General features: G+C 63.4%; 57 protein-coding genes and 4 pseudogenes (1 of these 61 cut by a window edge). 31 read left to right on the forward strand and 30 right to left on the reverse strand.

Annotation, left to right across the window (positions count from 1 at the left end; genetic code table 11):
* Positions 1-1375 precede the first annotated feature (1375 nt).
* Positions 1376-3967: a bifunctional diguanylate cyclase/phosphodiesterase gene (locus KQ303_RS04470; protein WP_259729313.1), complete on the forward strand. Its 2592-nt coding sequence runs from the start codon at positions 1376-1378 to the stop codon at positions 3965-3967.
* Here the strand turns inward: KQ303_RS04470 and KQ303_RS04475 are convergent.
* The gene (locus KQ303_RS04475; RefSeq protein WP_259729314.1) at positions 3904-4089 is read right to left on the reverse strand and encodes a hypothetical protein; all 186 of its coding nucleotides are present in this window, start codon (positions 4087-4089) and stop codon (positions 3904-3906) included. The genes KQ303_RS04470 and KQ303_RS04475 overlap by 64 nt on opposite strands.
* A gap of 258 nt (positions 4090-4347) precedes the next feature.
* Here KQ303_RS04475 and KQ303_RS04480 point away from each other — a divergent pair, with 258 nt between their 5' ends.
* Entirely contained in the window at positions 4348-4593 is a 246-nt protein-coding gene (locus tag KQ303_RS04480) for a hypothetical protein (protein ID WP_259729315.1), read from the forward strand.
* A 166-nt stretch (positions 4594-4759) separates the two neighbouring features.
* Positions 4760-4948, forward strand: coding sequence for a hypothetical protein (locus KQ303_RS04485; protein ID WP_259729316.1), 189 nt, complete (start codon positions 4760-4762; stop codon positions 4946-4948).
* Between the two features lie 113 nt (positions 4949-5061).
* On the opposite strand, the pseudogene KQ303_RS14725 reads toward KQ303_RS04485, so the two are convergent.
* The 3 genes and pseudogenes from KQ303_RS14725 to KQ303_RS04490 form a co-directional block, all read right to left on the reverse strand.
* Positions 5062-5229 (reverse strand): annotated as a pseudogene (locus KQ303_RS14725) (hypothetical protein); the annotation flags it as partial.
* The gene (locus KQ303_RS14730; RefSeq protein WP_399232885.1) at positions 5175-5387 is read right to left on the reverse strand and encodes a hypothetical protein; all 213 of its coding nucleotides are present in this window, start codon (positions 5385-5387) and stop codon (positions 5175-5177) included. The pseudogene KQ303_RS14725 and the gene KQ303_RS14730, both read right to left, overlap by 55 nt.
* 14 nt (positions 5388-5401) lie before the next feature.
* The gene (locus KQ303_RS04490; protein WP_259729317.1) at positions 5402-5890 is read right to left on the reverse strand and encodes an ABC transporter substrate-binding protein; all 489 of its coding nucleotides are present in this window, start codon (positions 5888-5890) and stop codon (positions 5402-5404) included.
* A gap of 315 nt (positions 5891-6205) precedes the next feature.
* On the opposite strand from KQ303_RS04490, the gene KQ303_RS04495 reads away from it, so the two are divergent.
* Positions 6206-6727, forward strand: coding sequence for a cupin domain-containing protein (locus KQ303_RS04495; RefSeq protein ID WP_259729318.1), 522 nt, complete (start codon positions 6206-6208; stop codon positions 6725-6727).
* Between the two features lie 405 nt (positions 6728-7132).
* On the opposite strand, the gene KQ303_RS04500 is transcribed toward KQ303_RS04495, so the two are convergent.
* The 6 genes and pseudogenes from KQ303_RS04500 to KQ303_RS14650 form a co-directional block, all read right to left on the reverse strand.
* On the reverse strand, positions 7133-8521 hold the full coding sequence (locus tag KQ303_RS04500; RefSeq protein ID WP_259729319.1) for a hypothetical protein: 1389 nt from the start codon (positions 8519-8521) through the stop codon (positions 7133-7135).
* Entirely contained in the window at positions 8496-8849 is a 354-nt protein-coding gene (locus tag KQ303_RS04505) for a hypothetical protein (protein WP_259729320.1), read from the reverse strand. The genes KQ303_RS04500 and KQ303_RS04505 overlap by 26 nt, the downstream gene beginning before the upstream one ends.
* 39 nt (positions 8850-8888) lie before the next feature.
* On the reverse strand, positions 8889-15284 hold the full coding sequence (locus KQ303_RS04510) for a CHAT domain-containing protein (protein ID WP_259729321.1): 6396 nt from the start codon (positions 15282-15284) through the stop codon (positions 8889-8891).
* A gap of 164 nt (positions 15285-15448) precedes the next feature.
* Positions 15449-15712: a hypothetical protein gene (locus KQ303_RS04515; RefSeq protein WP_259729322.1), complete on the reverse strand. Its 264-nt coding sequence runs from the start codon at positions 15710-15712 to the stop codon at positions 15449-15451.
* A 211-nt stretch (positions 15713-15923) separates the two neighbouring features.
* Positions 15924-16280, reverse strand: a complete 357-nt coding sequence (locus KQ303_RS14645) for an alpha/beta family hydrolase (protein ID WP_311134118.1) — start codon at positions 16278-16280, stop codon at positions 15924-15926.
* Positions 16281-16390: 110 nt separating this feature from the next.
* A pseudogene (locus KQ303_RS14650) lies at positions 16391-16639 on the reverse strand (alpha/beta family hydrolase); the annotation flags it as partial.
* A gap of 27 nt (positions 16640-16666) precedes the next feature.
* Between KQ303_RS14650 and KQ303_RS04525 the strand changes: the two are divergent.
* Positions 16667-17890: a glycosyltransferase family 2 protein gene (locus KQ303_RS04525; RefSeq protein ID WP_259729673.1), complete on the forward strand. Its 1224-nt coding sequence runs from the start codon at positions 16667-16669 to the stop codon at positions 17888-17890.
* Between the two features lie 454 nt (positions 17891-18344).
* Positions 18345-18671: a YnfA family protein gene (locus tag KQ303_RS04530; RefSeq protein WP_259729323.1), complete on the forward strand. Its 327-nt coding sequence runs from the start codon at positions 18345-18347 to the stop codon at positions 18669-18671.
* A 108-nt stretch (positions 18672-18779) separates the two neighbouring features.
* Here the strand turns inward: KQ303_RS04530 and KQ303_RS04535 are convergent.
* Positions 18780-18983: pseudogene (locus KQ303_RS04535) on the reverse strand (hypothetical protein); the annotation flags it as partial.
* Positions 18984-19582: 599 nt separating this feature from the next.
* Here KQ303_RS04535 and KQ303_RS04540 point away from each other — a divergent pair.
* Together KQ303_RS04540 and KQ303_RS04545 are read left to right on the forward strand one after the other, a co-directional pair.
* Positions 19583-21727: an adenylate/guanylate cyclase domain-containing protein gene (locus KQ303_RS04540; protein WP_259729324.1), complete on the forward strand. Its 2145-nt coding sequence runs from the start codon at positions 19583-19585 to the stop codon at positions 21725-21727.
* Positions 21727-23274 carry a mechanosensitive ion channel family protein gene (locus KQ303_RS04545; RefSeq protein WP_259729325.1) on the forward strand — a complete coding sequence of 516 codons (1548 nt, stop codon included), beginning with the start codon at positions 21727-21729 and terminating at the stop codon, positions 23272-23274. The genes KQ303_RS04540 and KQ303_RS04545 overlap by 1 nt, the downstream gene beginning before the upstream one ends.
* A 120-nt stretch (positions 23275-23394) precedes the next feature.
* On the opposite strand, the gene KQ303_RS04550 is transcribed toward KQ303_RS04545, so the two are convergent.
* Positions 23395-23748: a helix-turn-helix domain-containing protein gene (locus tag KQ303_RS04550; protein WP_259729326.1), complete on the reverse strand. Its 354-nt coding sequence runs from the start codon at positions 23746-23748 to the stop codon at positions 23395-23397.
* Between the two features lie 113 nt (positions 23749-23861).
* Between KQ303_RS04550 and KQ303_RS04555 the strand changes: the two genes are divergently transcribed.
* The 6 genes from KQ303_RS04555 to KQ303_RS04580 all read left to right on the forward strand — a co-directional run bounded on the left by KQ303_RS04555 (position 23862) and on the right by KQ303_RS04580 (position 32151).
* Positions 23862-24596, forward strand: coding sequence for a glucose 1-dehydrogenase (locus KQ303_RS04555; RefSeq protein ID WP_259729327.1), 735 nt, complete (start codon positions 23862-23864; stop codon positions 24594-24596).
* A gap of 22 nt (positions 24597-24618) precedes the next feature.
* Positions 24619-25059: an antibiotic biosynthesis monooxygenase gene (locus KQ303_RS04560; protein ID WP_259729328.1), complete on the forward strand. Its 441-nt coding sequence runs from the start codon at positions 24619-24621 to the stop codon at positions 25057-25059.
* A 971-nt stretch (positions 25060-26030) separates the two neighbouring features.
* On the forward strand, positions 26031-26246 hold the full coding sequence (locus KQ303_RS04565; RefSeq protein WP_259729329.1) for a hypothetical protein: 216 nt from the start codon (positions 26031-26033) through the stop codon (positions 26244-26246).
* Between the two features lie 404 nt (positions 26247-26650).
* The gene (gene glgX / locus KQ303_RS04570; RefSeq protein ID WP_259729330.1) at positions 26651-28732 is read left to right on the forward strand and encodes a glycogen debranching protein GlgX; all 2082 of its coding nucleotides are present in this window, start codon (positions 26651-26653) and stop codon (positions 28730-28732) included.
* An 85-nt stretch (positions 28733-28817) separates the two neighbouring features.
* Entirely contained in the window at positions 28818-30770 is a 1953-nt protein-coding gene (locus tag KQ303_RS04575; protein ID WP_259729331.1) for a pyruvate kinase, read from the forward strand.
* Between the two features lie 319 nt (positions 30771-31089).
* Positions 31090-32151, forward strand: coding sequence for an endonuclease/exonuclease/phosphatase family protein (locus KQ303_RS04580; RefSeq protein WP_259729332.1), 1062 nt, complete (start codon positions 31090-31092; stop codon positions 32149-32151).
* Positions 32152-32602: 451 nt separating this feature from the next.
* Here the strand turns inward: KQ303_RS04580 and KQ303_RS04585 are convergent, their stop codons facing one another.
* Positions 32603-32866 (reverse strand): hypothetical protein, encoded by a 264-nt coding sequence (locus KQ303_RS04585; protein ID WP_259729333.1) that lies wholly within the window; start codon positions 32864-32866, stop codon positions 32603-32605.
* A gap of 192 nt (positions 32867-33058) precedes the next feature.
* Here KQ303_RS04585 and KQ303_RS04590 point away from each other — a divergent pair, with 192 nt between their 5' ends.
* The gene (locus KQ303_RS04590) at positions 33059-33334 is read left to right on the forward strand and encodes a hypothetical protein (protein ID WP_259729334.1); all 276 of its coding nucleotides are present in this window, start codon (positions 33059-33061) and stop codon (positions 33332-33334) included.
* Between the two features lie 83 nt (positions 33335-33417).
* Here KQ303_RS04590 and dcd read toward each other — a convergent pair whose 3' ends face one another.
* The 10 genes from dcd to KQ303_RS04640 form a co-directional block, all read right to left on the reverse strand.
* On the reverse strand, positions 33418-33942 hold the full coding sequence (dcd, locus tag KQ303_RS04595; RefSeq protein WP_259729335.1) for a dCTP deaminase: 525 nt from the start codon (positions 33940-33942) through the stop codon (positions 33418-33420).
* Positions 33943-33976: 34 nt separating this feature from the next.
* The gene (locus KQ303_RS04600; RefSeq protein ID WP_259729336.1) at positions 33977-35284 is read right to left on the reverse strand and encodes a hypothetical protein; all 1308 of its coding nucleotides are present in this window, start codon (positions 35282-35284) and stop codon (positions 33977-33979) included.
* On the reverse strand, positions 35274-36926 hold the full coding sequence (locus tag KQ303_RS04605) for a class I adenylate-forming enzyme family protein (RefSeq protein ID WP_259729337.1): 1653 nt from the start codon (positions 36924-36926) through the stop codon (positions 35274-35276). The genes KQ303_RS04600 and KQ303_RS04605 overlap by 11 nt, the downstream gene beginning before the upstream one ends.
* A 59-nt stretch (positions 36927-36985) precedes the next feature.
* Positions 36986-37225 carry a type II toxin-antitoxin system HicB family antitoxin gene (locus tag KQ303_RS04610; RefSeq protein WP_259729338.1) on the reverse strand — a complete coding sequence of 80 codons (240 nt, stop codon included), beginning with the start codon at positions 37223-37225 and terminating at the stop codon, positions 36986-36988.
* A 290-nt stretch (positions 37226-37515) separates the two neighbouring features.
* Positions 37516-37725, reverse strand: a complete 210-nt coding sequence (locus tag KQ303_RS04615; protein WP_259729339.1) for an addiction module protein — start codon at positions 37723-37725, stop codon at positions 37516-37518.
* Between the two features lie 131 nt (positions 37726-37856).
* A complete protein-coding gene (locus KQ303_RS04620; protein ID WP_259729340.1) occupies positions 37857-38060 on the reverse strand; it encodes a hypothetical protein in 204 nt (67 codons plus the stop codon).
* A 12-nt stretch (positions 38061-38072) separates the two neighbouring features.
* Positions 38073-38306: a DUF433 domain-containing protein gene (locus tag KQ303_RS04625; RefSeq protein WP_216916331.1), complete on the reverse strand. Its 234-nt coding sequence runs from the start codon at positions 38304-38306 to the stop codon at positions 38073-38075.
* A gap of 530 nt (positions 38307-38836) precedes the next feature.
* The gene (locus tag KQ303_RS04630) at positions 38837-39178 is read right to left on the reverse strand and encodes a DUF86 domain-containing protein (protein ID WP_259729341.1); all 342 of its coding nucleotides are present in this window, start codon (positions 39176-39178) and stop codon (positions 38837-38839) included.
* Positions 39175-39489 carry a nucleotidyltransferase family protein gene (locus KQ303_RS04635; protein WP_259729342.1) on the reverse strand — a complete coding sequence of 105 codons (315 nt, stop codon included), beginning with the start codon at positions 39487-39489 and terminating at the stop codon, positions 39175-39177. Before KQ303_RS04635 ends, KQ303_RS04630 begins: the two co-directional genes overlap by 4 nt.
* A gap of 283 nt (positions 39490-39772) precedes the next feature.
* Entirely contained in the window at positions 39773-40042 is a 270-nt protein-coding gene (locus KQ303_RS04640) for a hypothetical protein (protein ID WP_259729343.1), read from the reverse strand.
* Positions 40043-40250: 208 nt separating this feature from the next.
* Between KQ303_RS04640 and KQ303_RS04645 the strand changes: the two genes are divergently transcribed.
* The 11 genes and pseudogenes from KQ303_RS04645 (at position 40251) to KQ303_RS04695 (ending at position 44691) form a co-directional block, all read left to right on the forward strand.
* Positions 40251-40670: a helicase-related protein gene (locus tag KQ303_RS04645; RefSeq protein WP_399233092.1), complete on the forward strand. Its 420-nt coding sequence runs from the start codon at positions 40251-40253 to the stop codon at positions 40668-40670.
* A gap of 45 nt (positions 40671-40715) precedes the next feature.
* Positions 40716-41744 carry a DUF3427 domain-containing protein gene (locus KQ303_RS04650; RefSeq protein WP_259729345.1) on the forward strand — a complete coding sequence of 343 codons (1029 nt, stop codon included), beginning with the start codon at positions 40716-40718 and terminating at the stop codon, positions 41742-41744.
* A 68-nt stretch (positions 41745-41812) separates the two neighbouring features.
* Positions 41813-42010, forward strand: coding sequence for a type II toxin-antitoxin system HicB family antitoxin (locus tag KQ303_RS04655; protein ID WP_015109365.1), 198 nt, complete (start codon positions 41813-41815; stop codon positions 42008-42010).
* 35 nt (positions 42011-42045) lie between these two features.
* On the forward strand, positions 42046-42222 hold the full coding sequence (locus tag KQ303_RS04660) for a type II toxin-antitoxin system HicA family toxin (RefSeq protein ID WP_259729346.1): 177 nt from the start codon (positions 42046-42048) through the stop codon (positions 42220-42222).
* A gap of 79 nt (positions 42223-42301) precedes the next feature.
* Positions 42302-42436, forward strand: coding sequence for a hypothetical protein (locus tag KQ303_RS04665; RefSeq protein WP_259729347.1), 135 nt, complete (start codon positions 42302-42304; stop codon positions 42434-42436).
* 30 nt (positions 42437-42466) lie between these two features.
* On the forward strand, positions 42467-42793 hold the full coding sequence (locus KQ303_RS04670) for a nucleotidyltransferase family protein (RefSeq protein WP_259729348.1): 327 nt from the start codon (positions 42467-42469) through the stop codon (positions 42791-42793).
* 1 nt (position 42794) lies between these two features.
* Complete coding sequence (locus tag KQ303_RS04675; RefSeq protein WP_259729349.1) at positions 42795-43148, forward strand: DUF86 domain-containing protein; 354 nt, start codon at positions 42795-42797, stop codon at positions 43146-43148.
* 341 nt (positions 43149-43489) lie between these two features.
* On the forward strand, positions 43490-43723 hold the full coding sequence (locus KQ303_RS04680; protein WP_259729350.1) for a DUF433 domain-containing protein: 234 nt from the start codon (positions 43490-43492) through the stop codon (positions 43721-43723).
* Complete coding sequence (locus KQ303_RS04685; protein WP_259729351.1) at positions 43720-44076, forward strand: DUF5615 family PIN-like protein; 357 nt, start codon at positions 43720-43722, stop codon at positions 44074-44076. Before KQ303_RS04680 ends, KQ303_RS04685 begins: the two co-directional genes overlap by 4 nt.
* Before the next feature lie 136 nt (positions 44077-44212).
* Positions 44213-44455, forward strand: a pseudogene (locus KQ303_RS04690) (DUF86 domain-containing protein); the annotation flags it as partial.
* Positions 44456-44508: 53 nt separating this feature from the next.
* Entirely contained in the window at positions 44509-44691 is a 183-nt protein-coding gene (locus KQ303_RS04695) for a hypothetical protein (RefSeq protein ID WP_259729352.1), read from the forward strand.
* A 3-nt stretch (positions 44692-44694) separates the two neighbouring features.
* Here KQ303_RS04695 and KQ303_RS04700 read toward each other — a convergent pair whose 3' ends face one another.
* Positions 44695-45252: a hypothetical protein gene (locus KQ303_RS04700; protein ID WP_259729353.1), complete on the reverse strand. Its 558-nt coding sequence runs from the start codon at positions 45250-45252 to the stop codon at positions 44695-44697.
* Between the two features lie 187 nt (positions 45253-45439).
* Here KQ303_RS04700 and KQ303_RS04705 point away from each other — a divergent pair, with 187 nt between their 5' ends.
* Entirely contained in the window at positions 45440-46720 is a 1281-nt protein-coding gene (locus KQ303_RS04705; RefSeq protein ID WP_259729354.1) for a hypothetical protein, read from the forward strand.
* 50 nt (positions 46721-46770) lie between these two features.
* Here KQ303_RS04705 and KQ303_RS04710 read toward each other — a convergent pair whose 3' ends face one another.
* Together KQ303_RS04710 and KQ303_RS04715 are read right to left on the reverse strand one after the other, a co-directional pair.
* On the reverse strand, positions 46771-48504 hold the full coding sequence (locus tag KQ303_RS04710) for a YdiU family protein (protein WP_259729674.1): 1734 nt from the start codon (positions 48502-48504) through the stop codon (positions 46771-46773).
* Between the two features lie 90 nt (positions 48505-48594).
* Positions 48595-50175: an FAD-dependent monooxygenase gene (locus KQ303_RS04715; protein WP_259729355.1), complete on the reverse strand. Its 1581-nt coding sequence runs from the start codon at positions 50173-50175 to the stop codon at positions 48595-48597.
* Positions 50176-50383: 208 nt separating this feature from the next.
* Between KQ303_RS04715 and KQ303_RS04720 the strand changes: the two genes are divergently transcribed.
* Positions 50384-51043, forward strand: a complete 660-nt coding sequence (locus KQ303_RS04720) for a glutathione S-transferase family protein (RefSeq protein ID WP_259729356.1) — start codon at positions 50384-50386, stop codon at positions 51041-51043.
* 39 nt (positions 51044-51082) lie between these two features.
* Here the strand turns inward: KQ303_RS04720 and thiD are convergent, their stop codons facing one another.
* Both thiD and KQ303_RS04730 read right to left on the reverse strand, forming a co-directional pair.
* Positions 51083-51877, reverse strand: coding sequence for a bifunctional hydroxymethylpyrimidine kinase/phosphomethylpyrimidine kinase (gene thiD / locus KQ303_RS04725; protein ID WP_259729357.1), 795 nt, complete (start codon positions 51875-51877; stop codon positions 51083-51085).
* A 24-nt stretch (positions 51878-51901) separates the two neighbouring features.
* Positions 51902-52039: a hypothetical protein gene (locus KQ303_RS04730; protein WP_259729358.1), complete on the reverse strand. Its 138-nt coding sequence runs from the start codon at positions 52037-52039 to the stop codon at positions 51902-51904.
* A gap of 86 nt (positions 52040-52125) precedes the next feature.
* On the opposite strand from KQ303_RS04730, the gene KQ303_RS04735 reads away from it, so the two are divergent.
* Positions 52126-52305 (forward strand): hypothetical protein, encoded by a 180-nt coding sequence (locus KQ303_RS04735; protein ID WP_259729359.1) that lies wholly within the window; start codon positions 52126-52128, stop codon positions 52303-52305.
* Positions 52302-53126: an HlyD family efflux transporter periplasmic adaptor subunit gene (locus KQ303_RS04740; protein ID WP_259729360.1), complete on the forward strand. Its 825-nt coding sequence runs from the start codon at positions 52302-52304 to the stop codon at positions 53124-53126. Before KQ303_RS04735 ends, KQ303_RS04740 begins: the two co-directional genes overlap by 4 nt.
* A 34-nt stretch (positions 53127-53160) precedes the next feature.
* Here the strand turns inward: KQ303_RS04740 and KQ303_RS04745 are convergent, their stop codons facing one another.
* Positions 53161-54333 (reverse strand): class I SAM-dependent methyltransferase, encoded by a 1173-nt coding sequence (locus KQ303_RS04745; protein WP_259729361.1) that lies wholly within the window; start codon positions 54331-54333, stop codon positions 53161-53163.
* 47 nt (positions 54334-54380) lie between these two features.
* On the opposite strand from KQ303_RS04745, the gene KQ303_RS04750 reads away from it, so the two are divergent.
* Positions 54381-55229 carry a TPM domain-containing protein gene (locus KQ303_RS04750; protein WP_259729362.1) on the forward strand — a complete coding sequence of 283 codons (849 nt, stop codon included), beginning with the start codon at positions 54381-54383 and terminating at the stop codon, positions 55227-55229.
* A gap of 17 nt (positions 55230-55246) precedes the next feature.
* Here the strand turns inward: KQ303_RS04750 and KQ303_RS04755 are convergent, their stop codons facing one another.
* Positions 55247-55486, reverse strand: partial view of a glycoside hydrolase family 104 protein gene (locus tag KQ303_RS04755; RefSeq protein ID WP_259729363.1) — the 3' end only. 531 nt of this gene lie beyond the right edge of the window; only the last 240 of its 771 coding nucleotides appear in the window; its start codon lies off the right edge, out of view — the gene reads right to left on this strand; it ends in the stop codon at positions 55247-55249.

Genomic DNA, 55486 nt, shown 5'->3' on the forward strand with positions numbered 1-55486 from the left:
GGTATGGTCATGTAAGACCACACAGCGCATTGGGAAGCAAAACTCCCCATGAGGTCTACACTGAGACCAAACCCTGTTCTTCCCGCCCGGGGTTAACGATGTCAGGGGCCGAATCTGTCCAGTAAAAGCCATCCACATCACCCGGCAGGCACTGAAGGGAGACCCGGCATGGGTGAGACGCCACCCCCTCGAACCTCGACAACCTGAAGGATGAATCGATCCGGCGATCATCCCCGCCGCTGGCCTGGAAGCGATGGCCCGGCGGGGGCAATCCTCGCCCCGGAACGATGACGACATAATCAACACCCGCCCACCCGGTTGAGCTCGGCTTGCTCGCCGTGACGGTGGTGGCTGAAGCCCTCCTGACCCTGATGCTGGTGGCCTTGCTATTCAGCCTCACCAGCTGGCAGCCACAACAGCATGCACCCGAGCCAGCGCCGCAATCTGCCGCCAGTGAGCTCCAGCAGCCCCACCAGCAGGCCACATCCGAGCCACTGCCGCATCCATGCCCATGGCTGCCGCCTTGCTGGCCCGAGCTGGAGGCCCTGACGGTGGCCCAGTTGCGCACCGCTGCCCGTGCTGCTGGCCTGCCCCGATCACCCACACGCACCGGCCACAGGGCTGAGCTGTTGCCTGCCCTTGCCGGCCTGGCAATGGCGTGGTGACCACCCTCCAGTTCGGATCTTCTTTTGTTGCTTAAAGGCAACACCACTAAGTGATTTGCTTATACGCAAGACTGCACCGGAGTTGCTTTTGCGCAACGCTCCTACCTCTCAGCATTAGGTGTTGTGAATAGTAGGTCTGACTTTTCACCCCATGGCAACCCTCAACCACGCCGCACAGGTGCTCGCCACTGCCGCCCGAGAAGAGATCGTCGCTGGGATGGAAACCATCCACTATTCCGTGAGTAGGCGGAAACCTGAGGGAGCCATTACCTCCTGGCGCGATGTCCGTTTAGATCCCGAGCGAAGAAACACTCGCCGCCATGGTGCAGCGTGCTGCTGCTGGCGAGTGGCAAGCCGCCGCGTGTGGATCGCCACCACTGCGAAGGACGAGGGGAACGGGAGCAAGGCTCTGGAGGTACTGGCTCTTAAACACTGGCCGGCCAGCCGAGTGCTCCGGGTGAACATCGAGACGATTGACGACCCGAACCACGACGCCTCCCGCCTGGCCGCTGATCCCAACGGCATACCGGCCGCCTATGACGTGGTGATATGCACGTCAGCCGTTGCCGCTGGCCTGTCGGTGGACAAGCTGCCAGGTCACTTCGCCGCTGTGCTGGTGATCGCTGGCGGCACGACCGACCCTGAGGGCGAAAAGCGGCCGGGCCCGAACCGCCCGGCCTCCTTAGCCTTGGCTCAGGGGCAAGGCATGGATGCATCCTCTGCTCGGGGCACTTCTCAAGCCACGGCGACTTCCCTCTCGGTGGCAGTGGCGGCGCCCGTGGTCGCTGCTGCACTCCTGGTGGAAAGACGAGCGGCACTCGCTCACCCGGGCCAAAGCCCGCCTGCCCGGCCTGGCCGCCCTGCTGCTGCTCACCCCGCTGCTCGGCCTCGAGATCGCCCGTCGCAGTGACAACATCAGGATTGAAAAGGACACCCAGCGCCGCGAACAGCTGGAGGTGGTGATGGCGGCGCTGCTGAGCGTCAAGCGCACCGTCTTCGACTGGGGCCACTGGGACGACGCCTACGAGTTCGCCGCCGGCCGCAATCCCGGCTTCGTCAGCCTCGATGTGGCCAACACCTCCCTGTTCGATGGCGAGGCCCGCATGGTGATCTTCGGCCCCGGCGGCGAGACCCTGCTCGCCTACAGCCGCGGCAACCGCCGCCGCCATGCGGCCTCCACCAACAGCCATGGAGTCGGTGGCGGTGTGCCGCAGGAGCTGATCCGCTGCGCCCGCGATCAGCTTCCCGCCCTGGTCACGCTGAACAGCTTCCGCCGCCTCGCTTGCCCCAGCGACGACGGCCAGCTCTACATGGGTGTGATCACGCCTCTCACCGATAACGCCAGCCTGCGGCCAGCCCGCGGCGCCCTGGTGTTGTTCGAACCGCTGCTCAAATCCGACTACGGCCCCAGCCTCAGCGGCAGCCTCAGCCAGCTCGGTGAGGCCGTGCAGTTCATGGCTCCGGACGACACCGCCCCGGCCGCCCGCGCCGGTGTCGAACTGGTGGAACCGCCAATCCACTCCAATGATCGCCAGCGGCTCGGCCTGCGCCGCCAACCGGTGCTGCCCATTGTGGCCCGCTCCCTGGCCGACGATCTTCTGCTGATCCTTGCCATTGTCGCCGGCCTGCTCGTCTTCCGCATCCTCCTGGTGCTGGAGCGGCGGCGGCAGAAGGTGCAGCAGTGCAAGGTGGAGCGCCGCGCCGCCCAGCGCATCCGCCGAGCCTGCCGCGACCTCGACGCCCTGCTGGAGGGGGTGGGGAAGGGGCCCGAGGGCCTCCCCGATGGGCCCTCCGAAACGCACGTGCTGGCCCGGCTGATCCACAGCGGAATAGAAACCGCCCCAGACAGCGACTCGCTCCTGTTACCCGAGCACGATGCGGCGACCATGGAGTTGAGGCTCGCCGAGGTGGCGGACCGCTTTCAGCATTTTCTGCGGTCGGCCCGCTCGCTCGCTCTGTTCGATTCGCTCACCCAGCTGCCCAATCGTCGCTACTTCATCGAGCAACTTCAGATCGAAGTGCAGCGGGCCCACCGCAGCCGCCAGGCCTCCGCGATCCTGTTCGTGGATGTCGACAAGTTCAAGAACATCAACGACACCTACGGCCACGATGCCGGCGATGCCGCCCTGGTGATCACCGCCCAGCGGCTCCAGGATCAGATCCGCGGCGGTGATTTCCTCGCCCGCTACGGCGGTGACGAGTTCGCCATCCTCATGGCCCCGTACGCCGGTCCCGACCGCTCCGGCGGCGACCTGCGCAGCCAGGCCCGCCAGTTGGCCCAGCGGGTGGCCAAGGCCTTCGAAGACACCTTTCAGGTGGCAGGGGTCTCGATCGAGATCAGCCTCAGTATCGGCATCGCCACGGTGGAGCCCGACGAAACCGAAATCGAGGCGTGCATCAAGCGCTCCGACATCGCCATGTACCAGGCGAAGCAGCACAAGCACAGCCGCATCTCCATCTTCGAAGCCAACGCCGCCACCACCGAGCTCGACGACTACAGCCTCTATTCCGACCTGATGCGGGCCCTGCGCCAGGGTGAGCTGCGCATGCTGTTCCAGCCGATCGTCGATGGCTCCGACACCATCCACGGCGTGGAAGCCTTGGCCCGCTGGCACCACCCCCAGCAGGGCGATGTTTCACCGGAGGTGTTCATCGCCCTGGCGGAGCGCTACCGCCAAATGGACATCCTCGGCGAGGAACTGGTGCGCCTTGCGATCGAGGGCTTCGTGCGCCTGCGCCAGCAGCTCGGCCCGGAGCTCCAGCTCGCCGTCAACGTCACCCCGTCGCAACTCTCGCACCCCAACATTGTGGATCGGCTGCTGGGCCTGCTCGCCTGGGAGGGGATCCCCTTCCACCTCCTCACTTTGGAGATCACCGAACGCTCGGTGCTGGAGTACACCGACACCGTGGCTGGCAACATCCGCCTGCTCCAGGACCAGGGAGTGCGCCTGGCCCTCGACGACTTCGGCATCGGGTATTCCTCGCTCAACCTGCTCATCACCCTCAAGCCCAACGGCCTCAAGATCGACAAATCATTCGTGACGGCGATGCACGTCAACCCCTTCGCCAATCAGATCGTCACCATGATCGCCGGCCTGGCCAGCCGCATGGAGCTTGATCTGGTGGCGGAAGGGGTCGACAACCCCGACACCCTGGTGTTGCTGCAGAACCTCGGCCTGCGCTTCTTTCAAGGCTTCCTTTACTGCAGTCCCCTCTCGGTCGAGGGCGTCCTGGCCCGCTACAGCAGCGGATCGGGTTCACAGGCGGCGCTCTCCGGCGGGCCGCCGTCAGGGCCGACGTAACGCCCCAGCCGCAGCGGCGTGCCCGCGCTGGCCAGCACCACCAGGCCGCCATCCAGCACCAGACCGTTGCTGCTAATCCGCAGGGCGGCCGGCAGGTTGTGATGCAGCTCCACCCCGCCCACGCCTATCTGGAAGAGGAGGCCCTTACCCAGTTGGAGACGCGGCTGCTCCGCCGCATCGACTAGGTGGAAGGTCGCGTGATTGCGGTTCTAGGAAAGGTTCTGCTGGGCAAGTCCTGAGCTGCACCAATGGTGACCCATCTGCGCTTCAACCCTGACGGCCATTCCCGCGTCTCTGAAAGCATCCAGGCTGGGCGCACGGGGTATGGGCCCTGTGACCCTCAGCGAGTTCTGGAACAGGGGATCGTCAAGCTCTATGAGATGCATCCTGGAGGGCGGCCATTCGAGCTGAATGACACCCTGAACCACCCCTGGATCTCCACCCTCACCGTGTCCAAGGCCTACCGGGTCCAGGGGCTCGACAAGGTGCGCACCGTGATCGAGTTCGACCCCAGCACACTGACGACTGAGTACGTCACCACCACCCCCACGTCCAATGTGGGTGGCGCCCCCTGCTCCTCCTACCCAGGCAGGCACTCCCTCCGTATGGCTGGGCTCAGATGCTGAGATGCTCCCGCAGAAGCTGATCGCTCAAGGCCAGCGCCGTGGCCGAGTTCTCCGCCTCGCTCAGCCAAGACCTGCTGGTGGCCTTAAAGCTGTGGTAGCACCAGGCGATCGCGAAGCTACCTCCACCGGCCTGACTGGCCCCGACCTGATTCCCCACTCCCTCCCCATGCCGTTCAACCTTGAGAAACTGGGCCGCTTTCTGCTCCGGGGGCTTCGCATCGGCGCAAGCACGATCGCGATCGTGGAGCTCCTGCGCAACGACTGGAACGCCGGTATCAGTGCCTCTCTGGCCTGGTTGGTGTTTCTTCTGGTGGAGCGGCAGCTTCCGCCTCCAGTGGATGAGTCCGAGACCTGACAGCCATCGACGATCTGCTCGTCCGACCAGGGCCTGGTACAGCACTCCTGCACATCGCTCGCGCTCTGTACCGCCTTGCTGAGCGAGCAGAAGAACTCACGCCACAGCGGCGGCACCGCCAGCAGGATCAATGGCCTGCCTGCATTGAGGGCATGGGCGGCTTCTGAGGGTGTGCCTGGGCCTCCGCTCCCGCAGATCACCACCACATCGGCGCTGAGCACGTTGATCACGTTGCGGGCCTTTCCCATGCCGGTGAACAGGGCCAGATCCAGCTCCGCCGTGCTTTGCCTGTCGTCACCATCCCTTCATCGGGCAACACCCCCACCACCAGGTGCCCGTCTACCCACGCCCCGCCGCGGCTGGCCGTCGCCATCACCCCCGCCGCGGGCGGCCCGCCGGTGAGCAGCACCCAACCCCTGGCAAACCCTGTTAACCCCACAGTTGCTGCAGCGATCAGGGCGTTGGTGCAAGCAGCTCGGCCAGGAAGCTGGAGAGGCGGAACCCAGCCGGACTGGAATAGACGATGTCGGAAATCTTCCAGGTTCCTGCAGGCCCCGGCACCAGCTGATAGCGCAGCTGCTGCGGCGTCTCAGAGGGGCGGTTGCGCACGCCTGCCTGCACCGCCACCCGTGCTTCCAGCCTTCCGCCGGGAAGAGCGGTGCAGCCGAGCACTTTCGCGCCAAAGGTCCACACCTGGGTGCCGCTGAACAGATCGAAGTCAACGAAACGACCGCTGGCTGGATCGAGGGCATAGGCACGCCGCAACTTCTGGTACAGCCCATCGGTGAATCGGCTTTGCTGGCTCGTGATCTCGATCGGCCCGCGCCGCTCCTGCCGAGCCACCTGCCAGCGGTAGAGGCCATCAAGCTGGGCCTTCGCGGAAGCAGGGCACGGGGTGATCGCCACAGCCAGCAACGCTGGCAACAGCAGGGGTAGTGGCATGACGTCGTGCTGGCGCTTGTTTCGATCCTGGCAGCCAGGACACGCTGCAGATCGAGGCCATCCCGATTGCAACAGCACTCTGTGAATTGGCGATGCCCAGGCCGCTTCATGGTGCGGGGGGTGGCGTCCTTCTCGAGATCCCCCTCTGCCAGGAAAGATGACGTCTCATGCTCCAGCCATTGAAGCTCTTGCCTCTCCACACCTCTTGTTTGGCCGGATCACCAGGCGTAACTGGCTGCGTGGCCACCACCACCAAAATGTCAGTCTGCATCTGATCTGGGGCAGATTGGAGCGATTGCGGAGGTGACTGTGCAGATGGACGGCCGTGCACTTGCTCTGGTGTGTGGGCTGGGGCTGCTGACGCAGGTGTCGCCTGCTTACACCGACGAGGTGATCGGCCGTCCTGGCGACGGCGGGGTGATCACGGTGCGGCCGGCCACGCAGCTGGACAGCCGCCAGGGTCTGGGGCGCTTCGTGGGCATCTCCGGTGCTAATAGCGGGGCGCGCACGCTCTCGCTCAACCGCGTCGTGATCCCGCCCGGTGCCAAGGCCCGAGCCCATCTCCACCGCAACTACGAGACGGCGATCTACCTGCTGCAAGGAACGGTGGAAACCCGCTATGGCGCTGGCCTGCGCCAGCGGGTGGTGAACCTCGCCGGCGATTTCATCTTCATTCCCGCCGATCTTCCCCATCAACCGGTGAATCTCAGCGCCACCGAGCCAGCGATCGCCATCGTCACCCGCTCCGACCCCAATGAGCAGGAAAGCGTGGTGCTGCTCGACGATCAGGGTCAGCCCCTGCCGCCTCAGCTCCAGCATGGTCACGCCCATCCCTGAGCCGCCGATCAACGCCAGCAAAGGGCAGCGGTTCTGCACGATCTGGACGAGGAGGCTATTCGCTCTTCAACCCATCGCTTTAATGGCACCAATCCAGGCCTTCAGGTCATTGCATGGGTTTGACTTGGGCTGATGGGGTGATAGTGAAAGGGAAGGAGAAGGATGACTTCATCGGAGACTCGACACCCGCCTGAGCCTAGTCACGAGACGATGAAACGTGTTTGTGTGGGCAGCAGAGGAGCACAGCCGCTGAGCAGCTCCCGCAGGAACTGATTGCTCCACGCCACCACAGTCAGTGTCGATTAAACCGGCGGCCTCCAGTGCCTCTGCTTCTATCGGAGAGGGAACAACAACTGGTTTGCACCAGGGGCAACTCAGAAGGGCTGGAACGTGTGTGTGGTGACCTCAGCGAGGAGCAGCTCGACGAAACCATCCCAGCTGGGAACCCACGCGGCCGCCGAGGCTCCAGATGAAAAAGATCAGGAGGGCCGCCAGCAGGCCGAGGGAGGCGTGGATGGCGATGTCTGACAACCAGAGCAACTCGGGAGGAGGGGCGGCTGGCTGATGGTGAGGCCGCTGGAGCCGCTGAAGGAGTTTTTCCGTGGGCCTGGGGCGGGTGGAGGCCGCCAGGCCACTGATTGTGAGGCCAGAACCAACGATGGTGAGGGTTTTGCGGATAGTCTGCTCGCGTGCTTTCTCCGCTTCCTCCAGAGCGAGTTGCTGTTTCTGGGAATCCAGCGTCACGATTGTGCGGATCGCATTGATCGCCTGGTCTGCGTAGCGACGTCCGGGGGAGAGAACCTTGAGGTCGTGTTCGATCTGCCTCTGATGGATGGGGCAGTCTTGATCGAGAAAGCCGCCCATGAACGTGTCACCCTCCAGCAGCAGAAAGGGAATGCTGTTGCGGGCATTGGCCACGTTGTCGATCAGGGTGAGCAGATGGATGTCCATGTCACGCTCACAACGGGAGAGTTGATGCGCATGGTCTGGCAAGGCAGCCAGATGAGCTTCAAGAATCTGAATCCGTTCCTGCCGTGCCAGGTGAGTATTCTCGCTGATCTTCAGCTCGGAGATCTGGGATAAGTGGCTTTCGATTGCTTCGTAGTGCCGTTTCCCCTCGGCAAAGCAGATGGCTGCTTGCTGGACCACGAAATCAATCTTTGCACGGCAAGAGAGCATGTTCAGGATGTGCTGAACCTCACGTCCATCGCTATCCTGCTTGCTCTTGATCCAGATGTAATGCGTCGTGGTTCCTGCGTCAACCTCCCGGATCGGTGAGCCGCGCAGGATTTCAGTTCTGCTCAGATCAAGGTCGGTGATACCCAGGACCTCAGCGATCATGGCGGCGGCAAACGCCTCTGAGGGATCGTCAGAGATGATGGTGATCAGAGTGCATTGCCCGAGCGAAGACGTCAGAGAATAACGGCACTCTCTGAGCAAAGAGGCGGGCTTGTTCGCAACGGTGGAAGAAAGATCAAGAATGAACGTGTCGTGCAGGAGGAATGGCTCTACCTTCTGCAAAACCTCAGCATGGCAATGCCCAGTAGTTTCTAAGGTGTAGAAGCCATCGCCGGGTGCCAATGGTGTGAGGCCTGGGTGAAAGCGACTTGACGAATTGGAGGTACGGATTAACTCGCGGATGATCTCCTTGCGGTGCTGATCTGACAGCCCCGGCACAACCCCCAACAGCCTATCAATGCCATCATGGTCAACCGGTTTGCCCAGCCCATGGTGCAGCTGAAAGACAAGTTGATCAAGGCAGGCAAACTCAACGGGTTGGTTTGGGTTCACCATTCTTGTCAGATGCTCGCTGGGAATCCAATACGATGTTGCGAATGGAAGCCTTGAACTCTTCGGGGTTGAGCCGGGGCCTGACTCCACCAAGACGTGTTTCCGTGTTCGTTGCTGGCGAGGATGAAAGAGGAAAGAGCGTTGTGTTGATCGCTGCGTGTTGTGTCAAGAATTCGCTCAGCTTGCTCGTCAGCTCTTCGCTGCTGATGGTTGGAAGCAGTGCGTCGGAAAATTCAAGGATGGCGTTGCGATCTTCAGGCGTGAGGATCGAGTGATTGGCTTGGAAGGCGGCTTGAAACTTGTGGGCATCCGCTGGCATGTGGCGAGCCATGCATCGTCTTGACAACAATAGCGAGGCTTGCCGGGCGGCCTATTGCCCGACCGCGCAGAAGGCCGCCCAATAAAACGGGCTGCTGTAGAGGCAATCGGTTGGCTGATGCCGCCGCTTCAGCTCCTGGATGTCGTAGGTGTAGTTGGGGCGCACCGCTTCAGGGAGGCTGGGCAGCGCATCCTCGATCCGTGCCACGGCCTGCTCACAGGTGAGGTGGCGCAGCCAGTGCTGGGCTTGCTTGAGGGCAATGGCCACATCGGTTTGCCTCGGGGTTTGCTCCTGCTGCTTGAGCAGGCGGTAGAACTCAGCCATCAGCAGGCCGGTGCTGATGTCGCTCACGGTCCAGAGAGTACCGATGACGCTGTTGCAGCCGGCAAAGAGAAAACCACTGCTGAGGCCCACAAACTCATCGCTCAGGCTGTTGATCTCGCTCAGGCCGGTTTCACAGGCGGAGAGGGTGACAAGGCGTGCCTGGCGCAGGTCCAGCTGGAAGAGATCGAGCAGGGTGAGGCACCTGGTGAGGTCGAGGGCGCCCCCGTCCAGTTGCGGCAGGTAGCGGTCGGGATCGGCATCGTCTGGCTGAGACTCCACGTGGCTGTCGGCCAGGATGAGGGCCGAAAGCTGCGGTTGCGCAAAGTTGAACGTGCCGTGGCAGGAGAAGTGGAGGCAGGTGCTGCTGGCCAGGGTGGAGCTGTTCCGCTCCAGTGCGGCTTTGGTGGCTGCCTGTTGCCTGAGCACCGTGGGCTGGGGGCCAAACAGGGGATGGATGGCCTCAACTTCGAGATCGGTGTAGGGGAGATCCCGGGTGGGGTTCTCGATGGCAAACAGAGAATCAAGGCCAGTCTGCGGGCGCTGCTGAACCAGCTGAAGCACCTGCAGGCTGGGGGCAAAGCGCACACCGCGGGCAAAATGATCCAACAGCGTGTTGTTCGACTCACTCAGCGACAGGCAGTGGAGCGGGAGCAGGTGCAGAAAGCGGTGGGGAACCAGGATCAACTGATCCGCATCCGGGGCCATCTCTGAGATCTTTCTGGCCAGGGAATCAATCTCCAGAATCCCGGCTAATTCCATCAGCGTCTTGGGCAGGGATCGTGCCCATTCCTCTTTCTCCTGAAGGTAGGTTTGAATGTAGCTGGTCAGGGCTTGGATCAGATTCTTAAGAGTGTCTTCTGGGTACACATGACAGGTTGGCTGTGCGGCTTGTGCTGACACAAGAAAGGCCACCAGCCTGTCTCCTGCCACATACCAACTCACCAGGGCTGTGCGCCCATCCGGCAGGGCGGCTTGCAACTGCTCAAAGGTAAGAGGCTGCACCTTCTGGCTCAAGGAGAAGGTGGGGTCAATGGGTTGAATGTCGACCTGGATCAGGTGCTCGAGTTCTTGCTTTTCCCGCAGCAGCCGGTTGGTGGAGACCTGATAGGCCTGTTGTTTCGGCGGCCCTAGATTCAGGGTACGAGTATCGCCTCTGGCAATCGATCCACCCTCTGCGATGGTGCCTTGTGCTGCGTCTGTCTTGTTGAGCTGCCGTTCAACCCGGGCTATGGAGCCGCGCAGGGCATCCAGGCGGCGAATCACTTCTGGTGGGATGTCTCCCTTGGGATAGAGGTCTTTGGTGGCTAACAGTTCGACGAGATTGCGGGCTTTTGAACGATCAGCCACCTCAAGGGCTTCTTCGTAGTGCTCGGTATCCACATACACCTGCACGAGGTTGGCGTACACCTCGATGGCTTGGGCCACAATCTCGGCTTTACGCTTGGGATCAATCGCAACCGAGCGCAGGTTTTCCACGGCAGAGATGGCGAGCTTGTAGCCGTTGATGGCAACATCGCGCAGGTTGTTCTTAAAGCCCAGATCGCCAAGGTTCCTGGCTGTCGATAGGCAATCTGCGGAGCGGGTCACCGAATCCCGAATCCGCAAGGCATTGGTAAAGGCCTCGATGGCGTTTTCAATCTCTTGTTTCGGATTCTCTGAGAACGGGGCAAGTTTGCTGTAGGCGGCGCCAAGATTATTGTTTGTGGTGGCCCAGGCTTGCGATAGTTCGGCTTCTGTGTAGACCCGCAAGGCATTGGTATAGGCCTCGATGGCGTTCTCGATTTGTTGTTTCGGATTCTCTGAGAACGGGGCAAGATCGCCGTAGGCGTTGCCGAGATTATTGTTAGTGGCGGCCCAGTCTTGCGGCAGCTCGGCTTCTGTGTAGACCCGCAAGGCATCGGCAAAGGCCTTGATGGCATTCTCGATCTGTTGTTTCGGATTCTCTGAGAACGGGGCAAGATCGCGGTAGGCGGCGCCGAGATTATTGTGTATGGTGGCCCAAGCTTGCGGCAGTTCGGCTTCTGTGTAGACCCGCAAGGCATTGGTATAGACCTCGATGGCCTTCTTGACCTGTTGTTTGGGACTCTCCGAAAACGGCGCAAATCTGAAGTATGCGTTGCCAAGGTTAGTGTTTGTGTCGGCCCAGGCTTGCGGCAGCTCGGCTTCTGTTCTCACCCGTAAGGCATTGGTATAGGCCTCGATGGCGTTCTCAATGTGTTGTTTCGGATTCTCTGAGTATGGGGCAAGATCGCCGTAGGCGATGCCGAGATTAAAGTTTGTGTTGGCCCAGGCTTGAGGCAGCTCGGCTTCTGTTCTGACCCGCAAGGCACTCGTATAGGCCTCGATGGCGTTTTCGTTCTGTTGTTTCGGATTCTCTGAGAACGGGGCAAGTTTGCTGTAGGCGGCGCCGAGATTATTTGTTGTGTCGGCCCAGGCTTGCGGTAGCTCGGCTTCTGTTCTGATCCGCAAGGCATTGGTATAGGCTTCGATGGCTTTCTCGATCTGTTGTTTCGGATTCTCTGAGAACGGCGCAAGATCGAGGTAGGCGTTGCCGAGATTATTGTTTGTGGTGGCCCAGTCTTGCGGCAGCTCGGCTTCTGTTCTGACCCGCAAGGCATTGGTATAGACCTCGATGGCTTTCTTGATTTGTTGTTTCGGATTCTCTGAGTACGAGGCAAGTTTGCTGTAGGCGGCGCCGAGATTATTGTTTGTGGTGGCCCAGTCTCGCGGCAGCTCGGCTTCTGTTCTGACCCGCAAGGCATTGGTATAGACCTCGATGGCTTTCTTGATCTGTTGTTTCGGATTCTCTGAGTACGGGGCAAGATCGCCGTAGGCGGTGCCGAGATTATTGTGTATGGTGGCCCAAGCTTGCGGCATCTCGGCTTCTGTGTAGACCCGCAAGGCATTGGTATAGACCTCAATGGCCTTCATGATCTGTTGTTTCGGAATCTCTGAGAACGGGGTAAGATCGCTGTAGGCGGCGCCGAGATTATTGTTTGTGGCGGCCCAGGTATGCGGAAGCTCGGCTTCTGTGTAGACCCGCAAGGCATTGGTATAGGCCTCGATTGCTTTCTCGATGTGTTGTTTCGGATTCTCTGAGAACGGGGCAAGATCGAGGTGGGCGTTGCCGAGATTACTGTTTATGGCGGCCCAGTCTTGCGGCAGTTCGGCTTCTGTGAAGACCCGCAAGGCATTGGTATAGGCCTCTATGGCGTTTTCGATCTCTTGTTTCGGATTCTCTGCGATCGGGGCAAGATCGCGATAAGCGCTGCCGAGATTATTGTTTGTGGCGGCCCAGTCTTGCGGCAGCTCGGCTTCTGTTCTGATCCGCAAGGCATTGGTAAAGGCCTCGATGGCGTTTTCGATCTGTTGTTTCGGATTCTCTGAGATCGGGGCAAGATCGCGGTAGGCGCTCCCGAGATTATTGTTTGTGGTGGCCCAGGCTTGCGGCAGCTCGGCTTCTGTTGTGATCCGCAAGGCATTGGTAAAGGCCTCGATGGCTTTCTCGATCTGTTGTTTCGGACTCTCTGAGAACGGAGCAAGCTTGATGTAGGCGTTACCGATGTTATTGGTTGTGGCGGCCCAGTCTTGCGGAAGCGCGGGTTCTGTGAAGACCCGCAAGGCATTGGTATAGGCCTCGATGGCGTTCTCGATCTGTTGTTTGGGTCTCTCCGAAAACGGCGCAAAGTTGCAGTATGCGTTGCCGAGATTAAAGCTTGTGCTGGCCCAGGCTTGCGGGGACACCGCTTCTGTGTAGTCGCGCAAGGCATTGGTATAGGCCTTGATGGCTTTCTCGATCTGATGTTTCGGATCCTCTGAGAACTGGGCATGTTCCATGGAGGCGTTACCAAGATTACTATTTTTCATTGCATATTCTTGCGACAACTCGGCTTCTGTGAAGACCCGCAAGGCATTGGTATAGGCCTCGGTGGCTTTCTCGGTCTCTTGTTTCGGATTCTCTGAGAACGGGGCAAGCTTGCTGTAGGCGAAGCTGAGATTACTGTTTGTGATTGCCCAGTCGCGCGGCAGCTCGGCTTCTGTTCTGACCCGCAAGGCATTGGTATAGGCCTCGATGCCTTTCTCGATCTGTTGTTTAGGATTCTCTGAGAACGGCGCAAGTTCCAGGTAGGCGTTGCCGAGATTAAAGTTTGTGGCGGCCCAGTCTTGCGGCTGCTCCGCTTCTGTGAAGACCCGCAAGGCATTGGTATAGGCCTCGATGGCGTTCTCGATTTGTTGTTTCGGATTCTCTATGAACGGCGCAAGATCGCCGTAGGCGTTGCCGAGATTAAAGTTTGTGGCGGCCCAGGCTTGCGGTAGTTCGGCTTCTGTTCTGACCCGCAAGGCATTGGTAAACGCCTCGATAGCTTTCTCGATCTGCTGTTTCGGATTCTTTATGAACGGCGCAAGATCGCCGTAGGCGTTGCCGAGATTATTGGTTGTGGCGGCCCAGGCTTGCGGCAGCTCCGCTTCTGTTCTGACCCGCAAGGCACTCGTATAGGCCTCGATGGCGTTTTCGATCTGTTCTTTCGGATTCTCTGTAAACGGGGAAAGTTTCCTGTAGGCGCTGCCGAGATTATTGGTTGTGTCGGCCCAGGCTTGCGGTAGTTCGGCTTCTGTTTTGACCCGCAAGGCATTGGTATAGGCCTCGATGGCGTTCTCGATCTGTTGTTTCGGATTCTCTGAGAACGGGGCAAGATCGAGGTAGGCGGCGCCGAGATTATTGGTTGTGTCGGCCCAGTCTTGCGGCAGCTCGGCTTCTGTTTTGACCCGCAAGGCATTGGTATAGGCCTCGATGGCGTGCTCGATCTGTTGTTTCGGATTCTCTGAGTACGGGGCAAGATCGCCGTAGGCGGCGCCGAGATTATTGGTTGTGGCGGCCCAGGCTTGCGGTAGTTCGGCTTCTGTTCTGACCCGCAAGGCATTGGTATAGGCCTCGATGGCGTTCTCGATCTGTTGTTTCGGATTCTCTGAGTACGGGGCAAGATTGCTGTAGGCGATGCCGAGATTAAAGTTTGTGTCGGCCCAGGCTTGCGGTAGTTCGGCTTCTGTTCTGACCCGCAAGGCATTGGTATAGGCCTCGATGCCTTTCTCGATCTGTTGTTTCGGATTCTCTGAGAACGGCGCAAGTTCCAGGTAGGCGTTGCCGAGATTAAAGTTTGTGGCGGCCCAGGCTTGCGGTAGTTCGGCTTCTGTTCTGACCCGCAAGGCATTGGTATAGGCCTCGATGGCGTTCTCGATCTGTTGTTTCGGATTCTCTGAGAACGGGGCAAGCTTGCTGTAGGCGATGCCGAGATTAACGTTTGTGATGGCCCAGGCTTGCGATAGCTCGGCTTCTGTGTAGACCCGCAAGGCATTGGTATAGGCTTCGATGGCGATCAGCAGATTGGATCGCGAACTGCCAAGTTGATACTCCTGCAGTAAAGATCCAAGGTTGTCAAGAACGGCGGCCAGGGCCTGTCGCTGGCCTTCATCTGCCTGTTCGATTGCACCTGGAAACCAGTTGCTCAACAGGGCTGCCAGATCAGTGTTCAGCAGCGACAAATTAGCGCTGAGGAGAGAGAGCACGCTCGCCGGATCGCCATTGCTGTCTGCAACCGTCTGCAATAACTGCATCAAAAATGCTTCTTGCTCAATCGAGTGGCTAGCTTTGGCGGCAGGTACACCATTCGCCAGTTGGGCGGCAAAGCTGCGCAGCCAGGCAGCAGCTTGCTGGTTGTGCTGCTCCACCAGCCCCATGGCCACCTGCTCACACATCCGCAAAAGTCCCTGATCCAGGAGTTCGCTGTGTGCCTCCAGGATCCGTTGCTCTTCTCCGACTTGGCACGCTAGTAGAAGTTGAATCAGATCGACATAGGCCTGCTGCCTCTCCGCTGATGGGGGCTCCTGCGGCGAATCGCCCTGCCGGATGAACTCCGAAATCTGTTGGCCAAGATTCTCCAGAAACCCGGCTGCATCGGTAGTCCCCTGCTGCCGCAGAGTTTCCGAATAGTGCTGCATCGCCGCCACCAATCCCTCATCGAGCAGCTCTGGGTGGGCGTTGAGGATCGTGTTCTGCTCCCCGCTGGGGCACTTCAGCAGCTTGTTGATCAGTTCTGCGTAGAGGCTCAAGCGTTGGTCGTCCATGGAACGGTCAGCGACGTGAACTTGGCGATCGGGCTCGCCGGGAGGGGTCTTGAGGGTAATGGAGCTTTGTCAGTGCCCATCGATCTACCCCAGCTCAGGGCAGCCGGACTTCCAAGCGCAGATCTCTTGCCGTTGCAGCCAGGGACCATGGGGCTGGGCCTTGATCACCCGCCGCAGCTTCCCGCGACCCGGCGATCAACAGCTGGTTGCCAAGGTTGAACAGGGCAAAGCTGCTGTTCGGCATCCCCCGGCCCAAAGGCAGCGGGGAGGCGTTTCACCTCCTGCCTAAAGCGCAGGGCCGTGTCCTTCTTGAGGTCCGCCCTGCTCGAGAGCACGTTGGTGCGCAGGAAGCGGGCCTTGCCGTACTCGCTCTGATTCACGAACAGCACATAGGGCCTATCCCCATCTGTCCCCGGCTGGTTGTCCATGGTGGTGATGCGGATCTCAGCCGTGGCAATGCTCAGCTCAGATCTGCTTCCCCACTCTTCAGCCCAACTCCCTGCACCCACTCGCTCACCACCTGTTCCATGACGCTGCGCAGTGAGTCACCCCACCAGCTTGACAGCGGATTGCCGGTTCAATCCCGCAGCTGGGTCTCTGGCCGCACCAGGTAGGTGTTGGGCAACTCGGCTGTGGAGCTCAGCGGAACAACAGCTCCCGCAGGAACTGATCACTCAACGCCACCGCCGTGGCCCAGTTCTCCGCTTCGCTGAGGCCCGAACTGCGGGTGGGCTTGAAGCTGTGGTCCCCACCTGGGATCCAGCTCAGCTGTATCTGGGGAGAAAGGTTGTAGGACTCCACCTCCTCCCGCCGCCCGAAGCTGTCCCGCTCCCCCTGCAGGATCAAGGTGGGCGTCCGCAAGGCGGCCAGGTGCTCGGTGCGCAGCTGCAGCGGCTTGCCGGGCGGGTGGAAGGGATAACCCAGGCACAGACAACCGCGCACCCCGTCGCTGGCGGCCAGTTCATCCACCAGCAGGCTGGCCACACGGCCGCCCATCGACTTGCCGCCGATGAACAGGGGCCGCTCCGGGCCTCGCCCGTCTCCAGCTGCACCTGCTGGCGGAACGCCTCCTGCAGCACCGGCATCCGTTCAGGCCCCTGGCGGCGGCCCGTCTCGCGCATCCGGGCCATGTAGGGGAACTCAAAGCGCACCACTCGCCAGCCCTGCTGCGTAAGGCCGCTGGCGATGGCCGCCATGAACGCGCTGTCCATCGGTGCACCGGCCCCGTGGGCTAGCAGCACGGTGGCCGGCGCGGCATCGGGACCGTCGATCAACCGTGGCGCGGAAGTGGGGGCCTCAGTCGTCATCCGCCAATCCTGGATCGGTTCAGGGTGATGCGTGAGCCGGGCCACCATGGGCGGAACAACCTTGAGGGCTACGGCATGGATCCAGCCACGGCCCTCGCCTGGGTTCTGCTGACGCTGGCCGCCACCGCCGCCCTTGGCCTGGTGATCCTGATCGCCGGCCTGGCGCGGGTGTTTGCGCGGGCGCCCAGGCTGGCGGAACGGCCGGAGCCGGGATCGGACGCTTCAGCGACCCTGGCCAACACCTCACTCACGGTGGTGGTGCCCGCCTACAACGAAGCGGCCAACATCGCCGCCTGCCTCACCAGCCTGCTGAGCAGCGAGGACCCCTGTGGCGACTGGCGGGTGCTGCTGGTGGACGATCGTTCCAGCGATGCCACGGTGGCGATCGCCCTGGAGGCGGCAGGGGCCTGCGGCGCCACGGAGCCGCGCTTCTCGCTGCTCGATGCCGGGCCCCGGCCGGTGGGCGAACGCTGGGTGGGCAAGAACTGGGCCTGCAGCCGCGCCATGGAGCAGGTAAGCAGTGATTGGGTGCTGTTCGTCGATGCCGACGTGCGCTTGCAGCCGGCCACCCTGCGACGCGCCCTGGCCCAGACGATCGCAGACGGGGCCGACCTGTTCAGCCTGGCGCCGCGGCTGAGCTGCGGCTGCCTGGCGGAGTGGATGGTGCAGCCGATCATGGCCAGCCTGCTGGGGCTCGGCTTTCCGATCGAAGCCGCCAATGATCCCGCCAGTCCGGTGGCCTTCGCCGCCGGGCCGTTCATGCTGTTTCGCCGCAGCGCCTACCTAGCGATCGGCGGCCACCGGGACCTGGCGGCAGAGGTGGTGGAGGACCTGGCCCTGGCGCGGCGGATCAAGCAAGGTGGCCATCGTCTGCGCTACCTGCTGGGGCTGGATGCGCTCGAGCTGCGCATGTACAGCGATTTCGCCTCTCTCTGGGAAGGCTGGACCAAGAACTGGCTGCTGGGCCTCGATGGCGATGTGGCCAGGGCCCTGGCGGCCTCCTCAGTGGTGCTGCTGATGTTCAGCGGCCCATGGTTGCTGACACCGGCCGCTGCGATTGCGGCCGCGCTGCTGCCCGGCCAGCGACTGCTCCTGCTGCGCGCCCTTGCCCTCGCCCTGATGGGCATCGGCCTGCAGCTTCTCCTGCGCCTGTGGACCCGCCGCCAGTTCCAGGTGCCGCTCACCCTCTGGTGGCTGATGGGAGCCGGTGGCCTGGTGGTGGCCGCGATCGGTCCGGTGTCGGTGTGGCGCACCCTCAGCGGCCGCGGTTGGACCTGGAAGGGGCGGCCGTTGGCGTGAACAGCGACCGGTTCATGAAGAGCCGTTGCCGCAGATCACAAGCGGTGTCCTCCTGACAGGAAAGTCTTGCCACCTGCGGCCGGCGGATCGATGGTGATGACATCAGCAACCGGGAGGCTCCAGAAGATGGACGACACCCCACCCGAGCAGGTGTGAGGAGCGCGCTGACGATCCGGCCCCTGCTCCAACACTCTCATCGGATCTCTGGCTTCCCTGGCGTGTTACGCCGTCGCCGTCCATTGCACCGCTATAGGTGCCCCGGACCCAACGGGAAGTCCCACTGGAACCCTGGCCCCAGGTGCCAGCGTCAGCCACTCCGTCCCATCTACCAAACACCTTCAGAGCCCGGTGGCCTCGTCACCGGGCTTTGAAGGTGTCGTACCGCTGCCCATTGCATCGGCAGCGCAGCTGATCAGACCGCGTGGCAATACTGGATTCGCTTCACCTCTGTGCCGTGTTGAGGTCCACCGGGCTCTTTCTGTTCACCGCAGTTGCCGAGATCCTGGGCTGCTACCTCACCGATCAGGTGCTGCGACAACAGCGCTCGGTTTGGCTGCTGATCCCAGCGGCCTTCTCACTCGGGCTGTTCGCCTGGCTGCTTACCCTCCACCCCACAGCGGCTGGGCGTGTTTACGCCTCCTATGGCGCCGTGTATGTGGCGATGGCCCTGATCTGGCTGCAGCTGGTGGAGGGGGTTCCTCTCACCCTGCGAGACGTGATCGGCGGCAGCGTGATTCTCACCGGAATGACCATCCTGATGGGTGGAAGCCCAAGGCCGTAACCCAGGCGTAGGTCTTCGCGTTGATCGCAGAACTAGGCGGCTAACGTGCGGGTCGGATAATTGGTGCAGACCACCAGCAAGTTGCCGTTGCCACCACCATCTCCGATGGCTGACGCCCTTGGCCTCAAGCAACACCGTATCAAAGGCGGTGAACTTCAGCCATTCACTGCCGACCTTCTTGGTGCTCACATAGCCGGCGGCTCGCACCAGATCGGACTTGACAGCATCTTCCAGCCCATTGGCTTGGGTGAGCAGGCCAGATCCAGTGAGGTCAAGAAGGGGCGGGTGTCCGCCCCGTAAGCAGAGGCTTATGCAGGCCTCGCCATCACCTTTCCCATCCAAGTAGGCATGGCTTTGGGTCGACCATCGGCTCCAGTCACGACAACCAGCTGAACGTGCGGCACCAGGAACTGAACATGCCCGTGATAACGGCGGGTTCGTTCGTGCTTCGGTTGGCTTGGCGGATCGGGGCCAGTCAGCACAGAGAGTCCAGGATTGCTTCAACCAGCTCGCTCATTCATACACGTGCTCAAGTGAGGCTTCCTTCAAACCAGGATTGGATGTGCTGAAACGTCTGCGCATGGTCCTCTGAAATGGTGCGCATGTCCGGATTCAACGTCAGTTGTCTAACGAAAGCTGCAACATCCACGTTCTGTTCCTCCCCTTGCCGGTGATTCTGTCCGCTCCCGCTGCATCTCACTCCACGACTGCCCTGTCACTGAGCCATGATCGCCGCAATTGTGCCAACAACCAAGCAGTTGGCCGGGGGAGGGGAGGGGCCGGAAGTGCCACGGTTGCTACAGTTATGCAGCTGTTGGAAGTTTATGCTACAGATTATCGGCAAGCTCACCGCTTCGATACGGTTTCGAAAGCGTCTTCACTGATAGCCTTCTTTTGAGCTCGCTGAATCAATGCCTTTGCTGAGTCATTTGAGCATCAAGTCAAAGCTGATCTTGATGCTGCTCGCAGTGAGCGGCCTTTCAATCTTTGTCACAGCCGTCCTTGGCTATCGGAGCGGCAAAGAGAATCTCACCAACCGGGTATCCAATCAACTGACCAGTGTGCGGGCCTCTAAAGCACACCAGATTGAGTCCTACTTTCAAACCATTCGCAATCACACTCAGACCCTCAGTGAGAATCCATCGGTAATCTCTGCAGTGCAAGAGTTTACATCCGCTCACAAGCAGCTGAACAAGACTTCATTGTCCAAAGAAGCAGATAGGAAGTTGTCAGAATACTACGCTCAAATCTTTTTGCCGCGTCTAATGCAGGGGCGCTCAGGAACACCTATCCTCCACTCCTATTTGCCCAAGCCGCCAGCTTCGCAATATCTTCAGTTTCAGTATATCGCAGCCAATCCTAATCCTGTTGGCAAGAAACAACTTCTCAACAGAGCTCCTGACGACAGCGCATATTCGAGGGTGCACGCCACATACCATCCGATCTTCCGGAATACAATCGAACGATTTGGCTATTATGACATGTTCTTGATCGACCCCGAAGGAACAATTGTCTATACCGTATTCAAGGAAACTGATTATGCAACTAATCTGTTGAGTGGACCATATAAAAGCACAAATCTGGCAAATCTTGTACGCACAGTAATGGATGCGAAGGAGCGGAATTACACCAGGCTTGTGGACTTTGCTCCCTATCCTCCGTCTTATGACGCGCCCGCTGCCTTCATCGCAGCGCCTATCTATCGAGGATCAGAGTTGGTTGGAATCCTGGCCTTCCAGATGCCGGTGAATGAGATCAACAATGTGATGACTGGTAATCGCAACTGGAAGGAAGATGGTCTCGGTAACTCCGGCGAAACCTACTTGGTTGGTAACGACCAGCTGATGCGGTCAACGTCCCGGTTTCTGATCGAAGATCCAAAGGCTTTCTTTGCCAGTCTTCGTTCGCTGAATATCAAGGAAGATATCATCAGAAGGATTAAACAGTTTGATACCACAATTCTTCAGTTGCTTGTCAAGACTCAAGCTGTCAACCAGGCCCTAACAGGAAAGCAGGGCACCGAGATTATCAAGGACTATCGAAATATCTCCGTTCTTAGTTCCTTTTCCCCATTAAAGATCAAGGATCTAGATTGGGTCATCCTTGCCGAGATTGATCTTAGCGAGGCCTATGAGCCGATCCACTCTTTTCAGCGCCAGGTACTCATTTCGGCAACACTCTTGATCCTCCTCACCACTGTAGTGGCGATGGGTCTTGCACACTTTTTCGTGAAGCCGATCAATGCTCTGATCAGCAGTGCTCGCAAGGTGGCCACTGGCGAGCTGGAGTCGATCCCAACCCTTGAAACTGGAGATGAATTTGGTGAACTCGGTCGTTCGTTTAATTCGATGCTGCATAGCTTGCGTTCCCAACGAGAACTGGTGGAACAAAAGAGCCAGGAAAATGAAAGCCTTCTTTTGAGTGTGTTCCCGGCAGCCATTGCACGGCGTCTGCAGCGTGGTGAGAAGCAAATAGCCGAAGACATTTCAAATGTTGCGGTGTTGTACATGCAAGTGACAGGATTTTCTGAGCTTGCTGCCACCCTCAGTGCTTTTGAGTCGGTTGCAATTCTCAATGATCTGGTTGCATCGTTTGATGATATCGCTCTCAGTCATGGTATCGAAAAGATCAAAACGATTGGTGATCGCTATCTGGCTGTCTGTGGATTATCCGCCCCGTATCTCGACCATGATAGACGAGCGGTCGACTGTTGCATCGAGATGTTTGGTGTCATCCGTAGATTCAATCTAGAGCGTGGCTTTGATCTTAACTTAAAAGTTGGCATCGATTCTGGCGACATCGCGGTTGGCATCGTTGGCAAGAGCAAGGTTGTCTATGACGTCTGGGGCAAAACGATGAATCTCGCCGTCGAGCTGAAGGATGCATGCACACCAGGTTCAATTCTCGTGTCGCAGACTGTCCACCATCGCCTCGAAGACCTTTATCCTTTCGAACAACTCGACAAGGTTCCAGATCATGAGCCGATCACTCTGAAAGCGTGGACCATCAAGGGTACTTTGATGTCTGTGGAAACAACTTCACGCGAGCAATCCTGATGATCTCGAGCTCCTTCATTCTTTGGGTGGGGATACTGGCAGTTGGCTTTCCGCTGTTGTCTGTCCTGCTTGGTGAAGCGATCCATCGGCTGCGGCGACATGGAGAAGGCTTGGCTGAAACCTTGCGACTGCTTCGCAACCTGATCATTCCCATCTTCATTGGGCTGTTATTCTTGCAGCATGTTCTTGGCCTTAGTACCAGCACTCGCATCTTCAAGACTGGAGAGACAATTCTTTGGATCTGCATGATTCATGCAGCTCTTTCTCTGCTCAACCTTGCTCTTTTCGAGAAAGCAGAAGCCGATACATGGAGATCAAGAGTTCCCAAGCTGTTGGTTGATCTTGCACGCCTTTTTCTGATTCTTCTTGGCACAGCCTTCGTTCTGGCCACTGTTTGGGATGCCGATTTGGCCGGGCTGGTCACTGCGTTGGGTGTGAGCTCGATCGTTATCGGTCTGGCGCTTCAAGACACCCTCGGAAGCGTGATGTCCGGCATCGCCCTTCTGTTTGAACGACCTTTCTCCGTAGGTGACTGGCTTGAGGTGAATGGGGTGGTGGGTCAGGTGATTGACATCAACTGGCGGGCCGTTCGTCTGCTGACACTCGAACACGAAATGGTTGTGATCCCTCATAAGCTGATCAGCAGTGAAATGATCCGCAACTTTACGCAACCGACCCCAATCCACGCCGAGAGAATCAAGCTGGGATTTTCTTATAATGATCCACCTAATCTTGCTCGGCAAGTGCTGAAGAGCACGGCACTGGAGACAAAGGGAGTCTTGGCGGATCCAGAACCCAATGTGTTTACTCTCGACTACTCCGATTCGGCTGTAACTTATGAGGTAAAGTTCTTCATTCGAGATTATGGTGACATTGAGAATATTCGTGAACGCTTCATGACCAGGGTGTGGTATGCCGCCAAGCGCAACAATCTTTCGATTCCCTTTCCGATTCGCACTCTTTACCACTTCAATGGCCCAACTTCTCAGCAGAAGGGAATTTCCAAGAAGTTCGCAGAGAGCTTGCAGGCTCTGCCAGCCTATGTGCCGCTGAACAAGGAACAGGAATTGATGCAGGCTCCTTCCTTGGGTATCTCTCTTCAGCATTTTGCCGCCGGCGAAAAAGTGGTGCGGCAAGGCCATGCTGGGAATGCCCTTTACATCATTGTGTCGGGCCAGGCGGTGATGTCCACAACTGATGGTCATCAGCAGGATCGAGAGGTCCTCTCCTTGCGATCCGGAGAGTTCTTCGGTGAGATGGCCTTGTTCTCCGGTGACCCGAGTTCCGTTACCGTCACGGCCCTTTATGACCTTGAAGTGATGAAGATATCAGGTCACGTCGTCAATCAAATGATCGAACGTCAGCCCAGCTTCGCCCGTGAAATCGGGCACATTCTTGAGATCCGACGTCGCGCCGTCCAGGAGGCATCCCAGCTTCTGGACAATGGGAGCCCACAGGGAAAGGCCAGGTCGCCAGGCCTGAAGCCAGAGGAATCGTTCGGCGACCCCATTGGCTCATGGAGGGCAGATCTACCCCATGGAAGCTGAGCCAGCCCGTTGATCAGGCCGAATGCAGCCAGTTTGGTGGCGCCCTCCTCAGTGGCCATCTCCCTGAACCTTGCCGCCTGCCTGCAGGTTGTGGAGGCGCGTGGCAGCCAATCTGAGGGATCATTCAGAGCGGTCCTGGCGCTGCAGGTGCTGCTCTCCCCAGGCACAGAGTGCCTGAATCAGTGGTATCAGGCTGCGGCCGTAGGTGCTGAAGCGATAACTCACTTGCGGCGGTTTTGCAGGCATCACCTCCCGCTCCACCAACCCGCCGCGTTCCAGGTTGCGCAGGTGCTGGGTCAGCACCTTGTCGCTGATCTCCGGGATCGCGCGGCGAAGATCTCCATAGCGCTGAGGGTTCTCCCGCAGCTGCCAGAGAATCGGCAAGGTCCACTTGCCCTGCAGAACCTTGAGGGCAGCTTTCACGAAGGTGGTGCCTTCGGTGGGATCAGTCCCCGTCGGCAGAGTTGCGCTCATTCCAGCTGGCAGCCTGGCCCGGCAACGCACCTGAAGGTAAGTCCTTCCTTTCCATGGCGGGTCGCCATAGGTTGCCGATCGATCCCCACCGTCCTAGAGGCACCACACCGGCGATGACCCGATTGCAAGGCAAGGTGGCCCTGGTCACGGGCGGATCCCGCGGCATCGGCCGGGCCATCGCTGAGCGGCTGGGGCGTGATGGAGCCGATGTGGTGCTCACCTACGCCGGCAATCGCGAGAAGGCAGAGGCCGTGGCGGCCGCGATTCAAGCCGGTGGGGTGCGGGCTCTGGCACTCCAATCCGACCTCAGCCATGTGAGCCAGACCCGGGCCCTGTTCGCCGCCGTGCTCGAGCACTTCGGCCACATCGACATCGTCGTCAACAACGTCGGGGTATCCGTGTTCAAACCCACGACGGAGATCGAGGAAGAGGACTATGACCGGGTGATGGGCACCAATGCCCGCGGCACGTTCTTTGCCCTGCAGGAGGCGGCCCGCCACGTGGCCGACGGTGGCCGGATCATCAATCTGGCCAGCGGTGCCACCCGCCAGGCCCTGCCCGCCGCCGGTGTCTACGCCGCCAGCAAGGCGGCGGTGGAGCAGTTCGGCATGGCCCTCTCCAAGGAGCTCGGCCCCCGTGGCATCACCGTCAATCAGATCGGCCCCGGGGTCACCGACACAGACGGCCTGGTGATGCCAGCCGATGCACTGGCCCATCTGATCGCTGCCACTCCCTTGGGTCGCCTCGGTCAACCCGCCGATCTGGCGGATGTGGTGGCTTTCCTCGCCTCCGATGACGCCCGCTGGGTGAACGGCCAGACGCTTCAGGTGAATGGCGGCATTCTCTGAACCTTCCCCCTGCACCACACCCATGAGCGAGTCCCCAACCAGCTCCGTCAACGGCTTTCCTGTCAACGCGATCCGTGTCGGTGATGGCATCGTGCTGATCAACGTGTTTCATCTGGATCCAGATCAGGCCGAGGCCTTCGTGGCCACCCAGGTGAGCGAATACAAGCGCCTGCAAGGCGTCTTCCCGGGCAGCCTCAGCGCCAACCTGCACCTCAGCCTCGATCGCAGCCGCGCCGTCAACTACGCCCACTTCAGCTCCGTCGAGGCCTATCTGGCCATGCGGTCCAGCCCTGCCTTTGCGCAGCATCTGGAGCGGCTCAAGGGACTGGTTCTTAAGGCCGAGCCCCAGCTCTACACCGTGGCCTACACCCAGAACGCCGACCAAGCCGTTTCCGATGCCCCCCTGCCGCCCCTCGTGGATCCCTCCCAGGCGCCGCGGCTCAGCCCGGTGACGCCTCAGTGAAACAGCCTGCGGGCTCCACCTTCCTGCCTGCTTGATCAGCCCAGCGGCTGGCAAACGCCCAGGCCTCCCCGATCGAATCGACGTGCTCATCGCGCACGCGGTGGGGTTGACCTTGTGGATCGACCAAATGAAACGACGGGCTAACGGCTGCTGCTCATCGGCAAGGAGGGGGCCATCCGTTAAAGAGCTCAGCTTGATGGGGGAGACCGATGTGGACGGTGATCACCATGGGGGGTGCAGGGACTCCAGCCCGCCTTGCGCTTCTCTTCTCAGGGCTTGAGGGTCTCAGCCCGGCTGATCTCCCGGCGGTTCTTGAGCAGCGGCACCGGCTGGGCTGGAAGCAACTCCCCGCTGGCGGGCCATGGCTTTGGTCCACCCCTGGCAGCGGCGGGTGAGCAGCGGGGTGCAGTTCACACCAGCGTGGTGCCGGAAGACGTGGCAGGTGAGGCAAAGCTTGCTGCTGCGTCTGGCCACCAGCACCTCCTCATCCAGATAGAGCCACTCCTCGCAGCCGCCATCGTCTGTCGCTGAGCCGGGAGCCAGCCGGGCGCCGCGGAAGTGGGGCGGGGAAGCAGCAACGACGACCCCATCACAGAGAACACCAGTACTACCAGAAGTAATATGGATCTGACCGGCTCGGGCGCGACCTCAGCTGGAGCCCCAGGTGACAACGATGCGCTGAAAGCGGGCTGATAGGCCTGGCGCCCAGACCTGCACCCGTGGCCAAGCAAGCGCCACACCTGGAAGCCTGCCGCAGGACACGATCAACGCCGACCCGGATCGGCAGCAGCCATGTACGAACGCGGCCCAGGTCAGCACCGCTGGGGAGTGTCCCCGCCAAGGCCTCGTGAGAAGCACCCGAAGGCTGCGCTGGCCTGCTCGGTTCGGCAAGGGCTGACGCGAGGCGCTTCGCGCCCCCTGCCTTCCCTGCGCGGGCCGCGCTGAGCGGTCGGGTTCCTCACCTCAAGGCCATGGCCACAACCTCTGCCCCCAGCTGCGAAATCCGCCGCGTCATCGTCCACTTCCATCCCGATGGCCTCAAGGGCGGCGCCCATCCCTGCGAGCAGTGCTTCTTCGGGAAGCGAGGCAAGCCCGTAACGAAAATCCGCTTCGTGCCGATAGAAAAGGCCTTCACGATCGCCCGCAAGCTGCAGGCCATCCGGGTCTGCACTGTCTCAGTGATCTGAAGCCCCAAAGGGGCGAGCCCCAGGGGGCCTTCGGCTCCATTTTCCGACGGCTCTGGGCGAAACCAGCTGGGGAGGCGGCGGCCCTCCCCGCGCAGGGCTGAGGGGTCCTTCGCCTGGTGCATCCATGGCAACCATCACGATCCACGACTCCACGATGCGCGGCATCAGCTGGAGGGCCGAGGTGAGCCAGCCGGTCAGCCCATCGGTGGCAACCGTCTGGAGATCACCAGATCGAAGGGCAGAGCCAGAGAGACAGGGTGCCAACGCATGGATCGTCATGGATGGGGGGCCAGCCCGGCGGTCTGTTGTATGCAGTTTGATCCCAACCCCAGCTGGTGCCGGCCATGGAGGGGATGGACCTGGGAGAGGATGAATCACCAAGTCACCGCAGGTCGGCTCAGGCCATGGGGGCATGCACGACCTGGAACGGCAGCAGCGCCCATCTCGGTGCCCTTGTCACGGCTGAGGGGGTGAACTTCTGCATCTATTCCAAGTACGCCTCCAGGGTCGAACTGCTCCTGTTCGATCGGGAGGACGCTGCGGAGCCCAGCTGTGTTGTTGAGCTCGATCCGGTGCATCAGCGCACCTACCACTACTGGCATTGCCTGGTGGCGGGCCTGGGTCCCGGCCAGATCTACGGCTACCGGGTGCACGGCCCCTGGCGGCCCGATCAGGGTCTGCGCTTCGACGGGCGAAACCTACTGCTGGATCCCTACAGCCTGGCAGTGGTGACGCCACCGGGCTACGAGCGCCAGGCCGGACGCTCCAGCGGCGATGGTCTGGCCACGGCGATGAAGAGCGTCGTGGCCGATCCCACGCTCTACGACTGGGAGGGCGACACTCCCCTCCGCCGTCCCCGCCGGGAAACGGTGGTGTACGAGCTGCATGTTCGCGGCTTCACCTGCCACCCCAGCTCCGGGGTGGCGCCGGAGCGCGCGGGTACCTACTCCGGCTTGATCGAGAAGATCCCCTATCTCCAGGACCTGGGCATCACTGCGGTGGAGCTGCTGCCGGTGTTTCAGTTCGATCGGCTCGATGCCCCCGAGGGCAGAACGAATTACTGGGGCTATTCACCGATTTCCCTGTTCGCCCCCCACCCCGGCTACAGCTCCCGGACCGACCTGCTCGGACCCATCGATGAGTTCCGCGATCTGGTCAAGGCTCTGCACCGCGCCGGCATTGAGGTGATCCTCGATGTGGTCTACAACCACACCGCCGAGGGTGATCACCGCGGGCCCAGCTTCTGTTTTCGCGGCCTGGCCAACGAGGCCTACTACCTACTCGAGGCGGATCGAAGCCGCTATGCCAACTACAGCGGCACCGGCAACACCTTCAACGCCAACCACCCGATCGTGCGGCGGCTGATCCGCCACAGCCTGCGCCACTGGGTGAAGCACATGCACGTGGATGGCTTCCGCTTCGATCTTGCCTCCGTGCTGGCCCGCGACGAGGACGGCAAACCCACCCCCCTCCCTCCTGTGCTCTGGGACATCGAGACCGACCCCCTGCTGGCTGGTACCAAGCTGATCGCCGAGGCCTGGGATGCGGCCGGGCTGTATCAGGTGGGCAGCTTCATCGGCGACAGCTGGCAGGAATGGAACGGCCACTTCCGCGATGACATCCGCCGCTTCCTCAAGGGTGATGCCGGCCAGGTGCCGAAAGCGGCGCTGCGCCTGCTGGGCAGCCCAGACATCTATGGCCATGAGGAACGGGAGGCGGAGCAGAGCGTGAATTTCATTACCTGCCACGACGGCTTCACCCTGGCCGATCTGGTGGCTTACAACGACAAGCACAACCTCGCCAACGGCGAGGAGAACCGCGACGGTGCCGACGACAACGCCAGTTGGAACTGCGGCAGCGAAGGTCCGAGCAGCGACCCCCTGGTGCTGGCACTGCGCCAGAAGCAGATCCGCAACGCCCTGACCCTGTTGCTGCTGGCGGTCGGTACGCCGATGCTCTCCATGGGTGACGAGGTGTGCCGCAGCCAGCAGGGGAACAACAACCCCTACGGACAGGACAACGAAATCAGCTGGTTCGACTGGACCCTGCTCGATCGACACCCGAACATCCACCGCTTCGTGAAGGAGTTGATCGCCCACCGGATGCGGCGCGACATCGTGGTCAATCAGCGGCAGGTGAGCCTCAATGATCTGTTGAAGGAGAGCCAGATCGAATGGCATGGGGTGTCCCTCCACGAACCCGACTGGGGCGAATCCTCCCGGTCGCTGGCAGTAAGGATCACCAGTTACGACGGCAGCTTCCGGCTGCACGTCATCGCCAATGCCTACTGGGAGGCTCTGGATTTCGCCCTGCCGGCAGCCGATGGGGGCAGCACCCCCTGGCGACGCTGGATCGACACCTCCCTGCCCTCACCTGAGGACATCAGTGCATGGAACATCGCGCCACCGGTCACCAGCACCCACTACCGGGTCGCGGCCCGCTCGGTGGTGGTGCTGTTCGTGCAGCTCGCCGGGTCCTGGTTGTGAATGGCCCAACAGTGGCTCCTGGATACAGACTGGGGGTCAGCGAATCCAACCTTCACGGCCCGACCTCACGGTGTAGGCCAGGCCCATGGTGAGCCCAGCAGCACCAGATCCCAACCAGGCTCCCGGCGCTGACGGCGCTGGGGAGGAGAACCCGTGCCTCGAGAGAATCACGGGGCAGTTGATCGATCTCTGCCGATCGATGCAAAGCATGGAGATCAGCGATGGGCTCGCTCTTGAGGCAGTCGCAGCTGACAACCGGGTCAGCGCCTGTAACCTGCTGCACTACGTGGCCCTGCGGCAACACGACATCCGCCAGCTCCAGGACCAACTGGCAAGCCAGGGCTTGTCCTCCCTCGGGCGCTGCGAATCCAGCGTGATGGACAGTGTTCAGAAGGTGTTGGAGATCCTCCGGTCTCGATCCAGGCCAGAGGTGCCGTCGCATCCCCTGCCAGCCGTTCCTCTCAACCATGGCTCCGGACAGGACCTGATTGCGCGAAATTGCGTGCGGCTGCTCGGCGCTCGCAGCTGCACAGCGGACTGCACGATCATGGTGACCTTGCCCATGGAAGCGGCAGAAGACGACGAACTGATCGAGCACCTGCTGAGGGCGGGGATGACCATCGCCCGTATCAACTGTGCCCACGATGGTCAAGCGGACTGGCTTCGGATGATCCACCAGCTTCGGCGGGCCGTCACCAGCACGGGCCGCCCCTGTCGAATCGCCATGGATCTGGCAGGTCCGAAACTCCGCACCGGCCCGATTCAGGCGGGTCCGCAGGTGATGCGCTGCAAACCAAGGCGCGACAGCCTGGGGAGGTTGCTGTCACCGGCTCGAATCCTGCTGTCCCCACATCTGGAGCCCACGACCCCCATGGCCGGAGTTGATGCCGTGGCGCCGATCACGGGTGATGGCTGGACCCGGCTCGAAGCCGGTGATCGCCTCGAGATGATCGATGCCTCAGGCCGGCACAGACAGCTTCGTGTGGAACGCCGATCAGCGGAGGGGATCTGGGCGACCACGACCCAGAGCTGCCACTTCACGCCAGGGTTGAAATTGGTGATGAGCGCTCGCTCCGGAGGCGGCAGCGATCGACACGAGGCGAATCGGTGCACAGTCACTATCGGAAGGATCCCTGCCCTGGAGGGCAGCCTGCTGCTGCACAAGGGTGATCAACTCCGAATCGTGGCGCTGCCGGAACTTGGCCGGCCTGCGGGTAACGGTGGGGAGGGAAAGCAACACCGTCACGCAGTCATCAGTTGCACATTGGCAGAGGTCTTCGCCGATGTGAACTGCGGCGATCGGATCTTCTTCGATGACGGCAAGATCGGCGGCCTGGTTACCGGGACACAGCCCACTGAACTGCTGGTGGAAATCACTGCAGCCAAGCAAAAGGGCTCGCGGTTGCGGGCGGACAAAGGCATCAACCTTCCCGACAGCCCACTGACCATCCCTGCGCTGACGGCCAGGGACATCGCTGATCTGGAGTTCATCGTCCAACACGCCGACATTCTCAACTTTTCCTTCGTGCATAGCAGCACTGATCTTCAGGCCCTTCAGGACCAGCTCACCAGGCTGGGCCACGCCGATCTGGCCGTGATCCTCAAGATCGAAACAAGGCAGGCCTTCGATGACCTGCCATCACTGTTGCTTGCCGCGATGCGCTCTCCAGCTCCACTGGGTGTGATGATCGCCCGCGGTGATCTGGCCATCGAGTGCGGCTGGGAGCGCCTGGCGGAGATTCAGGAAGAGATCCTGCGCCTCTGCGAAGCTGCCCATCTCCCCTGTATCTGGGCCACGCAGGTGCTGGAGGAACTGGCGCACGGTGGCATGCCCACCAGGGCAGAGATCTCCGATGCCGCGATGGGGGCAAGGGCGGAGGGCGTGATGCTGAACAAGGGGCCGAACATCACGGCCACGGTGCGGATGCTGCACGAAATCGTGATGCGGATGCAGTCGCATCAGCACAAGAACAGTTCTACGTTCCGCCGCTTGGAACTGGCAGCCCATCATCAGTCTTATGCATCCTCTGTGACATGACCCCTGGGCCACCCGGCGGGCCTTCCGCCGGGTTTGAGCCGTCATGACTACTTGATGGGTACTTGATGGAGACGGACACAAGACAGCACGGGCAGCAGGGCTGACGGTCTCGCCGCACCAGCGGCCCCACGCTCCAACCGCTCACTCCCGCTCGGGGCATCAAGGAGAAGCCTGGCGGGTCTTTACTCAACATCAATCACGTTGCCGTGGGACAGACCACGCCTGACCTCACCAGTCCAGGCGGCTTGAACATCTTCATACCTCAGATTTAACCTGCCGTTGCTAAATCCAAGGGACGACTCAACCGATCAGGAGCACCATGACGGCCTTCAAAGTGATGAACTGGAACGTGGAGAACCTGTTCCTTCCTGATCCCTCGAAGCCGGAGTCCCAGCAGGCTTTCCAGGACAAGCTCGCCAAGCTCGCAGCCGTGATCGACGAAGAGCAGCCTGATCTGCTGGCTCTCCAGGAGATCGGTCCGAACGGCGCCCTGGCGGCTCTGCAGCAGGCCCTGAGCCATTCGATGCCCCATGCGGCGGAAGGAGACCCAGAAGCCGGCGGAGAACCCAAACGTGCCATCCGCGTAGCGATCCTCTCCACCCGCCCTCTGAGCGGTATCCGGTCGATCAGCTCGTTTCCGGATCTGATCCGTCCGGTGCAGCAGAAGGATCCGGTCTTCGACAAGCCGGGCACCGCCGCGGATGAATCGCTGCTCGCTGCCATGGGCCGCAGCGCCCTGGAGGTGGTGGTGGAGGTAGGCGGTACGGAGGTGACCGTTATCACCGCCCATTTCAAATCAAAGCTGATCAGCTATCCCAGGCCCAAGGGCAACTTCAGCCCGAAGGATGAGGACGAGCGCTACCGCTATGCGGCCTACGCGCTCTACCGCCGCACCGGGGAGGCGTTGACGATCCGCGACCGGATCAATGCGATCCTCTCCTCCGGTGCCGGAGAGCCCGATCCCGATGACGGGCTGGGGCGTGAGAAGGCCGTGGTGTTCTGCGGGGACCTCAACGACCAGCCCGATGCCGCCACCACCCAGATCATTCAAGGTCCGACGGGCTCGGAGCTTGAGACCGCTGGGTTCCGCACTGGCGACAAGGGAGACGGCTATCGGATGTGGAATCTGGCTCCGCGCCTCAACGTCACACCGGATGGCAAGCCACCCGCAGAGCCTCCCTACACCCGGGTGTTCAAGGGCCGTGGCGAATTAATTGATCACATCTTTGCCAGCCACCGGCTCGTGAACCCCGACAACATCCCAGACGCCCGCACCGTTCTGGCAACGTCCAAGCTGCCATCGGTGAATGAGGTTCCCACCGAGCGAAAATCCGACCCGGCATCCGATCATGCCGCCGTGGTGGCGACCTTCATGATCTGATCACTCCACTTCACACCTGGCATGAACTGAGCTGAACCCATGGAACGTTGCCGGAGACTCAGAGCTTTTGGAATGGCTCTGTTCATGAGTTAGCGCGAGTGTGCTCAAGGTGGTTTGGCTTGTTGACCGCCTTGCGAAGCAAGTCCTGTCCATTGGATGAGCAGTACGCGCGAGTTTCTGGTGGTTGGGGTTCAATCACCCCCCTCTATTTTCTATGAATTGACTGATCATGAAATTGTGCCGCATGCCGCGCGGTTGGGTGTCAATGCGGTAAAGCATTGGGGTGACATTGGTTGATGAACGCCCTTGCTCCGCCGCTCGATCTGGCTGCGGATAACGTTCCAGCTCCAGAGTTGCGATCTGGACATCCTGTTGAGGCACACAGGCGACGCACTGATAGTGGCTGGGGGGTGAGATTACCCAAGGCCATACCAGCGGCCACGGCGTCGCGCTAGGGGTCAGGCTTCCGCAACCGCATGGCGCCCAGCACCGCCAGGGCCACGAGGGAAAAAGCGGCCAGCCACAGCAACAGCATCACCGCGAGGGAGGCGAGACAGTCAAGCGGGGTCTTGATGGCGCAGTAGAGCAGGACCCAGAGCGTGAGCGGCACCAACACCACCAGGGACGCCACTGCACCGGCCAGGGCCACCACGAACAGCAGGACGCTCAGCAGGCGCCGGAACTTGGCGCGACGGTGGCGTTTGTCGCTGGTCATCGCCCCAGCGCAACGCAAGCGGCGGAGGCCACCCGTGCGGTGGGGATCGCCTGGTGGGGGAGGGTCACGGCGAGCAAAGCAACGGAGGTGCGGCGGACACGGCCCATCCTTGCGGCGATGCTGCGGTTGTTGGTTGTGCTGGTAGCCGCAAGGCCATCAGACTCCTGGATGATGCCCTTGGATCCTCGCGCCATGAAGACGTCACGCTGCGCGCTGGCCGCCAGGCTCCTGGCCCTGCCGCTGCTCACACTGCCGCTGCTGATCCCCGGGACGGCGGAGGCACAGAAGCGGATCCCCAAGCTTCCGGGCTACGACCAGTGCCCGCTGGGGTATGTGAATGACCTCAAGCAGCACTGCAATTCACCCATCTATTACGAAGTGAGGCCCACTTATGGCAAGCCCTGCGAATCGGGCTGGATGAACATCGGGGCCGGTTACTGCAAGAAGAAAACTCTGGGCATTTTCTGACTGTCGCTGCCGCAGCCCTCAGTCGCGCAGATCAGAGGCAGAGCCGGCAGCACCCCCGTACCGCACCAGGAACGACCCGGCTCTCAGAAGGAGTCCTCCGTCTGGCCAGCGAAGCCGCCGGCATAGATCTCGCACCCCTCCAGCTTCTGGAACACGAACTGGCAGACCGCGGTGCCGGGAATCACGGCCAGCGGAGCGGGGCCGAAGTTGCTCATCTCCAGCACCTGCTGGCTGTCGATCCCCGGCCCCATGAAGGGGGCGCTGATGTGCACCATCAGGCCCAGCCGCGCAAATCGGCTGCGACCCTCCAGCCAGCCGCACAGCCCTGGCCCCAGGCGCAGCCGCTCCTGGGTGATGCCCAGCACCGTTTCGCCCGGCATGATCAGGATGTGCTCGTCCTGGGGCACCTTGATCTTCTCGGTGAGCTGCCGGTAGTCGGTGTGCTCGCGCACCTCGATCACCTCGTGCACCTTGCGGAACACGCGAAAGGTGCCGGCGAGGGTGAGGTCGAGAGAGGCGGGGCCCAGCCGCTCGGGAACGAACGGCGTGACCCCGATCGCGCCCGCTTCGATGGCCTGCAGGATCGCCTCTCTGCCGAGAACGGCCATGTTTTTCGCTGGGCACAGGCGAGGGTGGATTGTCTCAGGCGGTCGGCCGGGGCCCAGCGGCCAGGTCGTCGATGGTCTGCTCCAGCAGATCGCGGCCGCTGTCGTACACGACGCGCGGCGCCGGCCGGCCAGCCTCGGCGGCGCCCAGTCGGCGGGCGGCGGCACGGCGGCGCTTCAGCTGGGGATCGGCGTGGCGGGCTGCCTGGGCCCAGGCCTGACGGCGGCGATTGCGGGCGGCGATGGCACGGTTGCGCCAGTGCTGCAGCGGCAGGCGGGCCAGGGGCAGGAGCAGCAGCAACAGGGCGTAGCCGATGGCGAATCGGGCCAGCCAGGCCACCGGAGGCAGCCAGGCGGGCGTGATCGCCAACAGCCACGGCGAGAGCACCAGCAGGGCCCCGACGGTGAGGCCGTAGGCGACCCGTTGCCCGGCTCCGGCCCGGCTGAAGCGAAAAGCCCGCTCGCGCAGGGGCGGCACCGGCCCATCAACGCCGGCGGCGCCGGCGGGGATCGAGGGGAAGCCATAGATCAGGTCCCCGTCCTCACTCACCTCGGGGCGGCCGTCGAAGCGCAGCAGCACCGGCAGCATGGCGGCATCGGCCAGGTCACGGCGGCGGTCAGGATCGGAGGGGCAGTCGGGCAGATCGAGCAGCGGGGCAAGGTCCTCGGCGATGACCACGCCACCGTGCAGGCGCAGGAAGGCGGCGATGCGGCGCCAGCGCAGCGGCTCCAGGCGGGCATTGGGATCGCCATCGCCGAACAGGATCGAAAACACGGCGCTGAGGAAGCCCAGGGAGGCCGGATCGGCGCCCTCGCCGGGCAGATCCCAGAGCAGGCTCCACAGTTGCTGCGGCTTGACGGAGGAGGAGCCCCCGCGCGCCGGGGACCGGATGCCGGAGACGAGCAGATCCAGGATGGAGAGGGGCACCTGGGCGAGCCCCTGCAGCAACGCCAGGCCGGCATCGTCGCCGTCGTCGCTGCTGAACAGCCGCACGATCAGCAGCACCGACAGGATCAGCACCACCAGGGTGGTGACCAACAGCAGCACCAGCCCGAAGCTGAGCCGGATCAGCCGGGCGGCGAGGCGCAGGGCCACCTGCAGCCGGGCCTGCAGGCGCCGGCGGCCGCTGCGGGCCAACAGCCGCATCCGCAGCGCGGGGGGGAAGACGAACAGCAAGGTGCCGTCCTCGGCCGCCTGCAGGCGACCGGACACTTCGGCCACCAGGGCCAGCAGCCCCGGCTCCACCTCCCGCAGGGACAGGCCGGTGCCTGCGGCCGCCTCGCCGACGCTGCAGCGGCGCCCGCGGTTGCCGATCCAGTCGAGCAGGGAGGCCTCAACCGGCATGCAGCCCATCCGCCGCCAGCTGGCGCAGGGCCAGCCGGTCGGTCTTGCCCACCGGGGTGAGGGGCAGGTCGGGCAGCACGCGGATCTCCTCCGGCGCCTTGTAGCCGACGCGGGCCCGGGCAAAGGCGATCAGTTCGGCTTCGCTGGGGACGGGCTGGTCGTGGCGGAGGGTCAGATAGGCCCGCACGTTCTCGCCGTGCACCGGGTCCTGGATGCCGATCACCCCCACCAGATCCACGGCCGGATGCTCTGAGAGCGCCTCCTCCACCTCCTGGGGACAGATGTTGGAGCTGTCGTGCACGATGATCTGCTTGCGACGGCCGCAGAACCAGAAGTAGCCCTCGGCATCGACCCGCATCTCATCGCCGGTGTCCAGCCATCCCTGTTGGATGGTCTCGGCGGTGGCCTCGGGGTTGTCCCAGTAGCCCAGCATCTGGGAAGGGGCCTGGATCCAGAGGCGTCCCTGCTCGCCCGGGGCCACCTCGTTGCCGTCCTCGTGGCGCAGGCTGGCGCTGAACCCCGGGCAGAGCCGGCCGACAGAGCCGATCCGGTTCTGGCCCGACGGGGGCGCCAGGGTGGCGTAGCCGATTTCACTCATGCCGAAGCATTCGTCGATGCTGAAGCCGGCGGCTCGGCAGAACTCCTCCTGCAGCTGGTGGGGCACCTTGTCGCCGCCGCTGATGCAGAGGCGCACCGAAGCCAGATCCGTCGGCAGCAACCGTTCATCCCGCAGCAGCTCGAACAGGGCGGCGGGCAGCATCAGCAGCACCGACGGCCGATGGCGCCGCAGCAGGGTTTCCACGGTGGGCGCATCGATGCGGCTGGCGATCGCAGCGGAGGCGCCGGCGGCCAGGGCAGCCAGCACGAGGGCACAGGAGGCGATGTGGGCCAGGGAGCTGCCGGCCAGCACCTCCTCCCCGGCCCGCAGTTCGCTGGCCTGGATCAGCGACGTGAGCACGGCGGCGAAGCTGGCCCGGCTGTGGGTGACACCCTTCGGCCGGCCGGTGCTGCCGGAGGTGAAGTAGATGAAGCAGGGCTCGTCGTCGGCCAGGGGGGGCCAGGGCGGGACGTCGCCGCCGGCGGGGGCCGCGGCCAGCAGGTCGTCGAACCCGGTGCGATCTTCGATGCCGTGGCAGCCAAGCGGCAGTTGGCCCGCCACGGCACTGGCCTGCACATCGGCCAGCCGTTCGCCGTGGAACACCAGGGCCGCGGCGCCGCTCACCGTCAGCGCATGGTCGATTTCCGGGGCCACGTAGCGGTAGTTGAGGGGGGTGAGCACCAGGCCACTGCGCAGCCCCGCCAGGTAATGGACGACCAGCTCCACCCGGTTGGGGATCAGGGAGGCGAGCCGGTCGCCCCGCTGCAGCCCCAGCCGCTGATAGGCCCTGGCCAGCTGCTCCGCCTGCCTGTCGAGCTCGGCCCAGCCGATGCTGTGTTCGAGGTCCTGCAGCGCCGGTGCCGCCGGGTTGCGCCCCAGGCCGGCCGCCAGGAGGCGGTTCAGGTCGATGGATGGGGCCAGGGGCGGGCCGTGGTGGGGCATGGAATGCCGCTCGCCCGCCCACTCTGGCAGCGGTTTGGTGTCCGGCAGCCGCCATTGCGGCAGCGCGTTCTGGCCGTAGGGGACTGCATGGGGGCAGACCATCGCCGAAGGCATCAGCGTGAGGTTCGTGGTTCAGCGGTGGCTGAGGAATCCCTCCAGGGTCAGGACGGCACCACGATCTGCTGCAAGCCCACGAAGTCGCTTTCCAGGGTCGGCTCGCCGTCCTCCAGGAGCATGGCGATCACCTCCTGGAGGTTGGCCTGCAGTTCATCGAGGGTCTCCCCCTGGCTGTGGGCACCGGGGAAGCCTGGGACGTAGCCCACAAGCATTCCTGTGTCCGCGCAGCGCTCGATGACGGCGGAGAACGTGCGCACAGCCTCTGCTTCTTTCAGTGGATTCATCGTAGGCAACCCGCCAGGTCTGGCCGAGGGGGTGATGGAGGGGAAGGCATCGCCGCAGGGCTTCTCCTCCACAAGTGCCACCCCCTGTCACACCCGCCAGGATTTCAGAGCGCTGCTCTCGGAAGTAGACGGCATAGGGAAACCTCCGGAGCACGAGCCTGCGGACCTGCCCGTGAATCATGGGGAAGGATCTGGGATCGAGGCGGATGCGCTCTCTCGCCTGCCGTACCAGCGCTGGGTCGCCAGCAGATCCTCCACCGCCTCCGGCAGGAAGCGAACCGGGCGCATGGTCATCCCAGGCCGAGCTGGCTCCGCACCTCATCCCAGCGCACAGCCGCTTCGGTGTTGTCGCGATGGGTCGCCCAGCGCCGGTCTAGCTCGGCGAAGAGGGAAGGGTCCACTGGCAGCGCCCCATCTCGGGCCTGGTCATCCAGGCTGTCCCACAGGGCTATCGCCAGGGCCAGCCGCTCGCTCTGGGGCAGTTGCAGCAGGTCAGACATGGGCGTCATCGCCACTCCTCCCGGCAAGAAGTCCATCGTAAGCGCGGTCGAAGCTGGGCAAAGGGGTTGGAGAGATGGATGCCCATGAGCCAGGTGGTCAAGCGGGTCATCGGCGCCGAGTTCACTGACGTTCAATGCCGAACAACCAATGCCTTCCGACTCAGCTCGATGAGGACATGGGTTTCAAACAGCCGGTTCAGCTCCGGAAGAACACGAAGCAGCAGAGCGGTGAGATCCTGGTTGCCGATGTTGCCCGTGGCCACAAGCAGAAGCCTGGCGGGAGTGCCGCGCAAGAGATGACTGCGGCCGAACGAGCGATCGTGGCAGCTGGGCATCCAGCAGGATCCTCATGCAGAAAGGAGATCAACCCGCTGAATTCGGGATAGCTGGGTTGCGTACTCAAGCACTGCCGTGATGTCTTCAGCCTCGAGATCTGGATAATCGGCGAGAATGTCAGCCGCACTCATCCCAGCTGACAACAGTTCGAGCACCATCTCCACGGGATAACGCAACCCGCGGATGGTTGGCTTTCCATGGCAGATCTCAGGGTTGATGGTGATGCGCCCAAGCTGGTCTGTCATGACGGTTTCCTGGCTTCCCCAGCCTAAGGGGGACAGCAGATCACAACCGTGAGCTGGTTGTGGCCCTGGCATGGGGATCTTTTGGGCCTCTCCCTCACCAATGCCACCCCCGTCTCACCCCGCCAGGATTCCCCCATGACCCCGCCCCCCTCCACCACCTACCAGCGCCTGCGGCAGTGCATCGCCGAGCGCAGGCGCATGAGCCCCATCGACCAACCCCTCATGCTCATGGAGCTGCGGGGCCGCCAAAGCCCCGCCCCAGCGCAGGACGTGGCCCTGCGGATCCTGGGCGGCCGATGGTGGGCAAGGTGCTCACCGGCAACAGCATCACCGCCTACGGCAGCGGCGCCTACAGCCTGATCGGTAGCGACGAGCTGAGTGACGCCGCTACCTAGCCAAAGGCCAGCATGGCTCAGCCACTACGCAACGCGCTGCTGCAGCTATGCCGCGAGTGGCAGGATCACCCGCTCTTCGTGATCCAGGGGGCTCATGGTGGGACTCCTTGGCAGTAGGCGATGCTGGCTTCGCGCTCAATCGTTCCTATGCCGCTCAATCAGCGAGTGTACGGTGAGACCAAGGGGAGGAAGATCACGCGCCACGGTTTCCCAGACCTGCTCCAGATTCACACGCAAGTAATCATGAATCAGAACATCTCGCATGCCGGCGATGGACTTCCAAGGAGTGGACGGTTCGGACTCGCAAAGATCCGCGAACGGATTCTTCACGGCTTCGCCGACCACGATCAAGTTACGGATCACTCCATCCTGCACAAGCGTGGAAGCAAGAAAGGCTGAGTGGCCTTCTATGGAGTAGAGAGTGATGCGCTCAAGAGCTTCGGCAATGTTGGTGAGGTAAAGGAGATCCTTGCTCACAAAGCCTTTGCCTGAGCAATGATCTGATCGCGGATCAAAGGATGCAACTGCGCAGCTTCCGCCAGATCCACCTGGCAATTCAAGAGAGCTTCCAGTTCCTGCCGAAGAGCGATCACGTCCAGCAGGGAACAGCCCCGTTCCAGATCGACCAGCAGGTCAAGGTCGCTGCCGGGCCGATCCTGGCCACGGGCCACCGAGCCATAGATCCGCAGGTTGCGGGCCCCATGGCGGTGAGCCACGGCAAGCACCTCCTCACGGGCGCCCTGGAGCCGCTGGGAGAGGGAGGTTTCCTGGGTCGAAGGGGCAGCCATGGCTCCATTCTGGACTGCATCCCCATCGAGGGCGATGGGAACGACACCCCTCGGCGACCTGCTGCAGCTGCCTCGGGCCGCGCCGGCGGCAGCCGTGGATCTGAATTCCGCCGCCAGGGGGGGCTATCGCCACCGCGTGCTGAAGCGGAGTGGGAGAGGGGCTGGGGCGGCACAGCTACCCCCGAAGCCAGGTTGGCTGCAGCCACTGCACGCCCAAGCCAGAAGGATTCCCAACAGGGGCTACTGCCTGACGGGCCGCCCAAAACCACGAAGCTCCACACGCTCAGGGTCGATCGAGAAGCCTGCCGCTCACGTACTTGTGAAGGACACTGCTGATCAGGGTCTGGTAGGGAATGCCCTCCTGCAGGGCACGGGCACGCAAGGCGCCCAGATCCTCACTGGTGAGGCGAATGTTGATGCGCTGATCCTTGGTGGCCGTTGACCTTGCGGAGGCTTCCAGGCGGGAGCGCTCTGCAGCCGTGGCCACCGAACGGAGCGTGCCCGCTTCGAAGGCTTCCAGGATCTCCTGCTCTTCGTGATCAAGGGGGTTCATGGTCGGTCTCCTGGGCGGTAGGCGATGGTGGCTTTGCGGCTGGGAATGATGGTTTTGAGAAAGAGGTGATCGTCGGCCTCGACATAAGGCACCAGATGGGCATAGCCGGAGATCAGAACGACAAGAATGCGCTGGCCTGGGTATCGAGCCTGGTGACGACGCCCGCCTGCGCCTGATCCTGCGCGAACTGGCAGACAAGGTCACCAACCTGGCGGCGATGCGGGCCCTGGGCTTCTGCGTGAGCGTGGAGCACGCCCATTGGATGGCCCGCAAGTTCGTGGCCGCCGGTCTGCGCGCCGCCGCCCTGGATGCCTCCAGCCCCCGCGACGAGCGTGCCGAGCAGATCCGCCGCCTGCGCTCCGGCGAGCTGCAGATCCTGTTCGCGGTGGATCTGTTCAACGAAGGCCTCGACATCCCCGACATCGACACGGTGCTGTTCCTGCGCCCCAGCGAGAGCGCGATCGTGTTCCTGCAGCAGCTCGGCCGCGGGCTGCGCCTCTGCCCGGGCAAAAGCTGCCTCACGGTGCTCGATTTCATCGGCCAGGCGCACCGCAACTTCCGCTTCGACCTCCGCTACCGCGCCCTGCTCGGCGGCACGCGCGACCAGCTGGAGCAGCAGATCAAGTAGGGGTTTCCCTTCCTGCCGGCCGGCTGCAGCCTGCAGCTCGATCGGGTGTCGAGCCAGCGGGTGCTGGCCAATCTGCGCGAGTCGCTGCCCAGCCGGCGGCCCCAGTTGCTGGCGGAATGCCGCCGCCTCGGGCGCTGTTCGCTGGCGGGGTTGCTGGAGGGGCTGGGGATGGAGCTGGGGGAGTTCTACCGGGTGGCGGGGTCATGGGCTTTGCTGCAGCGGGAGCTGGGGTGGGGTGCCGGGGCGGCCTCAGGGGAGCCCAGCGACGATGAAAAGCGGCTGGGGCGTGGCATCGCCGGCGGCCTGCTGCATCTCGACGACCCGGAGCGGTTGCGTTGGCTGGTGGATCAGCTGCAGCGCCCCGTGGCTCCCGATCCGGCGGGTTTGGATCCTTGGGCCGAGCGCCGCTGGCGGATGCTGATGACCCAGCTCTGGGGCAGCGGCCGGCAGCACGTGCCCCTGGCCGAGGCCCTCGTGCGGCTCTGGGCCGCCGCCGAGCTCCGCGCCGAGCTGGTGGAGCTGTTTGAGCTGCTGCTGGAGCGCACCACCCATCTGGTGGCGCCCCTCGCCTGGCCGTTCGTGGCCGATGGCGAGCCGGCCCCGCCGGTGCCCCTTGGCCTGCATGGCCGCTACTCCCGCGCCGAGGTGTTCGCCGCCTTTGGGCTGCTCAACGACACCAGGCCCTTCCCAGGCCGGGAGGGAGTCTTCTTCGATGAAGCCACCCGCTGCGACGTCTTCTTCATCACCCTCAAGAAATCCGAGCGGTTGTTCTCCCCCACCACCCGCTACAACGATTACGCCATCTCCCCGTGGGAGTTCCACTGGGAGAGCCAGAGCCTCACCCGGGAAGCCTCACCCACCGGGCAGAGATACATCCACCACGTTGAGCGCGGCAGCCGGGTGCTGCTATTCGTGCGGGAGGAGAACAGGCGCGGCGGGGTGACGCTGCCGTTCCTGGGCCTGGGCTTTGCCGAGTATGTGAGCCACGAGGGCGAGCGGCCGATGGCGATTCGCTGGCGGCTGCAAAGGGCGATTCCGGGGGGCTTCTATACGGAGCTGGCGGTGGCGGTTTGAGGGGACTGGGAGGCAGAGGCCAGCTCCATGCCGCTTAGCCTGAACGCAGGTCAGGGAGTCAGACCGGCATGAGCTACCGCATCCGGCTGTTGGAAACCGAAGAGGGTTGGTCAGTGAGCTGCCTTGACCTGCCGGGCTGCCACTCCCAGGGAGCCAACAGGGACGAAGCACTGGCGAACATCCGCGAAGCGATTGCCCTCTGGCTGGAAGTGGAAGCTGAGGAGGGTGGCGTGCGCAGCGTGGAGACGATGGAACTCGCCATCTGATGCCGCGGCTACCGGGAATCAGCCAGAAGGAGGCCGTGAGGGTGTTTCTGAAGCTGGGGTATCGGATTGTCCGCGAGTCGGGTCATCTGATCCTGAGCAATGGTGAGCGTCGGCTCGTGATCCCAAGACACGACCCCATCAACGCCATCACCATGGGCGCGATTGCGCGCGATGCAGGTCTGACGCCTGAGCAGTTCCGCCAGCTGCTGTGATGGTCGAAGAGGAGCGTCTCAACGGTGCCACCACCACCCGCTACAACGACGTCGCCATCCCCTACATAACCGGGGCGGGATGGCACTGCCGTTCCTGTGCCTGGGCTTTGCCGAGTATGTGAGCCACGAGGGCGAGCGGCCGATGGCGATTCGCTGGCGGCTCCATAGGGCGATTCCGGGGGCCTTCTACCCGGAGCTGGCGGTGGCGGTGTGAGGGACCCGAAAGCTCCATTAACCTGACCCCATGGACACAGCTGCCCCGCTACTGCCCTTGCTGATCGACCGGTTGGAGCCGCTCAGGCGCCTGTGCGCCCTCTACGGGGTGGACCGGCTGGAAGTGTTCGGCTCGGCGGCGAAGGGCCTGTTTAACCCCGCCAGCAGTGACCTGGACTTCATCGTGCAGATGTCGGGCCAACGGGAACCGGGCTATGCACGACGCTTCTGTTCCTTCGCCGATGAATTGGAAGCCCTCTTCGGCCGTCCGGTGGATCTCTTGACGGAACCCATGATCCACAATCCCTATTTCCGGAAAGACGTGGATGCGTCACGCCGGCTAATCCTGGAACTCTGAAATGCGAAGAGAGGCGCTGAAACGCCTGCTTGACGCCTTTGAGGCCATAAAGGCGATTGAACGCTTCATCGAGAACTGCACGCTTGATCACTACCTTGACGATGAGCTGATCCAATCAGCTGTGGAGCGCAAATTTGAAATCATCGGAGAGGCTCTCAAGAGGGCCCTTGAGGCCGATCCAAGTGTGCTCACGATCATTCCCGATCTACACCGCATCGTTGGTACACGGAACAGAATCATCCATGTGTACGAAGCCGTAGATCAGCTGATTCTCTGGGATTCGATCCAGAATGACCTACCTGGCCTGAAAAGCTCTCTATTGGCTGTGTTGGAGAAGGATCCTCCCACCACTTAGCCATTGGCATCCTCACCGCCGCCGCCCTCTGCATCCACCACGAAGGCGTGATCTGGCACTCAAGCGAAGCCCTCTTCTCCCCACTCCACCCCCGCACCCGCGACCTGGCCCTCGGCCCCTCTCGGTTCCACTGGGAGAGCCAGAGGAGCGTCGGCTGGACACGGTCAGGGAGCCATTCGTTTGTCTCGGCTTTGGCTGATACCAGAGCCACAGTTGTCAGCGGCCGATGGTGATCTGTCAGCGGCTGAAGCGGGAGATCCCGGCAGCCTTGCTGCATGGTTGTGGCGTGGGACAGCAGCTGCTCCCCACCATCCCTGGCGTTGGCGGTTTAGCGTTGATCCATGGATATCCAGGCAAGGATCACGATCAACCCGGCGGTGCGCTTCGGCAAGCCGTGCGTTCGTGGCACTCGGCTCACCGTGGGAGATTTGCTCGGTTCTCTGGCCAGCGGCATGAGCGAAGCGGAATTGCTGGAAGACTTCCCGCAGCTCAGCCACGACGACGTGCTGGCCTGCCTCGCCTACGCGGCAGATCGGGAACGTTGCCTGATCACCCTGTCCTCATCGGCGGCGTGAGCGTCCGCCTGCTGCTGGACGAGAACCTCTCAGAACGGCTACTACCACTGCTCTTGGATCGGTTTCCCGATTCCAGCCATGTGCGGCTGCTCAGCCTGGGTGGAGCTGATGATCCGGTGATCTGGGAGCAGGCCCGCTCTGATGGTGCTCTGTTGGTAACCAAGGACGAGGATTTTCTCCGGCTCAGCGTGACGCGCGGTTTCCCTCCCAAGGTGATCTGCCTGGCCATCGGTAACGCCGGCAATGCTGCAACGGCGGCTCTGCTGCTTGCTCACGTCGAGGCCATTGAGGCTTTCTCAACCCATCCCGAAGCTGGCTTCCTGCTTCTGAGGCCAATTGGCCAGGCTCCATAGAAGATTCAGTGTCAGGAAAGCGAGCAGGTCCTGTGGGTCACTAAGTGAAGATCCGTTGGCGGCTTAGCGTCATGCCAAGCCCCGCCTCAGCGCTCACTGCCGGCCATGGACGTCAGTTCCGAAACACCGTGCGCAGTTCGAGGCGAATCAGCTAATTCAGGACGCCGTTCTTCGCAACATCGAGCTGATCGGCGAGGCCGCCACTCGCATCCCAGAGGAGGTGAGGCTCGCTCATCCTGAGATCCCCTGGCGGGAGATCATCGCGATGCGCAATCAACTCATCCACGCCTACCTGGGGGTCGATCTTGATATGGTGTGGGATGTGATCCAGGTGGAATTACCACAATTGATCTTTCAGCTGAAGACCGTTCTGTCCTGACGAGCAGCCTGGTCGTGCGGGGATCATGAGGTCCCTGGATCTACTGCGAAGGCGTGCTCTGGCACCAGAGCAGCGCCACCAACCTGTTGTTCATCACCCTGCACTCAAGCGAAGCCCTCTTCTCCCCCACCACCGGCACCCGCGACCTGGCCCTTGGCCCCTCTCGGTTCCATTGGCAGAGCCAGAACACCGGCGCGAGGCCAACCGTCAACGCCATGGTCGCCGAAAAGGTGTAGACCCTACTCAGCCTCGGTGGAAGCGTCAGGAACATCATCGAGCTTCTGGCAGACACCCTTCGAGTTCCACTTGGCGGGTTCAAGATCCGTGAACGTACCGGTTTCGCCCTTGTAGCTGAGGTTTTGGAGATCGACGGTGTTGGTCTCCCACTCCATCTGTGGCCGATACCGTTTCACCTCCCAGTGAACCTCCTGCGAGGTGATCCTCACGAGCGTCTCATCCACCAGACCTCGCGCATCCGGATCTGGGATGTCGGAGTTCCAGAAGGTGTTCGTCCTGTCCAACGTACGGGGATCCAGTTCCTGTACTTGTTGCTGGCGGGGATTGACGCGGACGGTCTTCAGCGAGCCTCCCTCGAGCTGGCAACGCAGCAGAAAGGGCTTCGGCTTCAGGAGATGCTCACAGCCAGCGAGAAGGAAGGCCAGTGTCATCATCACCAGGTGCCGCGTGCAGAGTGGGAGCATTAGTGAAGAGCCCAACGCTGCATCCAGATCCAGACCAGCAGCTTGCTTCAGGTGTCCTGCCTCGCCACCAAGGTGTTCACGAACCGCATCAACCAACCGCGGACATCAACCACCTCAGCGATAACCCCCGTGTGGCTGCCGCCTTGCTTGCAGCTGGGGGCGGTGATGCTGTCTTACCTGTTTGTTGGCCCGTGGGGTTGGGCGCGTGCCGGGCAGCATCGTTTCCACCCAAACTCAACGGCGGTGCTGCTGCTCGGTTCCATCCTCCACTGCCACGACCTCGATGATCCGTTTCTCTGCTGCTCAACCTGAGCTTGTGCGGTTGCTGGGGGAGCGCGGTGGTGCGCTTACCGCCGGAGAGGCGGCATCCCGCACGGGCCTCTCCCTGGAGCTGATGGAGCGCCAGCTGCTGGAGCTGGCGGTAGCCGCTGGGGCGACTCTGCGGGTGAGCAACGACGGCAGCGTGGCCTACCACTTCCCACGCCATCTTTGGCGAAGGTTGCTGGCGCATTCCTGGCGGTTGCGGCTGGGGGCCACGCTCGGCTGGCTCTGGCGGCAGTCCAGCCGGCTGGTCCGCCTTGTGATCGGCACGCTTCTGACGTTGCTGGCGTTGCTGCTGGTCACTGGCCTGATGCTGACCGGCCGGATTCCGGCCTCCGCGGAGTTCCTCAATGCCATGGGTGGTCTGCTGCTGCACGTTGTGCTTGGCGTGGGCGACAGCGTGGCCGGCCTCGCCAGGGGCCGCCGCCATCAGGGTGATGATCCGGTCGCCTTGCAACGACAGAAAGCCATCCAGGAAGACCTGGAGCTTCTGGAGTCGCTGTTTTCGGTGCTCTTCGGCGATGGCGATCCCAACCGCAACCTCGAGCAGCGGCGTTGGCGCCGTATCGGCTGCTTCATCGCCCATCGTGGTGGGGCCGTGATTGCCGAGGATCTGGCGCCTCTGCTGGATCTGCCCCCCCGGCCCGCCGACGCTGAACGGGCCAGTGAGATCGCCGATGCCGCGATGCTGCCGGTGCTGCTGCGCTTCGATGGCCGCCCGGAGGTGAGTGAAGAGGGCGATTTTGCTTATCACTTCCCGAGCCTGCAGGTGAGCTCCGGGCTCGCCATGCCTGCAGCCGGCCGTAGCCAGACCCTTGCTGCGGATCGCCCCTCACCCCCGCTGCGGGAGCGGCGGTATGTCTTCAGCCGCGCAAGCTCGGACGTGCGCTGGGCCTATGCCGTGCTCAGTGGCGCCCTGCTGCTGCTCGCCCCGATGCTGTTCGATATCCTTCAGCCCACGCCGCCCCTGCTGGCGGGTCTGGCCTGGTTCAGCATCGGTTACGCCCTTCTGCTGATCGCGATCCCGCTGCTGCGGCTGGCGACCCTGCGCGGGCTCAACCGCCCCATTGAGGAGCGCAACAGTCTTCGCACCGGCTGGGCGCGCAGCGCCAGCTCCCCCACCGGGCGCCTCGACCGCAAACGATCCTTTGCCCGCCGCTTCGCCCGCCACCGGCACCTCGGCAGAGACGGCTTGGCCTACACGACCGAGAAGGGAATGCTTGAGCAGGAGATTGAGTCCTGATCGCTGCTCACCATCACCTTGGCGAACCTCCGCGTGTGGACCGGTTCGGCTCAGGACGAGCAGCTGTAGTGCGACACTCCTCCGGCGTTGAAGAACTCCCTGGGCTTCAGGCGGTCGTAGGTGGCCGCCAGTTCCGGGCTCAACTCTGTGTAGGGATGGCGGAACACCGCCTGCAACTCCTGGATCGCTGTGGTGTCGCCTTCGGCAGCTTGTTGATAAGCCGGTGCGATCAGCCATTCACGCCAGGTGATTGCCGGGTTCACACGCTTCATCGCTGCAGATGTCTCGCTGAGGTTGCCATTGGCCGTGACTTGTGCACGCCAGCGTTGCAACCACTGCGTCCATTGCCTATCGAGCTCGTCTGAATTCGGCAGGTAGAAGCTCTCTGTCAGGGCGGAGAGTTGCTCGGGGATGGCAGAAAGCCTGCGGAAAAAGATCGTGTAGTCGACCTTGGAGTGCACCATCAGTTGCAGCAGCTCGTTCACCAACGTGGCGTCGTAGGAGATCAGGCCAAGCTTGCTGGCCCACATCGCCTCGATCTCCTGCTGCATCGCTTCGGCGAAGCCATCGCGGATCTGATCCAGCCTGGCCAGGGCCTCCGTGTTGTCCTCGAGCAGTGGCCGCAGGGCGGACCAGAACATCTGGAAGTTGGCTTCAGCCGCTGCCGGTTGATTGAAGAAGCTGAAATGCTCGCCGCCGCCGGTCCAGGGTTGAAATCTGGGATCAAACAGTTCGCAGAAGCCGAAGGGGCCATAGTCGAGGGTGTAGCCGCCTGCCGCGCAGTTGTCGCTGTTGAAATTGCCCTGGCAGTAGCCCACACGGATCCAGTTCGCCACCAGTGAAGTGAGCCGCGCGCGGAACAATCCCGCCAGCTCCAGCACCTGGTCGCTGAACTGCAGACCCGGTTCAATCTCCTGCCGGTAGTTGCGCTCGATCAGGTGGGCCACGATCATCCTCAACTCGTTCAGCGCCTCCGGATGGGCCTGGCGGCGGACGCGGCGGGCGAACAGCTCCAGCTGGCCCACCCGCAGGAAGGAGGGCGCCACGCGGGTGGTGATCGCTGCCGGGTTGTTTACCAGGATGTCGGGATCGAACGAGCGCGAGTTCGGGGAATACCAGGGCCGGCGCACGGTTTCGGATCGCGATGCATAAAGCGTGAGGGAGCGGGAGGTGGGCACCCCCAGGGCGTGCATCAACTCCTGCGCCAGAAACTCGCGCACGCTGGAGCGCAGCACGGCGCGGCCATCGGCGCCGCGGCAGTAGGGCGTGGGCCCACCGCCTTTCAGTTGCATCTCCCAGCGACGACCGTTGAACACGCCTTCGAACACGGAAAGGGCCCGGCCATCGCCGTAGCCGTTGCCGGTGCCGAACGGGCACTGCTGGATGTATTCGCTGCCGTAGATCGAGAGGGCATAACCGGTGGCCCAGCCGTAGGGCCGCATCGGCTCTGTGGCCACGCTGATGTCGCCGGAAAACAGCCGCCGGAACTGGTCGTCGCGGACCAGTGATTCGCTCAGGCCCAGCTCGTGGAAGAGGGTGCTGCTGTGTGCCACCAGCTCCGGCGCTGGCAGCGGTGTGGGCGTGACCGGCACGTAATGACCGGAGAACACCTGACGGGGCTGGTGATCAACGCCATCGACCGTGGCCTGCGGGTCCGCGCGCAGCGAATCCAGCAGCGAATAGTCGGCCCGTTGGGCAAACGCCGCGAACGTGGTGGTTGTCGGCTCAGCTGTCGTCGGCGCTGGTGCCGCGGCTGGTGCGGGCTCTGTTGACGGCGCGGATATCGGCACGGATGACGGCACGGAACGTTCGGGTTGGGGCGGCCTGGGCAGGGCCCTGACGCTGAGGTCCCCATCCTGGCGAAACGGAGCGCATCAGCGGCCCCTCAACAGCGCCACATACCGCTGCACCGCGCTGCGGTGATCGGTGTCGGCTCGCAGGGCGATGAAGCCGTCGGGCCGCACGGCCAGAAGCGTGAGGGGCGCCAGGCCCAGGCTGGACGCCTCCTCCAGCCGTAGGGACACCACCGCCTCCACCAAGACCTGCGGGACCGTGCCGGCAGCCCTGTCGGCCTCCAGTTCGGCCTGCAGGCACGCGAGTGCCTCCGGGGGCGTCTCGGGGCCCGCCAGCAGCAGCAGCGTGTGGCCGCACCGGTGTGTGAGCGTGTGCAGAAGGCTCGTGCCGGCATCGGGCGGCACCGCGATCGTGGTGGGCAGCCGTTGACCGGCACCTAAGCCGAGGGCTTCTGCGAAGCCGTGCGGCTGGCTGTCACTGCCGCTCAAGATCGCCGAGCTGGCGTAGCTCACGTTCATCTCGGCTTCCGCCACCGCCTCCTGATGGCTGGCCACCGGATTGGCCAGCATGGCGGCGATCGCCCGGTCGCGGGCGGCACGCTCGCCGCTGTCCTGCAATAAGTGGGCCTGCTCGGTAGCGTCGCTGGAGCGGCAGATCTGCTGCGCCACCGGACGCCGCTCCTGCTCGTAGCTGTCCAGCAGGGAGGAGTCAGCGGCGCCTTGGTGCACCAGGGCCAGCTTCCAGGCCAGGTTGGCGGCATCCTGCAGCCCGCAGTTCATGCCGTGCCCCTCGGCGGGAGAGCACACGTGGGCGGCATCGCCGGCCACAAACACCGGCCCGGCGCGGAAGGCGCTGGCCACCCGGCTGTGGCAGTGGAAACGGCTGGGGTTCTCCACGGCGGTGAAGCGGGCCTCCGGCAAGTAGCGCCGCAGCACGGCGGCGGCCTCCGCCTCAAGGTCGCCCTGGTCGCCTGCGGGCCGCAGGTACACCCGCCAACGGCCCTCGGGCAGGGCCGTGAGGATCAGGGGCGATGGGTCGAGGTAGGCCGCATTGACCTCGTGGCTCTCGGCCCAGCCCTCCACCGCGGCATCGAACACGGCCCAGGGGCGGGCGATGCCATGGCCCTCGAAGCTGAGCCCGCTCAGTTCGCGGGTGGTGCTGCGCAGGCCGTCGCAGCCCACCACCCAGCGGGCCTGCACGGTCTGCTCCCGCCCATCGCAGTCCACCGTGGCGGTCACGCCGTCGTTGTGGGGCTGGAGAGCCACCAGCCGGCAGGAGCGGTGCACCGCGCCCCCCTCCCCCTCGAGATGATCCTTGAGGATCGCTTCGGTCACCTCTTCGGAAAGGCCGAGATTGAAGCCGTAGCGGCTGCCGCAGTCGGCCAGATCCAGTTCCCCGAGCCGCTGGCCATCGGCGTGGATCAGGATTCTTCGCTGCCGGCAGCCAGCTTCGAGAAACCGATCCACCAGCCCGAGCGCCTCGAAGATTTCCAGCGAGCGTGGGTGGATCACCGTGGCCCGGTCCCAATGCAGGGCTTCAGCGCGGGCGTCGATCAACAGGTTCGGAACGCCGCGGCGCTGCAGCTCTCCGGCCAGCAGCAATCCGGTGGGGCCAGCTCCCACCACGAGCACGCAGGTTTGGCTGGGAAGGGACAGAACCATGGCGCCCAGGCAGGTCAAGTCACCGCGAGGCACAGTAAATCGACCCAGGGGCGCGGGCGCAGTCCAGGCCTTGGCGATGCGATACACCTGGTGCGGAGGGTGCACCCGCTGGCACGCCCAGCGGTCAGCCTCCCTGGCCGTGCGCCTGACGGGTCGCTTTCTCCACCCAGAGCCCTGAAGCGGCCCTGCCGCCGAGCTGATTCCCCCCATGACCATCGCCCAGCTCAAGCTGTTCCACGCCTCCGCCACCCGCAGCGCCCGTGTGCGCTGGGCGCTTCATGAGGTCGTGGGCGAGGCCTTCGTGTTGGAGCGCCTTGATCTGGCAGCGGGCGACCAGTTCGCCCCCGCCTTTGCGGCTCTCAACCCCAACCGTTCCGTGCCGGTGCTGCAGGTGGTCCGCGACGACGGCAGCGTGCAGACCCTGATCGAGAGCGCCGCGATCGTGCTGTTCCTGGCGGACGCCTACCCCGCCGCCTGCCTGCTGCCGCCGGAGCCCGCCTCCCCGCAGCGCGCCGACGTGCTCCAGATGCTCCAGTTCGGTGCCACCAGCGTCGATCGCCTGCTCTGGCAGCTCCGGCTGCACGAGAAGCTGCTGCCACAGGCGGAACGGGACCCCGGTGAGGTTGAACGCGCCCGCCGCCGCTTCCAGGAGCAGGTGGAACCCCAGCTGGCCGAGCGCCTGCGCCGGGACCCCCACATCTGCGGCACCGCCTTCACTGCCGCCGATCTGGTCATGGGCCACAACGTGCTCTGGGCCCGCTCCATTGGTCTCTGCGGCGAGCGCATCTTCCAGCGCTACCTGGCCCTGCTGGGCCGCCGCCCCGCCTTCGCGCGCGCCTTCGATGACATCAAGACCATCACCCCTTGACGCCTCCTGCGCAGCAGCAAGCGGCTGTGGATCGCAGCTTCACCCCAACGCCTGATGCCAATGGCACAGCGGACCCTGGCCACCGCCGATCGCCAGGGCATGGCGCAAGCCGCCCGCTACGAAGGCCTTGGCGGTCTGGATCGCCGCTGCCAGTGCGGCGCCACGGGCCAACTCCGCTGTGATCGCCGCCGAGAGGGTGCAACCGCTGCCGTGGCTGTGGGGCGTGTCGATCGGCTCCAGGCGAAACCACTGGATGCGGCCGTCACGCCACAGCACGTCGCTGCCGCACAGGCCCCGCAGCCCGCCGCCCTTGATCAGCACCGCCTTGGGCCCCAGCGCGGCGATGCGCTCCGCCGCCAGCTCCAGATCGTCGGCGCTCTCCAGCGGCCGCCCGACCAGCAGCCGTGCCTCGTGCACGTTGGGGGTGAGCAGGTCTGCCAGCGGCAGCAGCTGGGCTTTGAGGGCCTCGATCGCCTCCAGCTCCAGCAGCACCGCCCCTGCCCGCGACACCATCACCGGATCGATCACCCGGGCGGCCGCCAGCGGGGCGATTGCGGCGGCGGTGGCCTCAATCAAGCCCTGGTTGAGCAGCATGCCGGTCTTGAGCGCCGCCACCGGCAGATCCCGCGTCACTGCCTCCACTTGGGCCCGCAACGCCTCGCGGGGCAGGGCATCCACCCGCTCCACGCCGCGGGTGTTCTGGGCCGTGACGCAGGTGATCGCCGAGCAGCCATGCACCTGCAGGGCGCTGAACGTTTTGAGGTCGGCCTGGATGCCGGCGCCGCCGCCGGAATCACTGCCGCCGATGGTGAGCGCAATCGGAATCAAGGCCATGGCAGCGGCAGCGACGCACCGTCTCTATCGCAGCGCCTCCAGGAAGGCGGTCACTTCATCGCACCAGAGAATCCACTCCTGCTCAAAGAGGATGCCGCGGCGCAGGGTGAGGCAGCGGAGCTGAAGGCGACGGCAATCGCCCCACCCCGATGCTGATCTCACACCCTGTCACAACTCGGGCATGGCGCTCCCCAGCAGGCTGGGTAAGGTCTGGTCATGTCTTGGCTTCCTGGTTGAAGATGCCGCTCATGCCTCGATCTGCCCATCTCCTGGTGCTGGCCGCCGCCCTGGTCGGCGCGGAGCCGGTCCAGGCACAGCAGTCGAAGCAGCAGGCGGAGGCCAACCGCGACCGCTGCCGCAATGGTGTGCTGATCGGTGGGGCCGCCGGCGGTTGCGTGATCAACCGGGGCGTGAACGAAGGCAAATGAGGAGCTTCCGCCTCCTCGGCGTGATCGTGCTGCTGGCCTCAGGGGCCGGGGTGGTGCAGGCCCTGCGTGCCAGCGGGCCCTTCGAGCCGCTGTCGGCGCCCGGCCGGCTGGAGCTGGCGGGTGAGACCCGCAAGCTGGCCGCCCCGCTCAGCAGCAACGGCATCAGCCCGCGCCTGGTGCAACTGCTGGTGCAGGAAGGCGACAGCGTGCAGCGCGGCCAGGTGCTGGCCCGCTTCGACAGCGGCCCTGCCCTGCAGGCAGAGCGCCAGTTGCTGCAGCGCCGCTCCGAGCAGCTGCGCCTCCAGGCAGACCGCGTTCAGGCCGATGTGGAACGCTTCCGGCCGCTGGTGCAGGTCGGGGCCCTCTCCCGCGCCGATCTGCAGCAGCGCGAGCAGCAGTTGGTGGAGCTCCAGGCCGGCATGGAGAGCACCCGCCAGGCGATCGCCCGCACCGACGTCGAGCTGGAAAGCAGTGCCCTGCGTGCCCCGATGGACGGCAAGGTGCTGCGCCTCTACGCCCGCGTGGGCGAGCGGCCGGGGGTGATGAACGTGCTGGAGCTGGGCACCAGCGACCGGCTCGAAGCGATCGCCGAAGTGGATGCCAGCGATCTGACCCGCATCCGTCTGGGCCAGCCGGCCCGGATCAGCAGCCTCAGCGGCGCTTTCCCCGGCAGCCTGGCGGCGCGGGTGCGCCAGGTGAATCCCGCCGATGGCGCCCCCACCGATGGCGTGGTGGATGTGCAGCTGGAGCTTGACCCCGCCGATGCCCGCCGTGTGCGACAGCTAGTAGGACTGCGCACGATCACCCGGTTTGCTACCTGATCCGGAGCCAGGGATCTCTCAGCTCGCTGCAGCTTCAGCCAGCTTCTGTGGGATCGGGGTCCTGCAGGAACTGGCTTGCCGCCGGGATCTCACCCTCGCGATCGCTGCGCTGGAAGGCCAGCCAGCGGAAGTCACCCAGGGCGGTGGGATCCACCAGCCGCAGCAGTGCTTCGCGGCGTGCCAGCAAATCGGCCAGATCCACGCCGTGCCCGCTCGATTGCTGCAGCCCGTGCAGGCGCTGGGCTAGACCCAGGGCAAGCAGGGCTTCCCCCTGACGGCGCTGACCCAGCAGCTGCCAGCCGCTGGCCGCCGCCGCCGCCGCCAGGCTGTCGATGCACAGGTGGGCGGTGAGATCCCACGTGCCCGGCTCCAGCAGCGGATCGCCGCTGGCCCGCTGCTCCCGGTAGGCCATCAGGGTGCCGTCGCAGCGCGAGGGCGCGTAGTAGCGCCAGGCCTCCAGGGCGTAGTCGATCACCAGCAGCCGTCCTTGCCCCAGCGCAGCGCCGCAGGCCGCCAGCCAGGGCTCCAGGCCGGGATGCAGTTCGCTGCACCAGCCTGCGGGCCGCTGAGCGCCCGGCGTCGCCAGCCCCAGGGGCTGCAGCCGCGCCGCCGCTTCCGGCTCCAGGGGTTCGCCCGGCTCCAGCCGCAACGTCCCCGCGTGGAGCGTCACCCGCTGGCGGCGCCAGGCCGCCCCGTCCGAAACGATCCGCTCCACCGCCAGGGCATCGAGCACCTCATGGGCCACCACCACACCGGCCAGCGGAGCGTCCGCCAGCTGCCCAAAACTGCTCCAGCGCACCGGCAGCGGGCAGTGCTGCAGCCGCTCGCGCTGGCGAGCGGCCATACCGGCATTGGGTTCCACCAGCACCAGTTCGGTGCGGGCAGCCAGCTGGGGCCAGCCGGCCACCAGTGCCTGCGCCAGTTGCGCCGCCAGCTGCCCCTCGCCCGGGCCTGTCTCCACCAGCGACAGCGTCCTGTCGGCGTCCAGCTGCTGCAGCCACTGGGCCAGCTGGGGGGCCAGCAGGGCGGCGAAGTCCGGGCCGAGCGCAGGCGCGGTCACGAAATCACCGGCGCGGCCGATGCGCAGACGGCCAGCGCCGTAGGCGCCGTGCTCGGGATCGTGCAAGGCCCACTCCATATAGGTGCGGAAGGGCACGCTGCCGCCTGCCGCATGAAGACGCTGTTGCAGCCAGAGGGGAACGGACACGGGCAGGCCTGGCGTTAAGGAGAATCGGAGCACATTGAACCTGCCGCATGGGCCGCTCCTCCGTCTCCCGTTCGCCGGCCTCGCCCGCGCCCCGGCGTCACGCCGCGGCAGGGTCCTGGCTGGCGCTGCTGGCCGCCCTGCTGCTGCTCTGGCCGTGGGCGCCCGCCTTCGCGGCCGACAACCCGGAGCTGCTGCCTGATCACCCCACACCAGTGATCGATCTGGCACGCGCGCTCACCGATGGTCAGCGCGCCGCCCTGGAAGACAAGCTCGACCGCTTCGAGGATGCCAGCGGCTGGAAGCTGCGGGTGCTCACCCAGTACGAGCGCACTCCGGGCCTGGCGGTGAAGCAGTACTGGGATCTCGACGAGCGCAGCGTGCTGCTGGTGGCCGACCCCCGCGGTGGCAACCTGCTGAACTTCAACGTGGGCGATGCCCTGTTCGCGCTGATGCCGCGCACCTTCTGGGTGGAGCTGCAGACCCGCTACGGCAACCAGTTCTATGTGCGCGACAACGGCGAAGATGGCGCGATTGTGGCGGCGCTCGGCGCCGTGCAGACCTGCCTGGAGCGCGGCGGCTGCCAGGTGGTGCCGGGCTTGCCGCAGGAGCAGTGGCTGCTCACCTTCTGCACCTCGGTGCTGGGCGGCCTGATCGTGGGCTTCGCCGCCTACCCGCGCAAGGAGGGAGATACCGTCGCCTGGAGCTGGGTGCTGCTGCTCTCACCGCTGTGGGTGATGCTCTTCGTGGTGTTCGGCCTCGGCCCGGTGGTGACCCGCACCTCCGATTGGCTGCCGGTGCTGCGCAACAGCCTCGGTTTCCTGGGCAGCTCTCTGGCCGCGTACCTCATCGCCCAGCGCACGGTGGGCAAACCTCCGGTGGGCAATGCGGGCGGGTGATCTCAGCGGCTAAGCGCTCAGGGGGTAGGCGTCACCTGCTCCAGCGCACAGGAAAGGGTGTCGTTGTCGCAGACCGGGGGCGGCGTGGAAACGGTTGCCACATCGATGCGCACGCTGAGTGAAGCGCGCAGCTCGGCCAGGTTGGCTTCGTAGAAACGACGCAGCTCATCGAAGCGTTTCACCGGCTGGCCGTAGAAGCTGCTGCCGGCCAGGGTGGGGAACGACGCCCACTCCGGGGCCAGCCGGGCGGCCAGCTC

It is taken from the genome of Synechococcus sp. CS-1333 (assembly GCF_025128015.1).
Classification (GTDB): domain Bacteria; phylum Cyanobacteriota; class Cyanobacteriia; order PCC-6307; family Cyanobiaceae; genus MW101C3.

Coding starts and splice junctions, on each gene's coding strand:
- KQ303_RS04500 (WP_259729319.1), bottom strand. CDS start 8,521: ATGGTGAACCCAAACCAACCCGTTGAGTTTGCCTGCCTTGATCAACTT.
- KQ303_RS04515 (WP_259729322.1), bottom strand. CDS start 15,712: ATGGACAACCAGCCGGGGACAGATGGGGATAGGCCCTATGTGCTGTTC.
- KQ303_RS04555 (WP_259729327.1), top strand. CDS start 23,862: ATGACCCGATTGCAAGGCAAGGTGGCCCTGGTCACGGGCGGATCCCGC.
- KQ303_RS04470 (WP_259729313.1), top strand. CDS start 1,376: ATGCATCCTCTGCTCGGGGCACTTCTCAAGCCACGGCGACTTCCCTCT.
- KQ303_RS04540 (WP_259729324.1), top strand. CDS start 19,583: ATGCCTTTGCTGAGTCATTTGAGCATCAAGTCAAAGCTGATCTTGATG.
- KQ303_RS04675 (WP_259729349.1), top strand. CDS start 42,795: ATGCGAAGAGAGGCGCTGAAACGCCTGCTTGACGCCTTTGAGGCCATA.
- KQ303_RS04620 (WP_259729340.1), bottom strand. CDS start 38,060: ATGCCCAGCTGCCACGATCGCTCGTTCGGCCGCAGTCATCTCTTGCGC.
- KQ303_RS04545 (WP_259729325.1), top strand. CDS start 21,727: ATGATCTCGAGCTCCTTCATTCTTTGGGTGGGGATACTGGCAGTTGGC.
- KQ303_RS04550 (WP_259729326.1), bottom strand. CDS start 23,748: ATGAGCGCAACTCTGCCGACGGGGACTGATCCCACCGAAGGCACCACC.
- KQ303_RS04705 (WP_259729354.1), top strand. CDS start 45,440: ATGATCCGTTTCTCTGCTGCTCAACCTGAGCTTGTGCGGTTGCTGGGG.
- KQ303_RS04735 (WP_259729359.1), top strand. CDS start 52,126: ATGCCTCGATCTGCCCATCTCCTGGTGCTGGCCGCCGCCCTGGTCGGC.
- KQ303_RS04525 (WP_259729673.1), top strand. CDS start 16,667: ATGGATCCAGCCACGGCCCTCGCCTGGGTTCTGCTGACGCTGGCCGCC.
- KQ303_RS04635 (WP_259729342.1), bottom strand. CDS start 39,489: ATGGCTGCCCCTTCGACCCAGGAAACCTCCCTCTCCCAGCGGCTCCAG.
- KQ303_RS04590 (WP_259729334.1), top strand. CDS start 33,059: ATGAAGACGTCACGCTGCGCGCTGGCCGCCAGGCTCCTGGCCCTGCCG.
- KQ303_RS04625 (WP_216916331.1), bottom strand. CDS start 38,306: ATGACAGACCAGCTTGGGCGCATCACCATCAACCCTGAGATCTGCCAT.
- KQ303_RS04585 (WP_259729333.1), bottom strand. CDS start 32,866: ATGACCAGCGACAAACGCCACCGTCGCGCCAAGTTCCGGCGCCTGCTG.
- KQ303_RS04640 (WP_259729343.1), bottom strand. CDS start 40,042: ATGAACCCCCTTGATCACGAAGAGCAGGAGATCCTGGAAGCCTTCGAA.
- KQ303_RS04575 (WP_259729331.1), top strand. CDS start 28,818: ATGGTGAGCCCAGCAGCACCAGATCCCAACCAGGCTCCCGGCGCTGAC.
- KQ303_RS04670 (WP_259729348.1), top strand. CDS start 42,467: ATGGACACAGCTGCCCCGCTACTGCCCTTGCTGATCGACCGGTTGGAG.
- KQ303_RS04655 (WP_015109365.1), top strand. CDS start 41,813: ATGAGCTACCGCATCCGGCTGTTGGAAACCGAAGAGGGTTGGTCAGTG.
- KQ303_RS04485 (WP_259729316.1), top strand. CDS start 4,760: ATGCCGTTCAACCTTGAGAAACTGGGCCGCTTTCTGCTCCGGGGGCTT.
- KQ303_RS14645 (WP_311134118.1), bottom strand. CDS start 16,280: ATGGGCGGCCGTGTGGCCAGCCTGCTGGTGGATGAACTGGCCGCCAGC.
- KQ303_RS04580 (WP_259729332.1), top strand. CDS start 31,090: ATGACGGCCTTCAAAGTGATGAACTGGAACGTGGAGAACCTGTTCCTT.
- KQ303_RS04605 (WP_259729337.1), bottom strand. CDS start 36,926: ATGGTCTGCCCCCATGCAGTCCCCTACGGCCAGAACGCGCTGCCGCAA.
- glgX (WP_259729330.1), top strand. CDS start 26,651: ATGGGGGCATGCACGACCTGGAACGGCAGCAGCGCCCATCTCGGTGCC.
- KQ303_RS04680 (WP_259729350.1), top strand. CDS start 43,490: ATGGATATCCAGGCAAGGATCACGATCAACCCGGCGGTGCGCTTCGGC.
- KQ303_RS04565 (WP_259729329.1), top strand. CDS start 26,031: ATGGCCACAACCTCTGCCCCCAGCTGCGAAATCCGCCGCGTCATCGTC.
- KQ303_RS04740 (WP_259729360.1), top strand. CDS start 52,302: ATGAGGAGCTTCCGCCTCCTCGGCGTGATCGTGCTGCTGGCCTCAGGG.
- KQ303_RS04665 (WP_259729347.1), top strand. CDS start 42,302: ATGGCACTGCCGTTCCTGTGCCTGGGCTTTGCCGAGTATGTGAGCCAC.
- KQ303_RS04750 (WP_259729362.1), top strand. CDS start 54,381: ATGGGCCGCTCCTCCGTCTCCCGTTCGCCGGCCTCGCCCGCGCCCCGG.
- KQ303_RS04490 (WP_259729317.1), bottom strand. CDS start 5,890: ATGCCACTACCCCTGCTGTTGCCAGCGTTGCTGGCTGTGGCGATCACC.
- KQ303_RS04610 (WP_259729338.1), bottom strand. CDS start 37,225: ATGAATCCACTGAAAGAAGCAGAGGCTGTGCGCACGTTCTCCGCCGTC.
- KQ303_RS04600 (WP_259729336.1), bottom strand. CDS start 35,284: ATGCCGGTTGAGGCCTCCCTGCTCGACTGGATCGGCAACCGCGGGCGC.
- dcd (WP_259729335.1), bottom strand. CDS start 33,942: ATGGCCGTTCTCGGCAGAGAGGCGATCCTGCAGGCCATCGAAGCGGGC.
- KQ303_RS04505 (WP_259729320.1), bottom strand. CDS start 8,849: ATGGCTCGCCACATGCCAGCGGATGCCCACAAGTTTCAAGCCGCCTTC.
- KQ303_RS04495 (WP_259729318.1), top strand. CDS start 6,206: ATGGACGGCCGTGCACTTGCTCTGGTGTGTGGGCTGGGGCTGCTGACG.
- KQ303_RS04720 (WP_259729356.1), top strand. CDS start 50,384: ATGACCATCGCCCAGCTCAAGCTGTTCCACGCCTCCGCCACCCGCAGC.
- KQ303_RS04560 (WP_259729328.1), top strand. CDS start 24,619: ATGAGCGAGTCCCCAACCAGCTCCGTCAACGGCTTTCCTGTCAACGCG.
- KQ303_RS04715 (WP_259729355.1), bottom strand. CDS start 50,175: ATGGTTCTGTCCCTTCCCAGCCAAACCTGCGTGCTCGTGGTGGGAGCT.
- KQ303_RS04480 (WP_259729315.1), top strand. CDS start 4,348: ATGCATCCTGGAGGGCGGCCATTCGAGCTGAATGACACCCTGAACCAC.
- KQ303_RS04510 (WP_259729321.1), bottom strand. CDS start 15,284: ATGGACGACCAACGCTTGAGCCTCTACGCAGAACTGATCAACAAGCTG.
- thiD (WP_259729357.1), bottom strand. CDS start 51,877: ATGGCCTTGATTCCGATTGCGCTCACCATCGGCGGCAGTGATTCCGGC.
- KQ303_RS04615 (WP_259729339.1), bottom strand. CDS start 37,725: ATGTCTGACCTGCTGCAACTGCCCCAGAGCGAGCGGCTGGCCCTGGCG.